Origin of the sequence: Enterobacter cloacae complex sp. P29RS, from assembly GCF_014893445.1 — a bacterium.
Classification (GTDB): domain Bacteria; phylum Pseudomonadota; class Gammaproteobacteria; order Enterobacterales; family Enterobacteriaceae; genus Enterobacter; species Enterobacter intestinihominis.
Map to the genome: position 1 here is coordinate 1 of NZ_JADBPZ010000009.1, position 56517 is coordinate 56517.

60 protein-coding genes (1 of these 60 only partly in view) are annotated in these 56517 nt (G+C 56.2%); 19 read left to right on the forward strand and 41 right to left on the reverse strand.

The features are described from left to right. The 9 genes from IM282_RS08475 to fkpA form a co-directional block, all read right to left on the reverse strand. Positions 1 to 221 (reverse strand): GTP-binding protein (locus tag IM282_RS08475; protein WP_000031665.1); only part of this gene is annotated, 221 nt, incomplete at its 3' end. Between the two features lie 69 nt (positions 222 to 290). Further along, positions 291 to 2405 carry an elongation factor G gene (gene fusA, locus IM282_RS08480; protein WP_022649591.1) on the reverse strand — a complete coding sequence of 705 codons (2115 nt, stop codon included), beginning with the start codon at positions 2403 to 2405 and terminating at the stop codon, positions 291 to 293. Between the two features lie 96 nt (positions 2406 to 2501). Then, positions 2502 to 2972 (reverse strand): 30S ribosomal protein S7, encoded by a 471-nt coding sequence (gene rpsG / locus IM282_RS08485; protein WP_003861706.1) that lies wholly within the window; start codon positions 2970 to 2972, stop codon positions 2502 to 2504. A 96-nt stretch (positions 2973 to 3068) separates the two neighbouring features. Beyond that, complete coding sequence (gene rpsL / locus IM282_RS08490; RefSeq protein WP_000246815.1) at positions 3069 to 3443, reverse strand: 30S ribosomal protein S12; 375 nt, start codon at positions 3441 to 3443, stop codon at positions 3069 to 3071. A gap of 124 nt (positions 3444 to 3567) precedes the next feature. Next, entirely contained in the window at positions 3568 to 3855 is a 288-nt protein-coding gene (gene tusB / locus IM282_RS08495; protein ID WP_022649592.1) for a sulfurtransferase complex subunit TusB, read from the reverse strand. 7 nt (positions 3856 to 3862) lie between these two features. Beyond that, positions 3863 to 4222 (reverse strand): sulfurtransferase complex subunit TusC, encoded by a 360-nt coding sequence (gene tusC, locus IM282_RS08500; protein WP_023298759.1) that lies wholly within the window; start codon positions 4220 to 4222, stop codon positions 3863 to 3865. Then, positions 4222 to 4608: a sulfurtransferase complex subunit TusD gene (tusD, locus tag IM282_RS08505; RefSeq protein ID WP_003861699.1), complete on the reverse strand. Its 387-nt coding sequence runs from the start codon at positions 4606 to 4608 to the stop codon at positions 4222 to 4224. Before tusD ends, tusC begins: the two co-directional genes overlap by 1 nt. Beyond that, positions 4608 to 5330: a transcriptional regulator gene (locus IM282_RS08510; RefSeq protein WP_003861697.1), complete on the reverse strand. Its 723-nt coding sequence runs from the start codon at positions 5328 to 5330 to the stop codon at positions 4608 to 4610. The genes tusD and IM282_RS08510 overlap by 1 nt, the downstream gene beginning before the upstream one ends. 167 nt (positions 5331 to 5497) lie before the next feature. Next, on the reverse strand, positions 5498 to 6316 hold the full coding sequence (gene fkpA, locus IM282_RS08515) for an FKBP-type peptidyl-prolyl cis-trans isomerase (protein ID WP_003861695.1): 819 nt from the start codon (positions 6314 to 6316) through the stop codon (positions 5498 to 5500). A gap of 238 nt (positions 6317 to 6554) precedes the next feature. Between fkpA and IM282_RS08520 the strand changes: the two genes are divergently transcribed. Beyond that, positions 6555 to 6773 (forward strand): protein SlyX, encoded by a 219-nt coding sequence (locus IM282_RS08520; protein WP_023298761.1) that lies wholly within the window; start codon positions 6555 to 6557, stop codon positions 6771 to 6773. Positions 6774 to 6824: 51 nt separating this feature from the next. Here the strand turns inward: IM282_RS08520 and slyD are convergent, their stop codons facing one another. From slyD to kefG, 4 genes are all read right to left on the reverse strand, one after another. Further along, the gene (gene slyD, locus IM282_RS08525) at positions 6825 to 7415 is read right to left on the reverse strand and encodes a peptidylprolyl isomerase (RefSeq protein ID WP_003861691.1); all 591 of its coding nucleotides are present in this window, start codon (positions 7413 to 7415) and stop codon (positions 6825 to 6827) included. Between the two features lie 94 nt (positions 7416 to 7509). Next, positions 7510 to 7710 carry a YheV family putative zinc ribbon protein gene (locus IM282_RS08530; RefSeq protein ID WP_022649597.1) on the reverse strand — a complete coding sequence of 67 codons (201 nt, stop codon included), beginning with the start codon at positions 7708 to 7710 and terminating at the stop codon, positions 7510 to 7512. Between the two features lie 13 nt (positions 7711 to 7723). After that, entirely contained in the window at positions 7724 to 9529 is a 1806-nt protein-coding gene (gene kefB / locus IM282_RS08535; RefSeq protein WP_003861688.1) for a glutathione-regulated potassium-efflux system protein KefB, read from the reverse strand. Continuing rightward, positions 9529 to 10080, reverse strand: coding sequence for a glutathione-regulated potassium-efflux system ancillary protein KefG (gene kefG, locus IM282_RS08540; protein WP_003861686.1), 552 nt, complete (start codon positions 10078 to 10080; stop codon positions 9529 to 9531). The genes kefB and kefG overlap by 1 nt, the downstream gene beginning before the upstream one ends. 132 nt (positions 10081 to 10212) lie before the next feature. On the opposite strand from kefG, the gene IM282_RS08545 reads away from it, so the two are divergent. Both IM282_RS08545 and IM282_RS08550 read left to right on the forward strand, forming a co-directional pair. Continuing rightward, complete coding sequence (locus tag IM282_RS08545) at positions 10213 to 12117, forward strand: ABC transporter ATP-binding protein (protein WP_023298762.1); 1905 nt, start codon at positions 10213 to 10215, stop codon at positions 12115 to 12117. Positions 12118 to 12132: 15 nt separating this feature from the next. Further along, a complete protein-coding gene (locus tag IM282_RS08550; RefSeq protein ID WP_022649599.1) occupies positions 12133 to 13065 on the forward strand; it encodes a LysR substrate-binding domain-containing protein in 933 nt (310 codons plus the stop codon). A gap of 102 nt (positions 13066 to 13167) precedes the next feature. Here IM282_RS08550 and mdcH read toward each other — a convergent pair whose 3' ends face one another. The 8 genes from mdcH to mdcA form a co-directional block, all read right to left on the reverse strand. Further along, complete coding sequence (mdcH, locus tag IM282_RS08555; RefSeq protein ID WP_032626771.1) at positions 13168 to 14064, reverse strand: malonate decarboxylase subunit epsilon; 897 nt, start codon at positions 14062 to 14064, stop codon at positions 13168 to 13170. After that, positions 14064 to 14681: a malonate decarboxylase holo-ACP synthase gene (locus IM282_RS08560; RefSeq protein WP_038416830.1), complete on the reverse strand. Its 618-nt coding sequence runs from the start codon at positions 14679 to 14681 to the stop codon at positions 14064 to 14066. Before IM282_RS08560 ends, mdcH begins: the two co-directional genes overlap by 1 nt. 2 nt (positions 14682 to 14683) lie before the next feature. After that, on the reverse strand, positions 14684 to 15643 hold the full coding sequence (locus tag IM282_RS08565; protein ID WP_192970319.1) for an AEC family transporter: 960 nt from the start codon (positions 15641 to 15643) through the stop codon (positions 14684 to 14686). 123 nt (positions 15644 to 15766) lie between these two features. Further along, a complete protein-coding gene (gene mdcE, locus IM282_RS08570; protein WP_003861675.1) occupies positions 15767 to 16567 on the reverse strand; it encodes a biotin-independent malonate decarboxylase subunit gamma in 801 nt (266 codons plus the stop codon). Then, entirely contained in the window at positions 16567 to 17400 is an 834-nt protein-coding gene (locus IM282_RS08575; RefSeq protein ID WP_003861672.1) for a biotin-independent malonate decarboxylase subunit beta, read from the reverse strand. The genes mdcE and IM282_RS08575 overlap by 1 nt, the downstream gene beginning before the upstream one ends. Continuing rightward, the gene (mdcC, locus tag IM282_RS08580) at positions 17393 to 17692 is read right to left on the reverse strand and encodes a malonate decarboxylase acyl carrier protein (protein WP_022649604.1); all 300 of its coding nucleotides are present in this window, start codon (positions 17690 to 17692) and stop codon (positions 17393 to 17395) included. Before mdcC ends, IM282_RS08575 begins: the two co-directional genes overlap by 8 nt. A 9-nt stretch (positions 17693 to 17701) precedes the next feature. After that, the gene (locus tag IM282_RS08585) at positions 17702 to 18559 is read right to left on the reverse strand and encodes a triphosphoribosyl-dephospho-CoA synthase (RefSeq protein WP_022649605.1); all 858 of its coding nucleotides are present in this window, start codon (positions 18557 to 18559) and stop codon (positions 17702 to 17704) included. Continuing rightward, complete coding sequence (gene mdcA, locus IM282_RS08590; protein ID WP_023298766.1) at positions 18559 to 20214, reverse strand: malonate decarboxylase subunit alpha; 1656 nt, start codon at positions 20212 to 20214, stop codon at positions 18559 to 18561. The genes IM282_RS08585 and mdcA overlap by 1 nt, the downstream gene beginning before the upstream one ends. A 228-nt stretch (positions 20215 to 20442) precedes the next feature. Here mdcA and IM282_RS08595 point away from each other — a divergent pair, with 228 nt between their 5' ends. From IM282_RS08595 to IM282_RS08605, 3 genes are read left to right on the forward strand one after another with little or no spacing between them, the layout of a single operon-like run. After that, the gene (locus IM282_RS08595; protein WP_048966613.1) at positions 20443 to 21465 is read left to right on the forward strand and encodes a hydrolase; all 1023 of its coding nucleotides are present in this window, start codon (positions 20443 to 20445) and stop codon (positions 21463 to 21465) included. Further along, positions 21462 to 21680 carry a YheU family protein gene (locus tag IM282_RS08600; RefSeq protein WP_003861664.1) on the forward strand — a complete coding sequence of 73 codons (219 nt, stop codon included), beginning with the start codon at positions 21462 to 21464 and terminating at the stop codon, positions 21678 to 21680. Before IM282_RS08595 ends, IM282_RS08600 begins: the two co-directional genes overlap by 4 nt. A 29-nt stretch (positions 21681 to 21709) precedes the next feature. After that, on the forward strand, positions 21710 to 22579 hold the full coding sequence (locus IM282_RS08605) for a phosphoribulokinase (RefSeq protein ID WP_171936761.1): 870 nt from the start codon (positions 21710 to 21712) through the stop codon (positions 22577 to 22579). Between the two features lie 85 nt (positions 22580 to 22664). Here the strand turns inward: IM282_RS08605 and IM282_RS08610 are convergent, their stop codons facing one another. Next, positions 22665 to 23069: an OsmC family protein gene (locus IM282_RS08610; RefSeq protein WP_022649609.1), complete on the reverse strand. Its 405-nt coding sequence runs from the start codon at positions 23067 to 23069 to the stop codon at positions 22665 to 22667. Between the two features lie 310 nt (positions 23070 to 23379). Here IM282_RS08610 and crp point away from each other — a divergent pair, with 310 nt between their 5' ends. Together crp and IM282_RS08620 are read left to right on the forward strand one after the other, a co-directional pair. After that, the gene (gene crp / locus IM282_RS08615; protein ID WP_000242758.1) at positions 23380 to 24012 is read left to right on the forward strand and encodes a cAMP-activated global transcriptional regulator CRP; all 633 of its coding nucleotides are present in this window, start codon (positions 23380 to 23382) and stop codon (positions 24010 to 24012) included. Between the two features lie 57 nt (positions 24013 to 24069). After that, a complete protein-coding gene (locus IM282_RS08620) occupies positions 24070 to 26157 on the forward strand; it encodes a YccS/YhfK family putative transporter (protein ID WP_192970345.1) in 2088 nt (695 codons plus the stop codon). Here the strand turns inward: IM282_RS08620 and IM282_RS08625 are convergent. From IM282_RS08625 to ppiA, 4 genes are all read right to left on the reverse strand, one after another. Beyond that, on the reverse strand, positions 26154 to 27374 hold the full coding sequence (locus IM282_RS08625) for an aspartate aminotransferase family protein (protein WP_176486846.1): 1221 nt from the start codon (positions 27372 to 27374) through the stop codon (positions 26154 to 26156). The two genes, IM282_RS08620 and IM282_RS08625, sit on opposite strands and share 4 nt — an antisense overlap. A gap of 87 nt (positions 27375 to 27461) precedes the next feature. Continuing rightward, the gene (pabA, locus tag IM282_RS08630) at positions 27462 to 28025 is read right to left on the reverse strand and encodes an aminodeoxychorismate synthase component 2 (protein WP_022649612.1); all 564 of its coding nucleotides are present in this window, start codon (positions 28023 to 28025) and stop codon (positions 27462 to 27464) included. A gap of 30 nt (positions 28026 to 28055) precedes the next feature. Next, positions 28056 to 28640, reverse strand: coding sequence for a putative adenosine monophosphate-protein transferase Fic (locus tag IM282_RS08635; protein ID WP_023298771.1), 585 nt, complete (start codon positions 28638 to 28640; stop codon positions 28056 to 28058). 105 nt (positions 28641 to 28745) lie between these two features. Then, positions 28746 to 29318 carry a peptidylprolyl isomerase A gene (gene ppiA / locus IM282_RS08640; protein ID WP_022649614.1) on the reverse strand — a complete coding sequence of 191 codons (573 nt, stop codon included), beginning with the start codon at positions 29316 to 29318 and terminating at the stop codon, positions 28746 to 28748. 278 nt (positions 29319 to 29596) lie between these two features. On the opposite strand from ppiA, the gene tsgA reads away from it, so the two are divergent. From tsgA to IM282_RS08665, 5 genes are all read left to right on the forward strand, one after another. Next, positions 29597 to 30781, forward strand: coding sequence for an MFS transporter TsgA (tsgA, locus tag IM282_RS08645; RefSeq protein ID WP_022649615.1), 1185 nt, complete (start codon positions 29597 to 29599; stop codon positions 30779 to 30781). Between the two features lie 260 nt (positions 30782 to 31041). Continuing rightward, entirely contained in the window at positions 31042 to 33585 is a 2544-nt protein-coding gene (gene nirB / locus IM282_RS08650; protein WP_022649616.1) for a nitrite reductase large subunit NirB, read from the forward strand. Beyond that, complete coding sequence (nirD, locus tag IM282_RS08655; RefSeq protein ID WP_022649617.1) at positions 33582 to 33908, forward strand: nitrite reductase small subunit NirD; 327 nt, start codon at positions 33582 to 33584, stop codon at positions 33906 to 33908. Before nirB ends, nirD begins: the two co-directional genes overlap by 4 nt. A 134-nt stretch (positions 33909 to 34042) precedes the next feature. After that, on the forward strand, positions 34043 to 35416 hold the full coding sequence (gene cysG / locus IM282_RS08660; RefSeq protein WP_192970320.1) for a siroheme synthase CysG: 1374 nt from the start codon (positions 34043 to 34045) through the stop codon (positions 35414 to 35416). 146 nt (positions 35417 to 35562) lie between these two features. Next, a complete protein-coding gene (locus IM282_RS08665; protein ID WP_003861638.1) occupies positions 35563 to 35733 on the forward strand; it encodes a YhfL family protein in 171 nt (56 codons plus the stop codon). A gap of 134 nt (positions 35734 to 35867) precedes the next feature. On the opposite strand, the gene trpS is transcribed toward IM282_RS08665, so the two are convergent. The 12 genes from trpS to IM282_RS08725 form a co-directional block, all read right to left on the reverse strand. Continuing rightward, the gene (gene trpS, locus IM282_RS08670) at positions 35868 to 36872 is read right to left on the reverse strand and encodes a tryptophan--tRNA ligase (protein WP_192970321.1); all 1005 of its coding nucleotides are present in this window, start codon (positions 36870 to 36872) and stop codon (positions 35868 to 35870) included. Then, positions 36865 to 37626: a phosphoglycolate phosphatase gene (gph, locus tag IM282_RS08675; protein ID WP_192970322.1), complete on the reverse strand. Its 762-nt coding sequence runs from the start codon at positions 37624 to 37626 to the stop codon at positions 36865 to 36867. The genes trpS and gph overlap by 8 nt, the downstream gene beginning before the upstream one ends. Beyond that, a complete protein-coding gene (gene rpe / locus IM282_RS08680) occupies positions 37619 to 38296 on the reverse strand; it encodes a ribulose-phosphate 3-epimerase (protein WP_003861634.1) in 678 nt (225 codons plus the stop codon). The genes gph and rpe overlap by 8 nt, the downstream gene beginning before the upstream one ends. Positions 38297 to 38335: 39 nt before the next feature. Then, a complete protein-coding gene (gene dam, locus IM282_RS08685; RefSeq protein WP_003861633.1) occupies positions 38336 to 39148 on the reverse strand; it encodes an adenine-specific DNA-methyltransferase in 813 nt (270 codons plus the stop codon). A gap of 67 nt (positions 39149 to 39215) precedes the next feature. Next, entirely contained in the window at positions 39216 to 40514 is a 1299-nt protein-coding gene (gene damX / locus IM282_RS08690) for a cell division protein DamX (protein WP_022649621.1), read from the reverse strand. Positions 40515 to 40606: 92 nt separating this feature from the next. Next, complete coding sequence (gene aroB / locus IM282_RS08695) at positions 40607 to 41695, reverse strand: 3-dehydroquinate synthase (RefSeq protein WP_022649622.1); 1089 nt, start codon at positions 41693 to 41695, stop codon at positions 40607 to 40609. A gap of 57 nt (positions 41696 to 41752) precedes the next feature. After that, the gene (aroK, locus tag IM282_RS08700; RefSeq protein WP_003861630.1) at positions 41753 to 42274 is read right to left on the reverse strand and encodes a shikimate kinase AroK; all 522 of its coding nucleotides are present in this window, start codon (positions 42272 to 42274) and stop codon (positions 41753 to 41755) included. Between the two features lie 286 nt (positions 42275 to 42560). Next, entirely contained in the window at positions 42561 to 43799 is a 1239-nt protein-coding gene (gene hofQ, locus IM282_RS08705) for a DNA uptake porin HofQ (RefSeq protein ID WP_045308978.1), read from the reverse strand. Next, positions 43711 to 44115: a HofP DNA utilization family protein gene (locus IM282_RS08710; RefSeq protein WP_032621951.1), complete on the reverse strand. Its 405-nt coding sequence runs from the start codon at positions 44113 to 44115 to the stop codon at positions 43711 to 43713. Before IM282_RS08710 ends, hofQ begins: the two co-directional genes overlap by 89 nt. After that, on the reverse strand, positions 44105 to 44557 hold the full coding sequence (locus tag IM282_RS08715) for a hypothetical protein (protein ID WP_022649624.1): 453 nt from the start codon (positions 44555 to 44557) through the stop codon (positions 44105 to 44107). The genes IM282_RS08710 and IM282_RS08715 overlap by 11 nt, the downstream gene beginning before the upstream one ends. Before the next feature lie 3 nt (positions 44558 to 44560). Continuing rightward, entirely contained in the window at positions 44561 to 45055 is a 495-nt protein-coding gene (locus tag IM282_RS08720; RefSeq protein WP_023307110.1) for a PilN domain-containing protein, read from the reverse strand. Continuing rightward, positions 45055 to 45828 (reverse strand): DNA utilization protein HofM, encoded by a 774-nt coding sequence (locus IM282_RS08725; RefSeq protein WP_192970323.1) that lies wholly within the window; start codon positions 45826 to 45828, stop codon positions 45055 to 45057. The genes IM282_RS08720 and IM282_RS08725 overlap by 1 nt, the downstream gene beginning before the upstream one ends. 120 nt (positions 45829 to 45948) lie before the next feature. Here IM282_RS08725 and mrcA point away from each other — a divergent pair, with 120 nt between their 5' ends. Then, on the forward strand, positions 45949 to 48501 hold the full coding sequence (mrcA, locus tag IM282_RS08730; protein ID WP_045308980.1) for a peptidoglycan glycosyltransferase/peptidoglycan DD-transpeptidase MrcA: 2553 nt from the start codon (positions 45949 to 45951) through the stop codon (positions 48499 to 48501). 93 nt (positions 48502 to 48594) lie between these two features. On the opposite strand, the gene nudE is transcribed toward mrcA, so the two are convergent. Further along, entirely contained in the window at positions 48595 to 49155 is a 561-nt protein-coding gene (gene nudE / locus IM282_RS08735; RefSeq protein ID WP_003861622.1) for an ADP compounds hydrolase NudE, read from the reverse strand. A 327-nt stretch (positions 49156 to 49482) separates the two neighbouring features. Here nudE and IM282_RS08740 point away from each other — a divergent pair, with 327 nt between their 5' ends. The 4 genes from IM282_RS08740 (at position 49483) to hslO (ending at position 53670) form a co-directional block, all read left to right on the forward strand. After that, complete coding sequence (locus IM282_RS08740; protein ID WP_023298780.1) at positions 49483 to 51621, forward strand: intracellular growth attenuator family protein; 2139 nt, start codon at positions 49483 to 49485, stop codon at positions 51619 to 51621. 64 nt (positions 51622 to 51685) lie between these two features. Then, positions 51686 to 52369: a GMP/IMP nucleotidase gene (gene yrfG / locus IM282_RS08745; RefSeq protein WP_192970324.1), complete on the forward strand. Its 684-nt coding sequence runs from the start codon at positions 51686 to 51688 to the stop codon at positions 52367 to 52369. After that, a complete protein-coding gene (gene hslR, locus IM282_RS08750) occupies positions 52366 to 52767 on the forward strand; it encodes a ribosome-associated heat shock protein Hsp15 (protein ID WP_003861618.1) in 402 nt (133 codons plus the stop codon). The genes yrfG and hslR overlap by 4 nt, the downstream gene beginning before the upstream one ends. Before the next feature lie 18 nt (positions 52768 to 52785). Further along, a complete protein-coding gene (gene hslO, locus IM282_RS08755; protein WP_006812239.1) occupies positions 52786 to 53670 on the forward strand; it encodes an Hsp33 family molecular chaperone HslO in 885 nt (294 codons plus the stop codon). A gap of 122 nt (positions 53671 to 53792) precedes the next feature. On the opposite strand, the gene IM282_RS21865 is transcribed toward hslO, so the two are convergent. Beyond that, positions 53793 to 54203: a hypothetical protein gene (locus tag IM282_RS21865; RefSeq protein WP_226839845.1), complete on the reverse strand. Its 411-nt coding sequence runs from the start codon at positions 54201 to 54203 to the stop codon at positions 53793 to 53795. A gap of 38 nt (positions 54204 to 54241) precedes the next feature. Beyond that, positions 54242 to 55276: a DUF4153 domain-containing protein gene (locus IM282_RS08760; protein ID WP_226839846.1), complete on the reverse strand. Its 1035-nt coding sequence runs from the start codon at positions 55274 to 55276 to the stop codon at positions 54242 to 54244. 376 nt (positions 55277 to 55652) lie between these two features. On the opposite strand from IM282_RS08760, the gene pckA reads away from it, so the two are divergent. Continuing rightward, on the forward strand, positions 55653 to 56517 hold the 5' portion of the coding sequence (gene pckA, locus IM282_RS08765) for a phosphoenolpyruvate carboxykinase (ATP) (RefSeq protein ID WP_046620356.1). It continues 752 nt past the right edge of the window; the window shows 865 of its 1617 coding nt (coding positions 1-865); the start codon lies at positions 55653 to 55655; its stop codon lies off the right edge, out of view.

A 56517-nucleotide genomic window follows, 5' to 3' on the forward strand; every position in this document is an offset into this window, starting at 1 on the left:
GTCGGGGTGTCATACTCAACGTGAGAGGTGTTGATGGTGATACCACGAGCTTTTTCTTCTGGTGCGTTATCGATCTGGTCGAAAGCACGAGCAGCACCGCCGTAGGTTTTAGCCAGTACGGTAGTGATTGCAGCAGTCAGGGTAGTTTTACCATGGTCAACGTGGCCGATAGTACCAACGTTGACGTGCGGTTTTGTACGTTCAAATTTTTCTTTAGACACGGCTATATTCCTTACTATAGTGCTCTCCCCTTCGGAGAGAGCACGGGACTTAGGTTTTAATCCTGTGGATTACTTACCACGGGCTTCGATAACGGCCTGAGCAACGTTGTTCGGCGCATCATCATACTTCAGGAATTCCATAGTGTATGATGCACGACCTTTGGTCAGAGAACGCAGCTGAGTTGCATATCCGAACATTTCAGACAGCGGAACTTCAGCGTGGATCTTAACGCCAGTTACTTCGGATTCCTGACCACGCAGCATACCGCGACGACGGCTCAAGTCACCGATAACGTCACCGGTGTTCTCTTCCGGAGTTTCTACTTCAACCTTCATGATTGGCTCAAGCAGAACTGGTTTTGCTTTCTTAAAGCCTTCTTTAAAGGCAATAGACGCAGCCAGTTTAAACGCCAGTTCAGAGGAGTCAACGTCGTGGTAAGAACCGAAGTGCAGACGAACACCCATGTCTACAACCGGGTAACCAGCCAGAGGACCAGCTTTCAGCTGCTCCTGGATACCTTTATCAACGGCAGGGATGTATTCGCCAGGAATTACACCACCTTTGATGTCGTTGATGAACTCGTAACCTTTAGGGTTAGAGCCCGGCTCCAGTGGGTACATGTCGATCACAACGTGACCGTACTGACCGCGACCACCAGACTGCTTAGCGTGTTTACCTTCAACATCGGTAACTTTCGCGCGAATCGCTTCGCGGTAAGCAACCTGAGGTTTACCCACGTTCGCTTCAACGTTGAATTCACGCTTCATACGGTCAACGATGATGTCCAGGTGCAGTTCACCCATACCAGCGATGATGGTCTGGTTAGATTCTTCATCAGTCCATACGCGGAATGATGGGTCTTCTTTCGCCAGACGGCCCAGAGCCAGACCCATTTTTTCCTGGTCAGCTTTGGTTTTTGGTTCAACCGCGATGGAGATTACCGGCTCAGGGAATTCCATACGCTCCAGAATGATCGGGTGATCCGGGTCACACAGGGTGTCACCAGTAGTCACGTCTTTCAGACCGATAGCAGCAGCGATGTCGCCCGCACGAACTTCTTTGATCTCTTCACGTTTGTTAGCGTGCATCTGTACGATACGGCCAAAACGTTCACGCGCCGATTTCACGGAGTTCAGGATGGTGTCACCGGAGTTAACCACACCAGAGTAAACGCGGAAGAAGGTCAGGTTACCCACGAATGGGTCGGTAGCAATTTTGAACGCCAGCGCAGAGAACGGCTCGTCATCACTTGCGTGACGCTCAGCCGGAGTATCTTTACCGTCGTCCAGGATGCCGTTGATCGCAGGAACGTCAACCGGGGATGGCAGGTAGTCAACTACCGCATCCAGCATTGCCTGAACACCTTTGTTCTTGAACGCAGAACCACAGGTTACCAGGATGATTTCGTTGTTCAGAACACGCTGACGCAGAGCAGATTTGATCTCTTGCTCAGTCAGTTCTTCACCACCCAGGTATTTCTCCATCAGCTCTTCAGAAGCTTCTGCTGCGGATTCGATCAGGTTCTGGTGCCATTCGTCAGCCAGGTCCTGCATCTCTGCCGGGATATCTTCGTATTCGAAGGTAACGCCCGCATCTGCTTCGTTCCAGTTGATGGCTTTCATTTTCACCAGGTCGATAACACCGGTGAAGCCTTCTTCAGCACCAATTGCCAGCTGAAGCGGAACAGGGTTCGCGCCCAGACGGGTTTTGATCTGGCCAACAACTTTCAGGAAGTTAGCACCCATACGGTCCATTTTGTTAACGAACGCGATGCGTGGAACTTTATATTTGTTAGCCTGACGCCATACGGTTTCAGACTGTGGCTGAACACCACCAACTGCGCAATAAACCATTACCGCGCCGTCAAGAACACGCATGGAACGTTCTACTTCGATGGTGAAGTCAACGTGCCCTGGGGTGTCGATGATGTTTACGCGATGCGGTTCGTACTGCTTAGCCATACCTGACCAGAAAGCAGTAGTCGCTGCGGAGGTGATAGTAATACCACGCTCCTGCTCCTGTTCCATCCAGTCCATGGTGGCTGCGCCGTCATGAACTTCACCGATTTTATGGTTTACACCGGTGTAGAACAGAATACGTTCGGTAGTAGTGGTTTTACCGGCGTCGATGTGCGCACTGATACCGATGTTACGGTAGCGTGCGATGGGTGTTGTACGAGCCATTTGATTCCTCGTTTATATCTTTAGGCGTTCAGTTAAGTTACCCAGAGCGGGCGGCTTCTCTGAAGCGCCCGCCTGGTGACTACGACTCCGAAGGGATTACCAACGGTAGTGTGCGAACGCCTTGTTGGCTTCTGCCATACGGTGAACGTCTTCACGTTTCTTAACTGCAGTACCTTTGTTTTCTGCAGCATCAGAAAGTTCGTTCGCCAGACGCAGAGCCATGGATTTATCACCGCGTTTACGAGCAGCTTCAACGATCCAACGCATTGCCAGAGCATTACGACGAACCGGACGAACTTCAACTGGAACCTGATAAGTAGAACCACCAACGCGGCGAGACTTAACTTCTACAGTCGGGCGCACGTTGTCGAGAGCGACTTCGAAAGCTTCCAGTTCATTTTTACCAGAACGCTGAGCCAGGGTCTCCAGCGCGCTGTATACGATTGCTTCTGCAGTAGATTTTTTACCATCTACCATCAGGATATTTACAAATTTTGCCAGCAGTTCTGATCCGAATTTCGGATCTGGAAGAATTTTACGCTGACCAATGACGCGACGACGTGGCATGGGATTACTCCGTTGTTAATTCAGGATTGTCCAAAACTCTACGAGTTTAGTTTGACATTAAGATAAATCAGTTTGGCCTTACTTAACGGAGAACCATTAAGCCTTAGGACGCTTCACGCCGTACTTGGAGCGAGCCTGCTTACGGTCTTTAACACCTGAGCAGTCCAGCGCACCACGAACGGTGTGGTAACGAACACCCGGAAGGTCTTTAACACGACCGCCACGGATCAGGATCACGGAGTGCTCCTGAAGGTTGTGACCTTCACCACCGATGTAGGAAGTCACTTCGAAACCGTTAGTCAAACGCACACGGCATACTTTACGCAGTGCGGAGTTTGGTTTTTTAGGAGTGGTGGTATATACACGAGTACATACGCCACGTTTCTGCGGGCAGGCTTCCAGCGCAGGCACGTTGCTTTTTGCAACTTTGCGTGCACGTGGTTTGCGTACCAGCTGGTTAACTGTTGCCATTAAATAGCTCCTGGTTTTAGCTTTTGCTTCGTAAACACGTAATAAAACGACCTCATACAATATGAGGACGCGAAATTTTAGGGCTACGTCGAAAAGGTGTCAAGAAATATACAACGATCTCAAATCACCAGTTCATTTGACTGGCGTGCGTCACAGTAAGATTGACGAAATCAGTATAGCCAACCACGTCAATTTTGGCTGAAATTTGACCAGAAAGACCCCGCGCATCCAGATCCTCTTTAAGCGCAGAGACTGTTATGGGGGCATTAGCGAGGATTTCAACAAAACGGCTGCCATCAAGCGCCGCGAGCACGCCATCCTGAATCAGCAGCAGATCATCGCCTTCGCGCAGCATGCTCAGTAACGTGTCGATATCGCATTGCCACGGTGAACGGCTCAGGGTATGGAGCATGACAGCCTCAGAAAGTCAGAACGGTATCGTAGTGAGAAAGTTGTTCGCGCAGCGCAGAAGATGTCAGGATCGTCACGTCCAGCACGAACGGTATTTTCTCATTTAACCCACGAGCGGCCAGCGAGTCGGCGCACACATAGAAGGTTTCAATGTCATAGAGCGGCAGAACTTTAAAGGTCGCAATGTAGTCGCGCGCAAGAATAGCCTGCGGTTGTTGGCCTGCCAGAAGCTGGAATACGCCATCGCCTAAAAAGAAGACGCCAATATCTTCGGTTAAAGCCGAGGTCGCGAGCAATGCATCCAGCCCTTCCCGGCCTGAAGCGCTGCCATGGGGGGCAGAAGTAAAAACAAACGCTACGCGCTTCATCAAAATTGCACCACTCTGTCGCAGGTCAACGCCGCCTGTGCTAATGCGCCTAATCCGCTGAGCGAAAAGCCCGGTTGCAGGTTAGCCCCTGCCAGACCAAGGCGTTCGGCTTCAGTCGCATCCGTCACGCCGCGACGCAGTGCCGCCGCGACGCAGATATGCAGGTCGACGCCCTGCGTTTCGTTTAATTTTTGCCAGGCGCGCACAAGGTCAAACTCATCGCTCGCCGGGGACGTAAACTGGTTCGCGTTATAGACCCCTTCACGATAGAAGAAGACGCTTGCCAGTTCATGACCGGCATCAAGCAGCGCATGGGCAAACTGTAGCGCGCTGCTGGCCTGCTGGGTACCGTACGCCGGGCCCGTCACCATTAACGCAAAACGCATTACTTGTCTTGCCCCAGGAAGTCGCCGCTTTTGAACTGGCGAATATAGAGGTAAACCGTGTGTTTGGAGATATTCAGGCGATCGGCCACCTGGTTGATGGCATCTTTGATATCAAAAATCCCTTTCTCATAGAGGTTCAGGACGATCTGACGATTCTTGGCGTTGTTGGATACGTTGCGATCGGCATTCACCTCTTCAATGGTGAACTCCAGCGTCTGTGTCACGAGATCCTCAACAGAAGAGGCAAAGTTCACCGATGAGCCCACGTCCGGCGTTTCTGGCGGAATGAAAGTGCTCATGATTTGCGAGAATGGCACATCAAGGTTCATGTTGATGCACAGCAGACCGATCACCCGGTGTTCGCGGTTTCGAATCGCGATAGTTTCTGATTTCATCAGCACGCCGCTTTTGGCGCGGGTGAAATAGCATTTTGAGACGCTGCTGTCCGCGCCGGTCATGTCATGCAACATACGCAATGCAAGGTCGGTGATTGGCGAACCAATTTTACGGCCAGTGTGCTCACCATTCGCAATGCGGATAGCGGAACACTTAAGATCTTGCAGGGAATGCAATACGATTTCGCAGTGGGAACCAATGAGCATCGCTAACCCGTCCACTACCGCTTCGTAGGATTTCAGAATATCGAAGTCGGTCTGGTCAAATGGACGTTGATCCAGCAAATCAAGTTCACTGGTTTCGTTGGTTAAAAGCGACCTGGACATGAAAAAAACACTCCTTTTCAGGAGCCTGTCGTTAGGTTTTCAGGGCAGGCTCATTATCTACACGGACAACTAAATTAATACAGCGTGTATAACGCTTTCCAGTGTTAATTATATCTGCCCCACAATAAAAAAACCGCCGCCTGTAAAGGCGGCGGTTTTTTTCAGCATTACTTCTTAGCTGCTGCGGCTTTGTCGTCAGCCGGTGCGTCTGTTTTCGCATCCGCTTTCGGCGCCGGTTTGATGTCCAGCAGTTCTACATCAAATACCAGCGTAGAGTTAGCCGGGATACCCGGAACGCCGGTTTTGCCGTAAGCCAGATCCGGTGGGATGACCAGCTTGATTTTACCGCCTTTCTTGATGTTCTTCAGGCCTTCGGTCCAGCCCGGGATCACACCGTCCAGACGGAAGGAGAGAGGCTCACCGCGAGTATAAGAATTATCGAATTCTTTACCGTCGATCAGCGTACCTTTGTAGTTAACTACAACGGTGTCGCTGTCTTTAGGCGCGTCGCCGGTACCTTCTTTCTCAACTTTATAGATCAGGCCAGTAGAAGACGTTTTAACGCCTTTCTCTTTAGCGAACTTATCGCGGTAGGCTTTGCCTTTCGCTTCGTTATCTTTAGCGTCTGCTTCCATCTTGGTCTGAGCGGCGCCTTTCACGCGCGCTTCAAACGCTTGCAGAGTCTGCTCGATTTCCTGGTCAGACAGTTTGCTCTTGTCTGCGAACGCATCCTGAACCCCTGCGATCAGCTGGTTTTTGTCCAGTTTGATGCCCAGTTTCTCTTGTTCTTTCAGAGAGTTTTCCATGTAACGGCCCAGAGACGCGCCAAGTGCGTAGGCGGATTTCTGGTCGTCATTCTTGAATGCCGCTTTGCTGTCTGTAGTCGCAGCAGGCTTCGCAGCAGTATCAGCAGCGAAAGACAGCGGCGCATTGAGCGCTACAGCCATAGTGGTCGCCAGCAGCGTAACTTTAAACAGTGATTTCATCCATATCTCCAGGACCTGAGGTCTCTCACCCCAGTGTTAAACGTAAATGAGTGACGTACTATAAAACGTTGTGGAAGAAATCTACAGACAGACTCCCCCGAATGTCGCTTCTTTTCAGACTATTTTTGTTTAAATAAGTTTCTTGTCAGGGAGATGGATACTGTACTTAAGGAAAAAGTCAGATAAACTTCGCCGCCGCTGGTCCATTATGGCGCATGAGAGATAAACGAGGTGAATGATGAAGGATACAACGATCGAAGCGAGACTGGCTGAGCTGGAAAGCCGCCTGGCTTTTCAGGACATCACCATCGAAGAACTGAACCAGACCGTGACGGCTCATGAGCTTGAAATGGCAAAAATGCGCGATTTGATGCGACTTCTCACTGAAAAAGTGAAGGCAACGCAGTCGTCGCACATCGCCTCTCAGGCTGAAGAGACGCCACCACCTCATTATTGAGGCGTAAAAAAAGCGGGATTATCCCGCTTTTTTATTTTCCGCAGTACGGAATCAGTGGCAGCCGCAGCCGCCGTTACCGCAACCACCTTTACCGTGGCCGTGGTCATGACCATGATCGTGGCCGTGACCACCGCAGCAGCCGTCGTGGCCGTGATCGTGGTCATGGTCGTGACCGTGCGCACCATGAACGTGGCCATGAGCCAGCTCTTCTTCGGTCGCTTCACGGATAGCAACAACTTCTACGTTGAACTTCAGGTTCTGACCAGCCAGCATGTGGTTGCCGTCAACCACAACGTGGTCGTCTTCAACTTCTGTGATTTCAACCGGAACCGGACCCTGGTCAGTTTCAGCCAGGAAGCGCATGCCAACCTGCAACTCGTCAACGCCCATGAACACGTCTTTAGGAACGCGCTGAACCAGGTTGTCATCATACTGACCGTAAGCGTCGTTCGCGCCGACAGCAACGTCGAATTTGTCGCCAACTTCATGACCTTCCAGCGCCGTTTCCAGGCCGGAAATCAGGGAACCGTGACCATGCAGGTAGTCCAGCGGCGCACTCACCGGAGACTCATCAACCAACACACCGTCTTCTGTACGTACCTGATAGGCCAGGCTGACCACCAGGTCTTTTGCTACTTTCATGATATCTCCTGAGCGTGGGAAAATTGCTGGCGCAGATTGTAGCGGAATTCTGCACCCGTGTACCCTTAAGCTTAAAAAAACTCAGAGCATATCGCTAGTCTGGATGAAAAATGCCGATCACTTGCTCTTCTTTGCGAACGTGATCGCGGGCTTCTTTGTCGGCCTCACGCATCTGGTGACCGCACTTAACACATTCAACAATATCGATATTATTCTCCCGCCACATGGCCAGCGTATCTTGCGCCTGGCAAGACGGGCATTTTGCGCCCGCGATAAAGCGTTTACGTAAAGCCATCTTTCGTTACCCTTTATTCAAATTCATCCCAGCCGTCGAGCTGGCGTCGTTCCTGTTGCATCTCACGCTGGAAGATCTCCTCCAGTTCGCGACGCGCTTCCCGCACGCGGGAGATCTGCGCCGTGTCGCTGTGCACGGGCATCAGTTCACGCAGCATTCGCATATCCAGCCGGCGGAAATGCATCTGGGCGCGTTGCGCCTGGTGAGGATGCATACCCAGCGAAACCAGCGCCTTGCGCCCCAGCTCCAGCGCGCTGGAGAAGGTTTCGCGGGAGAAGTGTTTCACACCCGCCTGCAAAAGTTCGTGAGCCTCAACACGTCCGCGCGCACGCGCCAGAATATGCAGATGCGGGAAATGCTGCTGGCACAGCTCCACCAGCTTCATTGTGTCTTCCGGATCGTTACAGGTGATGACGATGGACTCCGCAGCCTCTGCGCCCGCCGAGCGCAACAGCTCAAGCTGCGTCGCATCCCCGTAGTACACCTTATAACCATATTTGCGCATCAGGTTGACGGCGCTGATATCGCGCTCCAGCACCGTAATGCGCATTTTATTTGCCATCAACAGGCGACCAATCACCTGTCCGAAACGGCCAAAGCCCACGACGATCACCTGCGGTTTATCATCTTCCACCCACGGCGCTTCGTCTTCATCGTCTGCGGGATTCAGGCGGCGCGACAGCAGTTTGTCCACCAGCTTCATCAGCAGCGGCGTGGTCATCATCGACAGCGTGACCGTCACCAGTAGCAGCGCCATCTGGTCATCTTTGAACAGTTTCTGAGACGACGCAGTGGAAAACAGCACAAACGCAAACTCTCCGCCCTGACTTAACACGCTGGAAAACTGCATCCTTTCCGAGCTGCGCAGCCCGTAAATCCGCGCGAGGAGATACAGCACCAGCGTTTTGACCGCCACCAGCACGGCGACACTCGCAATAACCCACAGCAGATGGGTATAGAGCACGCCAAGATTAAGCGCCATACCCACCGAGATAAAGAACAGCCCTAACAGCAGCCCCTTAAACGGATCGATGGCGGTCTCCAGCTCGTGGCGGTACTCGCTTTCCGCAAGCAGCACCCCGGCGATAAACGTCCCGAGCGCCATCGACAACCCCAGCGCATCCATAAACAGCGCTGAACCAAGCACCAGCAGCAGCGTTGCGGCGGTGAAGACCTCGCGTACGCCGGATGCCGCAATAAACCGGAACACTGGACGCAGTAAAAACCGTCCGCCGATCAGCATCCCCGCGAAGGCCAGCACCTTCATGGAGATCTTCATCCAGTCGAAATGATCGTCTCCGGAGCCTGCCAGCAGCGGCACCAGCGCCAGCGCCGGGATCACCGCTAAATCCTGGAACAGCAGCACCGAAAAGCCCAGTTGCCCCGCCTCGTTGCGGTTCATCCCTTTGTCGCGCATCAGCTGAAGCGCCATCGCCGTCGACGACATTGCAAGACCGATCCCGCCAATCACCGCGGCCTGCCAGGAAAACTGCGTCAGCATCAGCAGGCCCGCCAGAATGGCGGCGCTGAGCAACACCTGCGCCGCCCCGACGCCAAAAATAGATTGCCGCAGTTGCCACAGCTTGGACGGATTAAGCTCAAGCCCGATGATAAACATCAGGAACACCACGCCCAGTTCAGAGAAGTGGAGAATTTCATCCACATCGCTGATAAACCCAAGCCCCCAGGGACCAATGGCTATCCCCGCCAGCAAATAGCCCAGCACCGCGCCAATGCCGAGACGCGCGGCAAGGGGGACCGCGACGACGGCGGCAAACAAAAACAGCACCCCGGCGAGGAGTAAATTCGAACCGTCCATTAGCGTCCTCCCGCCGGAATCGGTGACGCCAGCCATTCGCCATAGGCCCTGGCATGGCTCGCCAGCGCTTTCGGATCCTGCCGCCGTGCCCAGTAGATAATAATCGGGCTCATCCAGTGCATACGGCACATCGCCGCCGTCAGCTCAAACGGCCGCAGAATGTCGCTCATGGGGTAACGGTTCAGCCCGTCGTGACGGTAAGCGCTTTCCGGCTCACCGGTGGTGATGACACTCCGCCAGTACTTTCCCGCCAGCTGGTTGCCCCCCACCCCGCTGGAAAAGCCCCGGCTCAGCACGCGGTCCAGCCACTCTTTCAGCAGCGCCGGACAGCTATAGGTATAAAGCGGATGCTGGAACACAATCACGTCGTGCTGACGCAGCAGTTCCTGCTCGTAAGGAATATCAATAAAGAAATCGGGATAGTGCGCGTAGAGATCGTGCACCGTTACGTTACTGAGCTGTGTGGCCGGCTTAAGCAGCACCCGGTTTGCCACCGAGTCCTGTGATTCCGGATGGGCATACAGCAGCAGCACTTTCGCTGTCTGAGACATCACTCCCCTCCCGGTTCTGTTTTTGTGTATTGTTGTCGTTTTGGGCTACCATGGCGGCCCGGTGGGGAAATTGGCCCACACCTTACATTATCATAATGACAAATTAACATAGTCGGAACATACGGCGCTTCTATGATTGTTTTCTCCTCGTTACAAATTCGTCGCGGCGTGCGCGTCCTGCTGGATAACGCGACTGCTACCATCAACCCGGGCCAGAAAGTGGGGCTGGTCGGCAAAAACGGCTGCGGTAAATCCACCCTGCTGGCACTGCTGAAAAACGAGATAAGCGCGGATGGCGGGAACTTTACCTTCCCGGGCAACTGGCAGCTCGCCTGGGTAAACCAGGAGACCCCCGCGCTGAGCGAACCGGCGCTCGACTATGTTATCGACGGCGACCGTGAATACCGCAAGCTCGAAGCGGAGCTCAACGCCGCCAACGAGCGCAACGACGGCCACGCCATCGCCACCGTCCACGGCAAGCTGGACGCCATCGACGCCTGGACCATTCGCTCCCGCGCCTCCAGCCTGCTGCACGGCCTGGGCTTCAGCAACGAACAGCTTGAACGCCCGGTGAGCGATTTCTCGGGTGGCTGGCGTATGCGCCTTAACCTGGCGCAGGCGCTGATCTGCCGCTCTGACCTCCTGCTGCTCGATGAACCGACCAACCACCTCGATCTCGATGCGGTTATTTGGCTGGAGAAGTGGCTCAAGAGCTATCAGGGCACTCTGATTCTGATCTCCCACGACCGCGACTTCCTCGACCCGGTGGTGGATAAAATCATTCATATCGAACAGCAAAGCCTGTTCGAGTACACCGGCAACTACAGCTCTTTCGAGCGCCAGCGCGCGACGCGCCTCGCCCAGCAGCAGGCGATGTATGAAAGCCAGCAGCAGCGCGTGGCGCACTTGCAAAGCTTTGTGGATCGCTTCAAGGCCAAGGCGTCAAAAGCCAAGCAGGCGCAGAGCCGCGTCAAAATGCTGGAACGCATGGAGATGATCGCCCCCGCGCACGTGGATAACCCGTTCCACTTCAGCTTCCGCGAGCCGGAGAGCCTGCCGAACCCGCTGCTGAAGATGGAAAAAGTGAGCGCGGGCTATGGCGATCGCATTATTCTCGACTCTATCAAGCTCAACCTGGTGCCGGGTTCACGCATCGGTCTGCTGGGGCGTAACGGCGCCGGTAAATCGACGCTGATCAAGCTGCTGGCGGGCGAGCTTAACCCGGTCAGCGGCGAAATCGGGCTGGCGAAGGGCATCAAGCTTGGCTACTTCGCCCAGCATCAGCTGGAATTTTTACGCGCCGATGAATCGCCGATCCAGCACCTGGCGCGCCTGGCGCCGCAGGAGATGGAGCAGAAGCTGCGCGACTACCTCGGCGGCTTTGGCTTCCAGGGCGATAAGGTGACTGAAAATACAGCGCGTTTCTCCGGCGGCGAAAAAGCGCGTCTGGTGCTGGCGCTGATCGTCTGGCAGCGTCCAAACCTGCTGCTGCTCGATGAACCGACCAACCACCTCGATCTCGACATGCGTCAGGCGCTGACCGAAGCGCTGATCGAGTTCGAAGGGGCGCTGGTTGTCGTTTCGCACGATCGCCACCTGATCCGCTCCACCACCGACGATCTCTATCTGGTTCACGGCGGCAAAGTGGAACCGTTCGACGGCGACCTGGAAGATTACCAGCAGTGGCTGACGGACGTGCAGAAGCAGGAAAACCAGCCGGAAGAGTCAGCGAAAGACAACGCCAACAGCGCCCAGGCGCGTAAAGACCAGAAGCGCCGTGAAGCGGAACTGCGCACCCAGACTCAGCCGCTGCGTAAAGAGATTACCCGTCTCGAAAAAGAGATGGAAAAGCTTAACGCCACGCTTGCCGCCGTCGAAGAGAAGCTGGGCGACAGCGAACTGTACGATCAGAGCCGCAAAGCGGAGCTGACGGACTGTCTGCAAACGCAGGCGAAAACCAAATCCAGTCTCGAAGAGTGCGAAATGGCATGGCTGGACGCGCAGGAACAGCTGGAAGCGATGCTGCAAGCCGACTAACACGCCGGGAGGGTTATGGGCTTCGATACCACGAGCGAGATTACATTCCGTAAGCTCAGCATCTTCATGACGTTCATGGACAAGGGCAATATCGCACGTACCGCCGAAACGCTCGGCCTGAGCGGTGTCAGCGTGCACCGCGCGCTGCATACCCTCGAAGAGAACGTCCGCTGCCCGCTCTTTGCTCACAAAGGGCGTAACCTGATTGCCCTCCCCTCCGCGTGGACGCTGCTGGAGTATTGTCAGGAGGTGATGCAGGTGATGGAGCGCGGACTGGAAGAGTCGCGCAAGATTGCCGGTATCGGCCAGGGACGGTTGCGCGTCGGTACGCTTTACTCGCTGACGCTGGAAACCGTGCCGCGCCTGATAATGGGCATGAAGCTGCGCCGTCCGGATCTGGAGATGGATCTGACGATGGGCTCGAACGAAACCCTGCTCCATATGCTGGATGAGGGGTCGCTGGATGCGATTTTAATCTCTATCTCCGAGAGCGATATCGACCGTAACAGCCTCGAAGTGCTGCCCCTGTTCCATGACGATATTTTCCTTGCCGCACCGGCCTCTGCCACGCTGAATACCAGCGGTCCCGCCGATCTGCGTGACTATAAAGATCAGAAGTTTGTCGCCCTCGCGGAAGGGTTCGCCACTTACGCCGGGTTTCAGGAAGCGTTTCATATTGCCGGTTTCGAGCCGGAGATTGTGACGCGGGTAAACGATATTTTCTCGATGCTGAGCCTGGTGCAGGCGGGGGTCGGGTTTACGCTGATGCCGGGCAGGATGAAGAAAGTGTACGAAAATTCGGTGCAGCTACTGAAGCTGGCACAGCCGTACCAGATGCAGCAGCTGATTGCGATCGTCTTTGCCCGCAACCGCGAGCAGGATCCGAGCCTGCGAGCATTGGCCGCGGAAGGGCGGATGTACGCCAGAAGTTTGCAGGACGGAGCCTGAGGCCTTGCCGGGTGGCGACGCGTTGCGTCTTACCCGGCCTACAAAATAATACAACCGAACCCGTAGGCCCGGTAAGGCGCAGCCGCCACCGGGCAAAAAAACTCACGCACGAAGCCGCCCCGCCAGATGCACCGCCACGTCCACCCCGCTGCGCTCCAGCGAAATGGATTCGCCTTCCCACGCCGCCTGCCGCGTCAGGCAGGTTAATATGCCTCCCGGCGGCATCTCAATCGCCAGCCGCGCTTCACGCTCGTTAGCGGAAATCACCGCCTCCTGCCAGCGCACGGTTCGCGCCATGTTCATTGCCAGATCGTCGGCAATTTTCTCCGGCTGCCAGAGCACGCGTCCGGTACTGCCGCTCAGGTACGCGCAGCGGGGACGGGAAAGCGTGACCGATTCAAACGCCGCTGCCAGCTTCTTCGCCGGTTCCGCCAGCAGCGCGCAGTGCGATGGCACGCTCACCGCCAGCCGTTTGGCCTTGCTTGCACCCTTCGCCAGCGCGCACTCCGCCACCTGCGCCATACCGTCATCGGTTCCGGCAATCACGATCTGCGTTTCGGCGTTCAGGTTAGCGATATAGGTTCCAGTCCCCTGAATCAGGTTTTCCACCTGCGGCAGGGTCAACCCCATAATCGCCGTCAGGCCGTAGCCGTGCGGATACGCCTGCTCCATCAAATCACCGCGCAGCGCCACCAGCTTCAGCGCATCCGTAAAGTCCAGCGAGCCTGCGATAACCGCCGCAGGATAAGCGCCAATGGACAGACCGCTGACAATATCCGGCGACACGCCGCGACGTTCCAGCTCGCGCGCCCAGGCCACGCCGGCAATCAGCAGTGAAAGCTGAACCGCACGGGTGTGGGTTAACGAGGATGCGCTGTCCAGGGTATCGACTTCCGCCCCCAGCACAGCACGGGCCTGCTCCAGCTCCGTTCCCGGCAGGTTTTGCAGCATACCTTCGTGCTGTGTGCCCTGCCCCGGAAAGGTAAACAGTATTTTCATTACTCCTCCCTGTGCCATGGATCCGCTACCAGGCGCGGTCCACATTGCGTTTTTAGCAGCGTTTTGCCGTCGCGTAACCATTCTGCCAGCGCGAATCCGCCCTCGGGCGTGTCCACCTGCGTATCCGCCCGGCACAACGCACGGCTGAGCTGAGCCTGCCAGTCAGTAAACGCCTCAGGGGAAACGGTACGCGGGGCGCGGATCAGCAGATCGAGATCGCTATCGGCGTGGATCACCGGAATGCCGGTCGCCAGCGCGTAACCCGTACTGCCGGTTATCCCCCACGTCCACGGCCACGACTGCTGCGCAAGCTGAAGCGCCACCTGAACCGGCGGCTGAGTGACAAACGGCGAACGCAGCAGGTCGGCGGCAACGCTCAACTCTTCGGGCGACACCACGCGCAACACGTTCTCAGGCTTCACCCATCCGGCCGCTCGCTGGTCGCGGCGCAATCCGCGCACGCCAACGGGAATACGGCCTTCATTATCAACATCACGCCGCACCACTACCGGCAGCCCGGTATGCCAGGCCGCGTCTGCCCAGGATTCGGTAATCCCTTCCAGGGCGTCGCGCGCGGTAAGCCAGATGAGGTCGTGTGGGCGTAATGTTGTGGTCATAATTACATTCCTGAAGTCAGCGAGATAAACAGCGGCAGCGACAGGATACACAGTATGGAGCTCAACAGCAGCACGGCTTCAGCATCCGGCGACTGCACGCCAAAGCGGTTACCGAACACCACGCCAAAGAAGCCCGCAGACAGCGCAATCATCAGGATGGCGGTGATCGCCACGGAGCCGTGCAGACCGAAGATTAAAACGATACCCCAGGCAATTGCTGGCTGGATCAGCAGCTTGGCGATAGTGGAAGTGATCACCATGGTGTTGATCTGAAGCTTACGCGCGGAGAGGATCACCCCGGTCAGGAACAGCGCCGCAGCGGTCGCGGACAATCCCAGAGGTTTAATCGCCGCCAGTACCAGCTCTGGCATTTTGATGCCGATAGCGGACAGGATCACACCCAGCAGCGGGCCCATCACGATCGGTTTTTTAATGGAGCGCCACATCAGCACCGGCAGCATGGAAAGCGTTGAACCGGAGTTATTGCCTTCGGCGCGGGCTTTCTCACGCTCCAGAATAAGCAGGCAGAACGGGGTCATCAGCACCGAACCACAGGCGATGGAGACCGCCACGGAGAGTGAAGTAGAAGAACTTTCACCCAGCACGCTGCCCAGAATCGGCAGGCCGAGCGCCGCATAGTTTGGCAGAGCGACGGTCAGCGTCATTACGGCCGCATCCTGCGGAGATTTTTTAAAGACTTTGGTGGCGAGGAAGTAGATGGCCGCATAGGTGATCCACATCGCCAGGGTGAGAACCAGGATCAGCGGCGACTGCGCCACAATGCCGGTCCACGGGGTTTGCACGGTGGCGCTGAACAGCGCGGCAGGGAGTGCAAAATCCATAACGAAGATATTCAGCAGGGAAACATTTTTGTTATCGACCATCTTTGCTTTACCGGCCCAGAATCCCAGCAGCATGATGACGAAAATCGGTGCAAGAGCATGAACAATTACGTAAGTCATAAATCACCTGTAGTAAAAAAGTTTAAGCACTGGCGCGATGTTTATTATTTTCAGGATGCAGGTACCCGCGTGGACGCAACGGGCGCGCCCACGGGGTAATGCATCTGGCAGGTCTCTTTTTACTTACCAGCTGGCTCGCATACGTTCACGTACGAGCGCCGAGCTGCGGCGGTTGTCAGCACCCAGACGGTTTTTCAACGTGGTGTCCTGACGAGCGTCGCTGATGGCCTGTTGCAGGGTAGTTTTCACCCGCGTCAGATCGCTTTCGGAAGGGGCATCCGGGTTGCTGATATCCAGCAGGTCGGAGAGCAGCCCCAGCGTGGCGTAGTTGCTGATGTCGTACGCCATTGGCGGAATGGTTGCCGCCAGTTTTTCCAGCGCCTCCACGGTACGCAGCGTAATGCGCGCCGCAGACTCTTTGCCCATGGCATGGATCAGCACACCTTTATCGTTGAAGGCAATCAGGCGGTTGGCCTGGTAGCCGTGCGCCAGAAACGCGCCGGACATGGCCTTACCGACGATAAGACCAATCACCGGATGCCCCGCCAGCCGCGCATTGGCATAGGCGGCAGCGGCGCCGGCCAGCGCCTGGTGGATACCAAACGCCTCTTCGCGACGGCCATAGGCCTGGCTTGGGACATCGATCACCGCCACAATCGGGCGCTTCACGGCTTTATCTGCGTCAGCGGCGACGGTTTCGCTGACCACTTTTGCCAGCGTCCAGCCCTCCAGCAGCCCCACTTCCCCTTGCGCCGCGCGCGGGAAGTGGTTGTTGGCGTCCGGCACCACGGCGACAAAGCGCACCGTTTCACCGTTCAGCTCGCCGTCTGCCGCCTGCACGGACGGGCATAACCCCTCCAGACGTTTTGCGTTCGGGGCCAGAGTTTCCAGCCAGAGTTCGCCACGGCTAATTGAGTTAGTCATCATTTCACCTCCCGGGCAAAAAGCGCTTTAATCTGTTCGGCATCGGCCTGTTTGCGGGTGTCGAAATTCGTCAGACGGTTCAGGTAATCGTCGTAGTTATCGGTGCGATGTTTCGCCGGTACGCCTTTGGCGATAGCCTCGTTCATCGCGGCTTTCACCGCGTTCACGCCGTCGCCCACCAGCGCGTCCACCAGCCCACTTTCATAGCGCACTTCGCCGCCGGTCATGCTCCAGATAAACGGACGGTCGCGGGAGTCATATTCTTCAATGCCCGCTTCCTGCTCAATAACCTGCGGGCCGTTGAGGCCAAGACGCGCTTCGCGGGTCACAATCAGGTAGCTGCACAGCGCCGCGGCGATAGACATCCCGCCGAAGCAGCCCACGGTCCCAGCGACAATCCCGACAACCGGGGTATAGCGACGCAGGTCAACGATCGCGGCGTGGATATCGGCAATCGCCGCCAGGCCAAGGTTGGCTTCCTGCAAACGTACGCCGCCGGTTTCGAGGCACAGTACCGCCTGAGTCGGAATGCCGTTGCGGTTATCTTCCGCAGCCAGCTCCAGCGCCGCCGCCATTTTGGCACCGGACACTTCGCCCATGCTGCCGCCCTGGAAGGTGCCTTCAATCGCCACCACCACTGCAGGCTGGCCGTTGATAGTCCCTTTCGCGACTACCATGCCGTCATCGGCCTGAGGAACAATCCCCTGTGGCCCAAGCCACGGAGAGATAATGCCTTCAAACGGATCCAGTAGTTCGCGGTAGCTGCCGTCGTCGAGCAGCGCCTGCGCACGCTGGCGCGCTTTTAATTCGATAAAGCTGCTGTCATCACGCATGGTTCACCCCTTCAAAAACCTGTTCGATACGAATGCGTGCCACGCCCGGCGTCGCGCCGAAGTCGTGGATGGTCAGCTTACCTGCGGGCAGGCTGCTGACGGTTTGCAGGCGATTGAACAACGCCTCCCAGCGCCCACGGCTGTTGTCGACGGAGGTGGTGATATCAATGATTAAGGTCTGGCCCGGTTCGGCGGTGAAAAGCACCTCCATATCCCCGGAACCGACTACCCCTGCCAGCGCCCTGCCGCTTACTTCGCGGCTGGCGGGCACGGTCAATGTGATTTTTTCCATAACATCCTCTTAATGCTTTGAATAGGGCGTTTCGACGCGGTCAAGAAACAGCGTGGCGGCAAGCAGGTCTGCGGCTCCGCCCGGCGAGGCGTTAAGCGTCAGCATCTGACGGTCTAACCGCGCCAGCGCCTGCTGCCCCGCAAGTGTTGCGCATCCTCCCGCGTTCAGCACCGCACGGGCGCCGTTCTGCATGGCATCCAGCCCCTCCATGCCGGCGCGCGACAGCACGCAGGTGTCGGTGAGCGAGGTCATGATCGCCATCAGCGCGTCGAGTCTGGCCTGCGTTTCGCTGCTGCCGTTGAGGCGGCTGAGGTGAAGCTGCGGCAGCGCGCGCTGCATGATGTGCGGAAACGCCTGCTGAGCCTCTTCACGCGCGCCCGGTACACGGTAGCGGTGCGTGACGCGTAACCCCTTGCTGAATACTTTCGGCGCCGCGTCATCCGGCAGTTTCGCCAGCTGAGCGGCGGTGTTCGCGACGGTTTGCGCCCGGGCATCGCCGCCCAGCATCGCCACCGCGCTCACCAGCAATCCCAGCGCCCAGATCGCGCCACGGTGTGTGTTCACGCCGTCGGTAGCGGCCATCATCTGCCGTTCGCCTTCACGACCCAGGCGGCCAACGGTTTGCCTGAGGGCAATATCCGCCGGACGCTGCCAGCTCTGTTGCGCCAGCGCCTGAAACGTGGGGGTCAGGCTGTGAGCGGAGCGCTCCATCAGCGCAAGCGATAAATCGTGATGCGCGCCGTTCCCCCGGCTGTCCACCAGACCGGGCTTCGGGCTTAAACGTGCTTCGTCAATCAGACACTGCGTGGCGGTTCGCGCCAGCCATTCGGCACCGCCTTCAACCTGGATCTGGGGCAGAAGTTTCATTACCAGCTCCGGAATTTCGCAGGTGGGTTATACAGGCCGCCGGACCACTCAACGAGGTCAGCCACGCTGCCCGCAGCCAGCAGAGAGCGGGTGGCATCGGTACGACGAATGCCCATATCTTCCGGATACACAACCTTGCCGCTCTGGCGCAGTTCCGCCACGCGTTTGGCATCAACGCCCAGACCGATATCGGTGATACCCGCCACGGCGGCGACCATGGCGCGACGCTCTTCCAGATCTTTCGCCCGGTAGAGGTAAGCAATCCCCTCTTCCGTCAGCACGTGGGTGACGTCATCGCCGTAAATCATAACCGGCGCCAGTGGCATGCCGGAGGCTTTCGCCACGTCTACGGCGTCGAGTTTCTCCACGAAGGTTGGCTTCACGCCCGCCTGGAAGGTTTCCACCATCTGCACAACCAGCTTTTTACCGCGCTGCATCGGGTCAGGCTCGGTGATCATGTTCAGCCAGGCCGGAGTGGCGTGGCGACGACCGTGCGGATCGTGGCCCATGTTTGGTGCGCCGCCGAAGCCGGAGAGACGGCCGCGGGTCACGGTTGAGGAGTTAGCGTAACCATCAACCTGTAGCGTGGAACCGATAAACATGTCGACCGCGTACTGACCAGCCAGCTGACAGAAGGCGCGGTTAGAGCGCATGGAGCCGTCAGCACCGGTAAAGAACACGTCCGGACGGGCGCGGATGTACTCTTCCATCCCCAGCTCGCCGCCGAAGCAGTGGACGCTCTCCACCCAGCCGCTTTCGATGGCCGGGATCAGCGTTGGATGCGGGTTCAAAGTCCAGTGTTTACAGATTTTGCCTTTGAGTCCGAGCTGTTCGCCGTAGGTTGGCAGCAGCAGTTCGATCGCTGCGGTATTAAAGCCAATCCCGTGGTTCAGGGACTGCACCTGGTGTTCAGCGTAGATGCCTTTAATCGCCATCATCGCCATCAGGATGTGTTCCTGTTTAATCAGGCGCGGGTCGCGGGTGAAGAGCGGCTCAATAAAGAACGGCTTGTCCGCCACCACCACGTAATCGATCCACGAGCCCGGAATATCGACGCGCGGCAGGTCGCACTCGTCGTCCACCAGCTCGTTCACCTGTGCGATGACGATGCCGTCGTGGAACGCGGCGGCTTCCACCAGCGCCGGGGTATCTTCGGTACTCGCCCCGGTGTAGAGGTTACCTTTACGGTCCGCTTTAAAACCGGCAATCAGCGCCACGTTTGGCGAAAGGTCGACGTATAAACGTGAGTAGAGTTCGATGTAGGTGTGAATCGCCCCGATTTCGAGCTGACCATCCTCCAGCAGCTGCGAAATGCGCAGGCTTTGCGTACCGGAGAAGGAGAAGTCGAGCTTGCGGGCGATGCCTTTCTCAAAGATGTCCAAATGTTCGCTGCGGCCCACGCTCGGCATGATCATATGCAGATCGTGCACGATTTGCGGGTTCACTTCGGCCAGTGAACGGGAAAGGAAATCCGCCTGCTTCTGGTTGTTGCCTTCCAGAACGACTTTGTCGCCTGGTGCGATCAGTTTTTCCAGCATGGCGACAAGATCGCCGGTTGGCAGTACCTTGCCCTGCACCGGTACGGACGCCAGACGACGCGCTTTCTCGCTGCGTCGGGTGTTCCATTGCCGGGTGGGTGTTTGCCCAGATAACATTATTAACCTCCTGATTCAGCACATCATTCTGATTTGCTTAACGTTGAGTAAAGTGTGCGCTCTGGTGAGAAAGGCATCAATTAAGCGTAGGACGTAATCATTAGCCTGAGAGTAATAATCAAGGTAAAGAAATGTGATCGGGATCAGTTCATGTTTCGGAAAAACGGGCTAAACGGGGTACAATTCGGAAGGTATAGTTAATTTCTGACAAGAATCAGCATCGCCCTTATGACCCAAATCATTCCCTCAGACTTCGACATTGCAGCCGAAGAGAGCGCAGAGTTCGTGCCCATGCGCGGTGTGGCTAACCCTCACCTGCAAACCATGCTGCCGCGCCTGATCCGCCGCAAGGTGCAGTTCAACCCCCACTGGCAGCGCATTGACCTGCCGGACGGTGACTTTTTGGATCTCGCCTGGAGCGAAGATCCGGATCGGGCCAGACATAAACCCCGTCTGGTGGTGTTTCACGGCCTGGAAGGCAGCCTGCACAGCCCTTACGCACACGGTCTCATTGAGGCGGCGAAAGCCCGCGGCTGGCTTGGGGTGGTGATGCATTTTCGCGGATGCAGCGGCGAGCCTAACCGTCAGAAACGCATTTATCACTCGGGTGAAACCGAGGACGGCTCCTGGTTCCTGCGCTGGCTAAGAGACAATTTCGGCGAGGCACCAACGGCAGCGGTGGGGTATTCGCTGGGCGGGAATATGCTGGCCTGCCTGCTGGCGAAGGAGAGCGACGCGGTGCCGCTGGATGCGGCGGTGATTGTCTCTGCGCCCTTTATGCTGGAGCAGTGCAGTTATCATATGGAAAAAGGGTTTTCGCGGGTCTATCAGCGCTACCTGCTCAACCTGCTGAAAGCCAACGCCGCACGTAAACTTAAGGCCTATCCGGATACGCTGCCTGTGACGCTGCAACAGCTCAAACGCGTGAAGCGCCTGCGCGAGTTTGATGATTTGATCACCTCGAAAATTCACGGCTTTGCCGATGCGATTGACTATTACCGTCAGTGCAGCGCCATGCCTTTACTGAATCAAATCACGAAACCCACGCTGATTATCCACGCCAAAGACGATCCGTTTATGGATCATCACTCGATCCCCGCCCCTGACTATCTGCCGGATAACGTGGAGTATCAGCTCACCGAGTTCGGCGGGCACGTGGGCTTTGTTGGCGGCACGCTGCGTCGGCCAAAAATGTGGCTTGAGACGCGTATACCCGACTGGTTAACGGCCTATCTGGACGGTAAAAAATGATTATTCCCTGGCAGGATCTCTCTCCCGAAACGCTCGATAATCTGATTGAAAGCTTTGTCTTGCGCGAAGGCACCGATTATGGTGAACATGAACGTTCGCTTGAACAAAAGGTCAACGATGTGAAGCGCCAGCTTAAAAGCGGCGACGTGGTGTTGGTATGGTCCGAACTGCATGAGACGGTGAATATCATGCCCCGCAACGCGTTTCATGGCTGATCTTACACTTTTCCAGTCAGGGAGTTGCTATGTCTGCCAGACATCCGGTTATTGCCGTTACGGGTTCGAGTGGGGCGGGAACCACTACCACCAGCCTCGCCTTCCGCAAGATTTTCGCCCAGCTTAACTTACGGGCGGCAGAGGTAGAGGGCGACAGCTTTCACCGCTACACGCGCCCGGAGATGGATATGGCCATCCGCAAGGCGCGCGATCTGGGTAAACACATCAGCTATTTTGGCCCGGAGGCCAATGACTTCGGCCTGCTGGAGCAAACCTTCCGTGAATACGGGCAGAGCGGCACCGGGCAGTCCCGCAAGTATCTCCATACCTACGATGAAGCCGTGCCCTGGAACCAGGTCCCCGGCACGTTCACGCCCTGGCAGCCGCTGCCGGAACCGACTGACGTGCTGTTTTACGAAGGATTGCACGGCGGCGTGGTGACGCCTCAGCACGACGTGGCGCGCCATGTGGATTTGCTGGTGGGGGTGGTGCCGATTGTTAACCTTGAGTGGATCCAGAAGCTGACGCGTGACATGAGCGAGCGCGGCCATTCGCGAGAGGCGGTAATGGATTCGGTGGTGCGCTCCATGGAAGATTACATCAACTTCCTGACGCCGCAGTTCTCCCGAACCCACATTAACTTCCAGCGCGTCCCCACCGTGGACACCTCCAACCCGTTCGCCGCAAAAAGCATCCCTTCCCTGGACGAGAGCTTTGTGGTGATCCACTTCCGCAACCTGGAAGGCATTGATTACCCCTGGCTGCTGGCGATGCTACAAGGTTCGTTTATTTCGCACATGAATACGTTAGTGGTACCGGGCGGAAAAATGGGGCTGGCGATGGAGCTGATCATGACGCCGCTGGTCAAGCGGCTGATGGAAGGAAAGCAAATCGCGTGAGTTGTTTTGCCCGGTGGCGCTGCGCTTACCGGGCCTACGGGCGTGCTTTTGTAGGGCGGGTAAGCGAAGCGCCACCCGCCAAAAATTAAGCCTCAATCACTTCATACGAATGGGTGATGTTTACCGCTTTCTCCAGCATTAGCGCCACAGAGCAGTATTTCTCCGCAGACAGGTCAACCGCACGCGAGACCGCCGCATCCTTCAGTTCTTTGCCGGTGACGATAAAGTGCAGATTAATATGCGTGAACAGACGTGGCGCCTCTTCGCGACGTTCTGACGTCAGCTTCACTTCACAATCGGTCACGTCATGACGGCCTTTTTGCAGGATCGACACCACGTCGATCGCACTGCATCCACCTGCCGCCATCAGCACCATTTCCATCGGGCTTGGGGCTTTATCGCCGGAGTTGCCATCCATCAAAACCTGGTGCCCGGAAGCAGACTCGCCCAGGAACGTTAACCCTTCAACCCATTTCACACGCGCTTGCATATTCACTCACTCCAACGTTGCATTTTTTATGACAGATTACGTGTACGTTACATTTCTCGCAACGGAAGGCGACCTGCGTCATGCTGAAGCGAGACACCAGGAGACACGCGGCGAAAGCTATGCTAAAACACTCTGGATGCTACAGTAATACATTGACGTTACACATGTATGCAGAGGACATCAAACTTTACTGGCTGCGAAACGTTACGACAGCCGACTTCCCAGGTATGGGTAAGAATTCGATTGCAACCCCAGAGTCCGGATGCATCTTATGACTCTGGTGACAGCTTATAACAGAGGATAACAGCGCATGGTGCTTGGCAAACCGCAAACAGACCCGACTCTCGAATGGTTCTTGTCTCATTGCCACATTCATAAGTACCCATCAAAGAGCACGCTGATTCACCAGGGTGAAAAAGCGGAAACGTTGTATTACATCGTTAAAGGCTCGGTGGCCGTGCTGATCAAAGATGAAGAAGGGAAAGAGATGATCCTTTCTTATCTGAACCAGGGCGATTTTATCGGTGAACTGGGCCTGTTTGAAGAAGGCCAGGAACGTAGCGCCTGGGTTCGTGCAAAAACAGCATGTGAAGTGGCTGAAATTTCTTACAAGAAATTCCGTCAGCTGATTCAGGTCAACCCTGACATCCTGATGCGTCTTTCTTCCCAGATGGCACGCCGTCTGCAAGTGACCTCTGAGAAGGTGGGTAACCTCGCCTTCCTGGACGTGACCGGTCGTATCGCGCAGACGCTGTTGAACCTGGCGAAACAGCCAGACGCCATGACCCACCCTGACGGTATGCAAATTAAAATTACCCGCCAGGAAATCGGTCAGATCGTCGGCTGCTCCCGTGAAACAGTGGGCCGTATCCTGAAGATGCTGGAAGATCAAAACCTGATCTCCGCCCACGGTAAAACCATCGTGGTTTACGGGACCCGTTAATTCCGGTCAGACGGCGTGCCGCCGCAGGGTGGCACGCCGTTTTTGTCTCTACTCCTTATGTGGCGCAGGCTGATCTATCACCCGGAAGTTAACTACGCACTGCGACAAACGCTGGTGTTGTGTCTTCCCGTGGCCGTGGGCCTGATCCTCGGACATCTTCAGCAAGGCCTGCTGTTTTCCCTCGTGCCCGCCTGCTGCAACATTGCCGGTCTGGACACCCCGCATAAACGCTTTTTCAAACGCCTGATTATTGGCGGCTGCCTGTTTGCCGGCTGTAGCCTTGCCGTGCAACTCTTACTGGCCCGCGACATTCCTCTGCCGCTGATCCTGACCGTGCTGGCGATGACGCTTGGCGTAACCGCTGAAATCAGCTCGCTGCACGCCCGCCTGCTTCCCGCGTCGCTGATTGCCGCCATCTTCACCTTAAGCCTTGCGGGCAATATGCCGGTGTGGGAGCCATTGCTGATCTACGCCCTCGGCACGCTGTGGTACGGGCTGTTTAACTGGTTCTGGTTCTGGTTGTGGCGGGAACAGCCGCTTCGCGAATCCCTGAGCCTGCTCTACGTGCAGCTTGCTGAATACTGCGAAGCAAAATACACCCTGCTCACGCAACATACCGACCCGGAAAAATCCCTGCCGCCGCTGCTGGCACGCCAGCAAAAAGTGGTGGATCTGATCAGCCAGTGCTATCAGCAGTTGCACATGCTTGCCGCCAACAAAAATCATGAATATAAGCGGCTGCTGCGTACCTTCCAGGTCGGGCTGGATTTGCAGGAGCATATTTCCGTCAGCCTTCATAATCCGGAAGAGGTGCAAAAGCTGGTGGAGCGCAGCCATGCGGAAGCGGTGATCCGCTGGAACGCGCAGACCGTCGCGGCGCGCCTGCGGGTGCTGGCTGAGGATATCCTCTATCACCGCTATCCGACGCGCTTTAACATGGACAAACAGCTCGGCGCGCTGGAAAAGATTGCGCGTCAGCACGCGGATAACCCGGTCGGGCAGTTTGCCGCCTGGCATTTCAGCCGCATCGCCCGGGTGTTGCGCACCCAGCGCCCGCTTTATGCCCGGGACCTGATGGCCGATAAGCAAAAACGACTGCCGTTGCTGCCTGCGCTCAAAAGCTACCTGTCGCTGAGGTCTTCCGCCCTGCGCAACGCCGCAAGAATTAGCGTCATGCTCAGCATCGCCAGCCTGATGGGAATGGCCCTGCACCTGCCGAAACCCTACTGGATCTTAATGACCGTGCTGTTTGTCACCCAGAACGGCTATGGTGCCACGCGGGTGCGCATTCTGCATCGGGCGGGCGGCACGATGGCGGGGCTGATTATCGCGGGCGTAACGTTGCACTTCCACGTGCCGGAAGGGTATACGCTGGTCGGCATGCTGGCGATTACGATGGTGAGTTATCTGATCATCCGTAAAAACTACGGCTGGGCGACGGTGGGCTTTACGGTAACGGCGGTGTACACCCTGCAGTTGCTTACGCTCAACGCCGATCAGTTAATTATTGCCCGCCTGGTCGATACCCTGATTGGCTGCCTGATCGCCTTTGGCGGCATGGTCTGGCTGTGGCCGCAGTGGCAAAGTGGATTACTGAGGCAAAACGCCCACGACGCGCTGGAGGCGGATCAGCAGGCCATTCGCCTGATCCTGAGCGACGACCCGCAGCCGTCTCCGCTGGCCTACGAGCGCATGAAGGTCAACCAGGCGCATAATGCCCTGTTCAACTCCCTTAACCAGGCCATGCAGGAGCCGGGCTTCAACTCGCACTATCTGGCAGACATGAAGCTGTGGGTCACGCACAGCCAGTTTATCGTCGAACACATCAATGCCATGACCACGCTGGCGCGCGAGCACACCATGCTGACGCCGGATCTGGCGCAGCGCTATTTGCAGTCGTGTGAAATTGCCCTCCAGCGCTGTCAGCAGCGTCTGGAGTACGACGCGCCGGGCGAGTCAGGGGATTCGAACATTCTGGAAGCGCCGGAGACGCTGACCCACGGGCCGATGAGCACCCTTGAGCAGCATTTACAGCGCGTTCTCGGGCATCTCAACACCATGCACACCATTTCGTCGGTGGCATGGCGTCAGCGTCCGCATCACGGGATTTGGTTAACGCGCCGGTTAAAACGAACCGCGTATTAGCCTCTGACGATCTTCGCCACCGCCGCGGAAAAACGGGTTAACCCGTCTTCGATGTCTTTGTCTTCCACCACCAGCGACGGCGCGAAGCGCATCACGTCCGGCCCGGCGTTGAGCACCATGACGCCTTCGTGCGCGGCGGCGTGCAGGAAATCGCGCGCGCGGCCTTTGTACTGAGGCTTCAGCTCGGCACCGATCAGCAGCCCCATTCCGCGGATTTCACTGAAGACATCAAACTGTTCGTCAATCTGCTGAAGATGTTTCACAAAAAGGGCGCGTTTCGCATTCACGCCATTCAGGACGTCCGGCGTATTAATGATGTCGAACGCCGCTCCCGCCACGGCGCACGCCAGCGGATTACCGCCGTAAGTGGAGCCGTGTGAGCCCACATGAAATGCGGAAGCGATATCCTGGGTGGTGAGCACCGCGCTGACCGGGAAACCGCCGCCGAGCGCTTTCGCGCTGGTCAGAATATCCGGCGTTACGCCGTAGTGCATATAAGCGAACAGGTCTCCGGTACGCCCCATCCCACACTGCACTTCATCAAACACCAGCAGCGCCTGGTGCTCGTCGCACAGTTCGCGCAGCCCTTGCAGAAATTCCGGGGTGGCCGCCGTGACGCCGCCTTCCCCCTGAATGGGTTCGACCACCACGGCACAGGTGTGATCGTCTATCACCGCTTTAACGGCGTGCAGATCGTTAAACGGCACGTGGATGATATCCGCAGGTTTCGGACCAAAGCCGTCGGAATACTTCGGCTGGCCGCCAACGGAAACGGTAAAGAACGAGCGACCGTGGAAGGCGTTATGGAAGGCGATGATTTTGGTTTTGTACGGACTATGACGCGTGGTTGCGTAGTAGCGCGCAAGCTTAAAGGCGGTTTCGTTGGCTTCGGTGCCGGAGTTCATAAACAGCACGCGTTCGGCGAAGGTGGCATCGATGATCTTACGCCCCAGACGCAGCGCCGGTTCGTTAGTGAACACGTTGCTGGTGTGCCACAGCGTTTCGCCCTGCGTTTTCAGCGCGTCCACCAGCGCAGGATGGCAATGGCCCAGCGCCGTCACCGCAATACCGCCTGCGAAATCAACATACTCGTTGCCCTGCTGATCCCAGACGCGGCTGCCTCTCCCTTTCACCGGGATAAACTCAGCCGGTGCATAAATCGGCAGAATCACTTCATCGAATGTCGCGCGGGTAATTGCTGGTTGTTCAGTTGCCATGTCATGACCATCCATTTTTATGTCACAGTGATTGTGAAAATATAATCACAAAATATGCATAAAAAATCACAACAAGGCAACAGATATTCAGCGATTAAGGAAATTGGCCAGCAGTGCGTGCCCCTGTTCGCTGAGAATGCTTTCCGGGTGGAACTGCACCCCTTCCAGATCGTACTCGCGGTGGCGAATGCCCATGATTTCCCGGGTCTCACTCCAGGCTGTCACTTCAAAGTCTGCGGGCAGGGTCGGCGGATCAATCACCAGAGAATGGTAGCGCGTCACGGTTAACGGATTGTTTAGCCCCAGGAATACGCCGGTACCGGTGTGCGTGATCGGTGAGGTTTTGCCGTGCATGACTTTCGCGGCACGGACAATGCTGGCGCCAAAGACCTGCGCAATGGCCTGGTGACCCAGGCAGACGCCCAGAATCGGCAGCTTGCCCGCATAGTGGCGGATTACCTCCAGCGAGATACCGGACTCCGACGGCGTACACGGCCCGGGCGAAATCACGATTTTCTGGGGCGCCAGCGCGTCAATGTCAGCCAGCGCGATCTCATCGTTACGGCGGACAACCACCTCTGCCCCCAGCTCACAAAAATACTGGTAAAGGTTCCAGGTAAAGGAATCGTAGTTATCAATCAGCAGAATCATGGCGGCTCCTGAAAAAATGGCCGCCCTATTTTACTCAGATCCCCGCGCTTCGCTCACAACTTTGGCAAAGATAGCATTCAGGGCGGTCAGATCACCCATCGCCCCGCTCTGGTTGGCAGATGCCCAGTCGTCCGGGTCGATCCCCTGCCAGTTCAGCACGTAGCCCGCATGGATCGCCAGCTGTTCAAAGAAGATCCGCTGAGCCACGCCATTACCGCTCATAAACGGATGTAGCATGTTGATTTCACAGTAGTAATGACTAATTCTGTCTGTAAACTCTTCTTTCTGAAGGCCCACCAGATATTTATCGCTTTCCAGCGAAGCCATCAGCTCATTACCCACCTTCTCGATGTACTCGAAATGGCAAAATGGAATGTCGCCCTTGGAAATATCGGCGGTGCGCAGCTCGCCAGCGCCTTTCATTTCGTTGCGGAATAAATGGCGGTGAATAAGGCACAGATGGGGTAAACCCGGTGCAGAAGGCCCCAGTGCCAGCGTCTCGATATCGGGTTCAGCGGGACCCTTGCCTTTTTCAAGGAGGCAACTGGCCTGAAGATTGACGCTACGCTGTTGCTCCCAGAGTCGGGATTTTTGCTTGTCGGTGAGTTTTTTCACTACGCCTCCCTGAATAGTCCGTTTGCCACAAGTATAAGCAGCAAAACGCGCTTTCGCAGGGAGGGCGGAAAGACACGGGCAGGATGTGCCCGTGTGAGGGAACGATTACGGCAGCACTTTCGCGGAGAGAATCACCACTGGCTTAGACGGCACATTCTGGTATGGACCGACATCGTGAGTCTGAACCTGAGAGATCTTGTCCGCCACGTCCATGCCTTTCACCACTTTACCGAACACCGCGTAGCCAAAGTCGCGCTGGCCGTGGTCCAGGAAGGCGTTATCCGCCACATTGAGGAAGAACTGGCTGGTGGCGCTGTCTTTATCCGCCGTACGCGCCATGGAAATGGTGCCGCGCTTGTTCAGCAGGCCGTTATCCGCTTCATTTTTGATTGGCGGGTTAGGCTTTTTCTGCTGCATCTGCTCGTTGAAACCGCCGCCCTGAATCATAAAGCCCGGGATCACGCGGTGGAACGTGGTGTTGTTATAAAAACCACTGTTCACGTAGTCGAGGAAGTTTTTCACAGAAACAGGGGCTTTCTGGCTATCCAGCTCCAGCTCAATATTCCCCGCAGAGGTAGTCAGCAGGACGTGAGGGTCTCCTTTAGCTGCCAGCGCAGCAGGGGAAACGGCAGAAAGAGCAAACACAGCTGCGACAGCCGCCAGTGTTGATTTGAGCATGAGAATTCCTTAACAAAGCGCAGTATAAAAAGCGAATGGCTTGATTCTAAAGAGCAGTATGACCCCAGACCAGTCTTTTACCTAATTTTACGAAATTGAAACAATTATTACCGCGCAAACGATTGTTCACCCCGCGATTTAATGTGATCTCCATCACGTTAAAGCCTGCAATTGTGCTCAATATTTTCTGAAAAGATTTAATTAGATCACTTTCGCGACTAAAATCTGCCCGCTCAAACGCAGTCATTGCGTTTTTCTTTACTTTTAACAGGCCAGACATGACTAACAGCAATCGCATCAAGCTCACATGGATCAGCTTCTTCTCCTACGCCCTGACCGGCGCGTTGGTGATCGTCACCGGGATGGTGATGGGAAATATCGCAGACTATTTCCAGTTGCCCGTTTCCAGCATGAGCAATACCTTCACTTTCCTGAACGCGGGGATCCTGATCTCTATTTTCCTTAATGCCTGGCTGATGGAAATCGTGCCGCTGAAAACCCAGCTGCGCTTCGGCTTCGTGCTAATGGTTGCCGCCGTGGCGGGCCTGGTGCTGAGCCACAGCATCGCCCTCTTCTCTGCCGCCATGTTCGTGCTGGGCCTGGTGAGCGGGATCACCATGTCGATTGGTACGTTCCTGATCACCCATATGTATGAAGGCCGCCAGCGCGGCGCGCGTCTGCTGTTCACCGACTCCTTCTTCAGCATGGCCGGGATGATTTTCCCGATGGTCGCCGCGTATCTTCTGGCGCGCAGTATTGAGTGGTACTGGGTGTACGCCTGCATTGGTCTGGTCTATGTCGCGATCTTTATTCTCACCTTCGGCTGCGAGTTCCCGGTGCTGGGCAAAAAAGCGCAGACCACGTCTGAGCCAGTTGCGAAAGAAAAATGGGGTATCGGCGTGCTGTTCCTTTCCATCGCCGCGCTGTGTTACATCCTCGGCCAGCTGGGCTTTATCTCCTGGGTTCCTGAATACGCGAAAGGTCTGGGCATGAGTCTGAACGACGCGGGTAAACTGGTGAGCGATTTCTGGATGTCTTACATGTTCGGCATGTGGGCGTTTAGCTTTATCCTGCGCTTCTTCGACCTGCAACGGATCCTGACCGTTCTGGCGGGTCTGGCAACCGTGCTGATGTATCTGTTCATCAACGGTTCCCCGGAGCATATGCCGTGGTTCATCCTGACCCTGGGCTTCTTCTCCAGCGCGATTTATACCTCGATCATCACCCTTGGCTCTCTTCAGACCAAAGTGGCCTCGCCAAAGCTGGTGAATTTCGTGCTGACCTGCGGCACCATCGGCACCATGCTGACCTTCGTGGTCACGGGCCCAATTGTGGCGCACAGCGGCCCGCTGGCGGCGCTGCATACCGCTAACGGTCTGTACGCCGTGGTGTTCATCATGTGCTTCGTGCTGGGCTTTGTGACCCGTCACCGTCAACACAACCCGGCAACAGCTACCCACTAATCGCCGTAACCCCTTTGCGTACTGCAAAGGGGTTTTCCCCTGCTCACCCGCCCTGCCCGCCGATGGGTAAAAAACCCCACCAAAATTGTGCGAAAAACAAGCAAGCACAAAAATCAAACAATATCCGTAACTTATAAAAATCCTGACAAATCATAGATATACCCCCTAAGGGGTAGGTGAAGGCGTATTTGATTTGCATCAATAAGTGCCCCTGCTGAATCGTTAAGGTAGGCAGTAATAGAAAAGAAATCGAGGCAAAAATGAGCAAAGTCAGACTCGCTATCATCGGTAACGGCATGGTCGGCCACCGCTTTATTGAGGATCTTCTCGATAAAGCCGATGCTAACCAGTTCGATATTACCGTGTTCTGTGAAGAACCCCGCAAGGCGTACGACCGTGTGCACTTGTCCTCCTACTTCTCTCACCATACCGCCGAAGAACTCTCTCTGGTGCGTGAAGGTTTCTACGAGAAGCATGGCGTAAAAGTGCTGGTGGGCGAACGCGCTATCACCATCAACCGTCAGGAGAAAGTGATCCACTCCAGCGCCGGACGCACGGTTTTTTACGATAAGCTGATCATGGCGACAGGCTCGTATCCGTGGATCCCGCCGATTAAAGGTTCGGAAACCCAGGATTGCTTCGTTTACCGTACCATTGAAGACCTCAACGCCATTGAATCCTGCGCACGTCGAAGCAAACGCGGCGCGGTTGTCGGTGGTGGTCTGCTGGGTCTGGAAGCGGCAGGCGCACTGAAAAACCTCGGCGTTGAAACCCACGTCATCGAATTTGCCCCGATGCTGATGGCGGAACAGCTGGACCATATGGGTGGCGACCAGTTACGCCGTAAAATCGAAAGCATGGGCGTGAAGGTTCACACCAGCAAGAACACCAAAGAGATCGTGCAGGAAGGCACTGAAGCGCGTAAAACCATGCGCTTTGCCGACGGCAGCGAGCTGGAAGTGGATTTCATCGTCTTCTCCACCGGCATTCGCCCGCGCGACAAGCTGGCTACTCAGTGCGGTCTGGCCGTTGCGCAGCGCGGCGGGATCATGATCAACGACACCTGCCAGACCTCCGATCCGGACATCTACGCCATCGGCGAATGCGCCAGCTGGAATAACCGCGTATACGGTCTGGTTGCACCTGGGTACAAAATGGCGCAGGTCGCCGTTGACCATATCCTCGGCAGCGAAAACGCCTTCACCGGCGCAGACATGAGCGCGAAGCTGAAGCTGCTGGGCGTGGACGTGGGCGGTATTGGCGATGCGCATGGTCGCACCCCGAACTCCCGCAGCTATGTTTATCTGGACGAAAGCAAAGAAGTCTACAAACGTCTTATCGTCAGCCAGGACAACAAAACCCTGCTCGGGGCGGTGCTGGTGGGCGACACCAGCGACTTCGGCAACCTGCTCCAGCTGGTGCTGAACGCCATTGAGCTGCCGGAAAACCCGGATGCGCTGATCCTCCCGGCGCACGCCTCCAGCGGTAAGCCGTCCATTGGCGTGGATAAACTGCCGGACAGCGCGCAAATCTGCTCCTGCTTCGACGTCACCAAAGGCATGCTGATCTCCGCCATTAACAAAGGCTGCCACACCGTTGCGGCGCTGAAGGCGGAAACCAAAGCCGGGACCGGCTGCGGCGGCTGTATCCCGCTGGTCACCCAGGTGCTGAACGCCGAGCTGGCAAAACAGGGCATTGAAGTGAACAACAACCTGTGCGAGCACTTCGCTTACTCTCGCCAGGAGCTGTACCACCTGATCCGCGTGGAAGGCATTAAGTCCTTCGACGAACTGCTGGAGAAACACGGCCAGGGCTATGGCTGTGAAGTATGTAAGCCTACCGTCGGTTCCCTGCTTGCGTCCTGCTGGAACGAATATGTGCTCAAACCAGAACACACTCCGCTTCAGGACACCAACGATAACTTCCTGGCCAATATTCAGAAAGACGGGACTTACTCGGTGATCCCGCGTTCTGCCGGGGGAGAAATTACCCCTGAAGGGCTGGTCGCCGTGGGCCGTATCGCCCGTGAGTTTAATCTGTACACCAAAATCACCGGTTCCCAGCGTATCGGCCTGTTTGGTGCGCAGAAAGATGATCTGCCGGAAATCTGGCGTCAGCTGATTGAGGCGGGCTTCGAAACCGGTCACGCGTACGCCAAGGCGCTGCGCATGGCGAAAACCTGCGTGGGCAGCACCTGGTGCCGCTACGGCGTGGGCGACAGCGTGGGCTTCGGCGTCGAGCTGGAAAACCGCTACAAAGGTATCCGTACGCCGCACAAAATGAAGTTCGGCGTCTCAGGGTGTACCCGTGAATGTGCGGAAGCACAGGGTAAAGACGTGGGTATTATCGCCACCGAGAAAGGCTGGAACCTGTACGTGTGCGGTAACGGCGGGATGAAACCTCGCCACGCCGATCTGCTGGCTGCCGATCTCGATCGCGATACGCTGATCAAATACCTCGACCGCTTCATGATGTTCTACATTCGTACCGCCGATAAGCTGACCCGTACCGCGTCCTGGCTGGATAATCTCGAAGGCGGCATCGACTATCTGAAGTCAGTCATTATCGACGACAAGCTGGGCCTGAATGAACAGCTGGAATCCGAGATGACTCGCCTGCGCGAGGCGGTTATCTGCGAGTGGACCGAAACCGTGAACACGCCAGCGGCGCAGACGCGCTTCAAACACTTTATCAACAGCACCCAGCGCGACCCGAACGTGCAGGTGGTGCCGGAGCGCGAACAGCATCGTCCAGCGACCCCGTATGAACGTATTCCGGTGATGCTGGTGGAGGAAAACGCATGAGCCAGTGGGTAAACATCTGCAACATTAACGACATTCTGCCAGCAACCGGCGTCTGTGCCCTGCTGGGCAACGAGCAGGTGGCGATTTTCCGCCCTCGCCACGATGAACAGGTTTTTGCCATCAGCAATATCGACCCGTTCTTCGAGGCCAGCGTGCTCTCCCGCGGTCTGATTGCGGAGCACCAGGGCGAACTGTGGGTTGCCAGCCCGCTGAAAAAGCAGCGCTTCCGCTTAACCGACGGGCGCTGCATGGAAGATGAAAGCTTCTCGGTCAAACACTACGACGTCCGCGTGAAGGACGGCGAGGTGCAGCTGAAAGCGTAACCCCTCGCCTTTTCAATAGGAAAGGCTTATGACCCCTTATGGGTAACGGCAGGAAAAACCGTATGTTCTGTACGATTCCTGCTGTTATCCTGACGTCAATTCTTCCCCCGCCATGAATGCTGTGAGGTAACGTCGTGGATCACCTGCCGATTTTTTGTCAATTACGCAACCGCGACTGCCTGCTCGTGGGCGGCGGCGATGTGGCTGAACGCAAGGCGCGCCTGCTGTTAGAGGCGGGCGCCCGACTGACCGTTAACGCCCTCACCTTCACCCCACAGTTTGACGTCTGGGCGCAGGAAGGGATGCTCACGCAGGTGCAGGGCGAATTTGATGAATCCCTGCTGGATACTTGCTGGCTGACCATCGCCGCAACGGATAACGATGACGTTAACCAGCGCGTCAGCGACGCCTGCGAAGCGCGCCGCATCTTCTGTAACGTGGTGGATGCGCCGAAAGAGGCGAGCTTTATCATGCCATCCATTATCGACCGCTCGCCGCTGATGATTGCGGTGTCGTCCGGTGGCCGCTCGCCCGTTCTTGCCCGTCTGCTGCGGGAAAAACTGGAAGCCGTGCTGCCTCAACACCTTGGTCAGATTGCCCATTATGCCGGGCAGCTGCGTTCCCGCGTGAAGCAAACCTTCGCAACCGTGGGCGAACGCCGTCGCTTCTGGGAGAAGTTCTTTGTCAACGACAGGCTGGCGCAGTCGCTGGCCAATCAGGACGCCAAAGCGGTTGATGAGACGACCGAGCAACTCCTCTCTGAACCGCTGGATCATCGCGGTGAAGTGGTACTGGTGGGCGCAGGTCCCGGCGATGCGGGCTTGCTGACGCTGAAGGGTCTCCAGCAGATCCAGCAGGCGGACATCGTGGTGTATGACCGTCTGGTCTCTGATGACATCATGAATCTGGTGCGCCGCGATGCTGACCGCGTGTTCGTCGGCAAACGGGCAGGTTATCACTGCGTACCGCAGGAGGAGATCAACCAGATCCTGCTGCGGGAAGCGCAAAAAGGTAAGCGCGTGGTGCGTCTGAAAGGGGGCGATCCGTTTATCTTTGGTCGCGGCGGCGAGGAGCTGGAAACTCTCTGCAACGCGGGCATTCCGTTCTCCGTGGTGCCGGGCATTACGGCGGCATCCGGCTGTTCTGCCTATTCCGGCATTCCGTTAACCCATCGCGACTATGCCCAGAGCGTGCGCCTGGTGACGGGCCACCTGAAAACCGGCAGCGAACTGGACTGGCATAATCTGGCCGCTGAAAAGCAGACTCTGGTCTTCTACATGGGGCTAAATCAGGCAGCCACGATTCAGGCGAAACTGCTGGAGCACGGCATGGAAGCAGATATGCCGGTCGCGCTGGTAGAAAACGGTACCGCCATTACGCAGCGCGTGGTCGATGGCGTACTGACGCAGCTGGGCGAGCTGGCGCAGCAGGTTGAAAGCCCGGCGCTGATCGTGGTGGGCCGCGTGGTAGCACTGCGTGAAAAACTGAACTGGTTCTCCAGCCACTAACGCACAATCTCTCTCCCGGGAGTAGTCTTGAAGCGGACTACTCCCTTCTTACCTCAGTCGATAACATACCGCCCGCGTAATGGAACTTTTCCATTTATTCCCTCGTGTTACATCCAATTTTTTGATTTTATTGACAAGGAATGCGTATGTTCAAACTGGCAAAAGCTGCCGTACTGGTCGGCCTGTTAACAACTCTGACGGCCTGCACCGGTCACGTTCAAAATACTAAAAATAATTGCAGCTACGATTACCTGCTGCATCCGGCAATCTCCATTTCGAAGATCATCGGCGGTTGCGGCCCGGCGGCACAGCAGTAAGCGTTTTTCAGGCGTAAAAAAACCGGGGATTTCCCGGTTTTTTTTCGTCAGTTTTGTCGGGTGGCGGCTCCGCCTTACCCGACCTACACGGTCCCGTAGGCCGGGTAAGCGTAAGCGCCACCCGGCAAAGCGGCTTAAGGTTTCGCCACAAACCCAATCGCCTCGTACACCGCTTTCAGGGTTTCGGAGGCGCGCGCGCTGGCTTTTTCCGCGCCCTCTTTCATCACTTTTTGCAGGAAAACTTCGTCGTTACGGTAACGGTGATAGCGCTCCTGCAACTCGGTCAGCATGCCGGAAACGGCGTCTGCCACTTCACCTTTCAGGTGGCCGTACATCTTGCCTTCAAAGTGTTTTTCCAGCTCAGGGATGCTCTGTCCGGTCACACCGGAGAGAATGTCCAGCAGGTTGGATACGCCCGCTTTGTTCTGCACGTCGTAGCGCACCACTGGCGGCTCGTCGGAGTCGGTCACCGCACGCTTGAGCTTTTTCACCACCGATTTCGGATCTTCCAGCAGGCCGATAACGTTGTTGCGGTTATCGTCAGACTTGGACATCTTTTTGGTCGGCTCCAGCAGCGACATCACGCGCGCGCCGGATTTCGGAATAAACGGCTCAGGCACTTTGAACACGTCGCCGTAAAGCGCATTGAAGCGCTGGGCGATATCGCGGCTCAGCTCCAGGTGCTGCTTCTGATCTTCGCCCACTGGTACCTGGTTGGTCTGGTACAGCAGAATATCTGCCGCCATCAGCACCGGATAATCAAACAGACCGGCGTTGATGTTTTCAGAGTAGCGCGCAGATTTATCCTTGAACTGGGTCATGCGGCTCAGCTCGCCGAAATAGGTGTAGCAGTTCAGCGCCCAGCCCAGCTGCGCGTGCTCTGGCACGTGAGACTGAACAAAAATGGTGCTCTTCTCGGGATCGATACCGCACGCCAGGTACAGCGACAGCGTATCGAGCGTCGCCTTGCGCAGCTTCTCGGGATCCTGACGCGCGGTGATAGCATGCAAATCCACGATGCAGTAAATGCAGTGGTAGTCATCCTGCATGCTCACCCACTGACGTAACGCACCCATGTAGTTACCAATGGTCAGTTCACCTGAAGGCTGTGCGCCACTAAAAACGATGGGCTTAGTCATTATTCAATTCCTGATGTTCACTGTGCGAGAGCCCGAGTGCGGGCAACAAATCATTGAAGTGGTCGAACACAACGTCCGGCTCACTCAGCGTAATGGCTTCACCGTAGTTGTAGCCGTAGGTCAACCCAACAGACGGGCAACCTGCCGCTCTGGCGGCCAGAATATCATTGCGGGAATCCCCGACAAAGAGCAGCTCCGCAGGCGCTAAGGATAATTTTCCTGCCACCAGCAATAGCGGTTCCGGATGCGGCTTTTTATTCTGCACGTCATCGCCGCCCACAATTACGGAGAAGTATTTCGCGATATCCAGCGCTTCCAGCAGAGGCGCAACGAACGGTGTTGGCTTGTTGGTCACCAGCCCCAGCGGGATGCCTTTCGCATGTAGCGCGCTCAGCGTTTCAGCGACATCCGGGAACAGGAAGCTGCCCTCTTCGACGGTCTCTTCGTAGAAACGGTCGAACAGTTTGCGCAGAATACGCTGCTGCTCATCCTGGGGAATATCCGCGTGGTCAACACTCGGTTTCCCTTGCGCGGAACGCTGAGAGGCACGTTCCTGACGAGCCCAGGTCAGCGCGCGCTCCATCAGCACGTCTGCACCGTTACCAATCCACCTCACGACGCGCTCTTCGCCCGCAACGGGGAGTTCAAGGGCATACAGCGCCTGATCGACGGCGCGGGTTAATCCTGGCGCGCTGTCGACCAGCGTGCCGTCGAGGTCAAATGCTACACCCCGAATAGCCTGCAATTTATCCATGACTTACCTTCGCCAGTTCACGGCGCATTTCATCAATGACTTTTTTGTAATCCGGTTGATCGAAGATGGCGGAGCCTGCGACGAACATATCCGCCCCTGCCGCCGCAATCTCACCGATGTTATTGACCTTCACGCCGCCGTCCACTTCCAGACGAATATCATAGCCAGACTCATCAATGCGGCGGCGCACTTCACGCAGCTTGTCGAGCGTCTGAGGAATAAACGACTGGCCGCCAAAGCCCGGGTTGACGGACATCAGCAGAATTACGTCCAGCTTGTCCATCACGTAGTCGAGATAGCTCAGCGGGGTCGCCGGGTTAAAGACCAGCCCCGCCTTACAGCCGTTCTCTTTGATCAGCTGTAGCGTGCGGTCAACGTGTTCGGAGGCTTCCGGGTGGAAAGTGATGATGCTGGCACCCGCCGCGGCGAAATCAGGCACGATGCGGTCAACCGGTTTCACCATCAGATGCACGTCAATGGGCGCGGTGATCCCGTAGTTACGCAGCGCTTTAAGCACCATAGGACCGATGGTCAGGTTGGGAACGTAGTGGTTATCCATAACGTCGAAATGGACGACATCCGCGCCAGCCGCGAGAGCTTTGGCAGTGTCTTCACCCAGGCGGGCAAAATCGGCCGACAGAATTGAGGGGGCAATCAAAAACTGTTTCATCCGCATCTCCTTGAAATGTGTTTACCGGCGGGCAAAGGCTCAGGGTCGATAAAGCGCCAGAAGTTCGTCCACCTTTTTACGTGTGCCGCCATTGCTACTAATGCTCCGCCGCACTTTTACCTGAAAATGCTTCGCGGCTTTGTACCATTCGCGCGTATCAGGCGTGTCGTGATTCGAAATTAACACCGGAATTCTTTTGCTGACCAGCTTTTCCGCCATCTCAGCCAGACGCGCCTGCTCGGCCGGGCTGAAGCTGTTGGTGTGGTAGGCGGTGAAATTTGCCGTGGCAGACAGCGGCGCGTAAGGCGGGTCGCAGTAGACCACCGAGTTTACGCCCGCCAGCTCCATGCACTCTTCATAGGAGAGACAGTAGAACTCGGCATTCTGCGCTTTTTCAGCAAAGTGATACAGCTCGTCCTGTGGGAAGTAGGGACGCTTATAGCGGCCAAACGGCACGTTAAACTCGCCACGCAGATTATACCGGCACAGACCGTTGTAACCATGGCGGTTGAGATAAAGAAACAACAGCGCGCGACGGAACGGATCCTGGCTTTGATTAAACTCAGCGCGGAACTGATAGTAGACGTCCGGGTTGTTGTTCTCTGGCGTAAACAGCTTCCGCGCCTCTTCCACATACTCATCGGTACGCAGTTTGACGATGTTATAGAGGCTGATAAGGTCGCTGTTGATATCCGCCAGGATATAACGAGAAAAATCGGTATTCAGGAACACCGATCCAGCACCCACGAAGGGCTCGATAAGACACTCGCCTTTCGGCAGGTGCTTTTTAATATCGTCGAGCAGGGGGTATTTCCCCCCTGCCCATTTAAGAAAAGCGCGATTTTTTTTCATGCTGACTAACTGATTACACCTTCTCCGGCTGTGGAGAAAGCTCCGACAGCATCCTGCGCTTTAAACATTACTTCAGATCGGCCTGCACCTGATGAATTGGCTTCGCCCACGGGTTTTTCGCCTGCACATCGGCAGGCAGCGTGGAGACGGCTCGTTTTGCTTCATCTTTTGAGGCATAAACTCCGCTTACCAGAACGTACCAAGGCTGTCCGTTACGGGTCGTCTGATAAACCACATAGTTTTTCAGATTCGATTTCTTCGCCCAGGCGTTGAGGTTGTCGTAGTTAGACGAACTGCTCAGCTGCAACGTGTAGTTGCTGGATGATGCGGATTTCAGAGAACCCACGTTACCCGTCGTTTTACCTGCCGCGGTGCTGGATGCGCTAGCGGTTGGCGTAGCAGCCGGTGCCGCAGTTGCAGCAGGCGCGGTTGTGGTCGCCGTTGCTTTAGGTGCAGCGGTTGCCGCAGGCGTTGGCGCTTTAACCGGTTGGCTCACCGCAGGTTTTGTCTGCGCTGGCGCTTTCGTTTCTGGCGCTTTTGCCACGGTCTGCGGTTTCGTCTCACGCTTCGGCTCAATCACAGCCTGCTTACGCTCCTGACGCGGCGCAGTCTGGGTATGGCGCGGTTTGGTTTCCGTTGCCGCCGTTTGCTGCTGGGCATTGCTGCCATGAACTGGCGCAACGGTGGCAGGTTCAGTAGGCAGCGTGGAGTTCACCACGGCAGCGTTAACCTGCTCCTGATTCTGCGGCTGCGTCAGCGCGTTATTCAGATCGCCCTGAACTTCAACACGCTGCTGGCCCTCCGGCGTAACAGGCGCCTGGCCCTGAGTTGGGGTCGCAGAGACGGGCGGCAGAGAGATATCCTGACCGGCGCTGGTGTTACCTGCGGTCTGCTCTGCGGAAGTGGTGCCCGGCGCTGGCTGAGCGCCATTCGCCTGGTTGCTCGCATCGTTACCAGACAGGTCGATGCTCTTCTCGGCAGACGCTGTCTGCTCGGTAGAATGGGTAGAAGGTGCTTTTAGCGCGGAACCAATGCCGACAATCAGCAATACCAGAACCAGAACGCCAAGGCCCATCATGATGTACTGACGGGAGGCCGGTTTTGCCGCTACCGCTTTTTTACGTTTGCGCGGACGACGTTCAACAGGCTGTTCATCCATTAACTCTTCTTCGGATTCATACTCCTCGTCTTCACGCTCATTTCGCGCGTTACGGCTACGCGAAGGGCGACGATCGTCTGCATCCAGATCGACATCGTCAAAGTTGATCTGCGGCTCGTTATCACGTTCTGAAGATTGACGAGAACGACCAGTACGACGATCGCTGGGATCGGGTTTCAGCTCGTCTTCTGGTTTGAATTCATCCATTTAACACCCCACTCAAAGGCTTCTGCCAACGACTCTGCATTTACCTGAAGCTAAAACGACCACCTGTTACAGCAGCCTGACCTTTCTAGTTGTTACGCCTGCTGACAATCAGCAATAGCGCCAAGTACGACTTCGTGCGGCACTCCGCCGCGCACTTCACTTTTCCCTATTGCAAGCGGGAGTACCAGACGCATCTCACCTGCCAATACTTTTTTATCGCGCATCATGTGGGGAAGGTACGCTTGCGCAGACATTTCCTGCGGACCACTCACCGGCAAGCCAGCACGTTTAAGCAACGTGATGATACGTGCTGTCTCTTCCGGCCTGAACTGCCCCAGACGTTCAGAGGCACGGGCCGCCATGACCATTCCGGCAGCGACAGCTTCACCGTGAAGCCAGTTACCGTAGCCCATTTCGGCTTCGATCGCATGACCAAACGTATGCCCCAGATTCAGTAAAGCACGTAAGCCGGTTTCACGCTCATCTGCGGCAACGACTTCTGCTTTCAGCTCACAGCACCGGCGAATACAGTAGGCCATTGCCTGCCCATCGAGGCGCAGCAGCGCATCCATATTCTCTTCCAGCCAGGTGAAGAACTCACCGTCAAGAATAATGCCGTATTTGATCACTTCTGCAAGGCCGGACGCCAGTTCGCGCGCTGGCAAGGTTTGCAGACAGTCGAGATCCACCACCACCGATGCAGGCTGGTAGAACGCGCCAATCATGTTTTTGCCGAGCGGATGGTTAACCGCCGTTTTACCGCCCACAGAAGAATCGACCTGTGAGAGCAACGTGGTTGGAATTTGAATAAAGCGCACACCGCGCTGGTAGCTGGCGGCTGCAAAACCGGTCAGATCGCCCACAACGCCGCCGCCCAGGGCAAGCAGTGTTGTATCACGACCGTGCGGTTTTTGCAGAAGTGCGGTAAAGACGGTATCCAGTACCGTCAGGCTTTTGTACTGCTCGCCATCGGGCAGAATCACACTGTCGACCTTCACGCCCGCCTGCTCAAGCAGGTGGCGTACACGGTCGAGATAAAGCGGAGCCAGCGTCTCGTTGGTGACCAGCATCGCCTGATCACCCGCTTTCAGTGGTAAGAAGGAAGCTGGATCGTTAAACAAACCAGCCGCGATGGTGATAGGGTAACTACGTTCCCCGAGAGTAACTGTAATCCTCTCCATGACGCGACATCCACCTTAAATGCTTTTACCCGCAGGCGAGTGTATATAAAGCCAGAATCAGTTGCTTTCCAGCATATGAATAATCTGGTTTGCAACCACTTTAGCGCTTTGATCGTCAGTACGAATGGTCACATCAGCAATCTCTTCGTACAGAGGATTGCGTTCATCGGCCAAAGCTTCCAGAACTTCACGTGGCGGTGTTTCAACCTGCAACAACGGGCGCTTTTTATCACGCTGCGTGCGTGCCAGCTGTTTTTCGATGGTCGTCTCAAGATAGACCACTACGCCACGGGCGGAGAGACGGTTGCGGGTTTCGCGAGATTTTACAGAGCCGCCGCCTGTTGCCAGCACAATGCCCTGTTTTTCCGTGAGTTCGTTGATCACTTTTTCTTCTCGGTCACGGAAACCTTCTTCGCCTTCTACGTCGAAGACCCAGCCCACATCCGCTCCGGTTCGTTTCTCAATCTCTTGATCAGAATCGTAAAATTCCATATTGAGTTGTTGAGCTAACTGACGCCCAATAGTGCTTTTGCCGGCACCCATAGGCCCAACCAGAAAGATATTGCGTTTCTCTGCCATTTTTTCGGTACTACTAAGACTATTCGTTAATGGTAATCCCCGCTGCGCAGACACCCGGCGTAGCAGGACATGAACTGAAACCTCATTTGCAATAGAGCGAGAGTCAGACGAAAAATTATCTCAATACTCCGGCTTGTTTGGCAACTGATTAAATCACCGTTCCCGGCGCATAAGGAAATAAGACGTAAGTCCAACTCAAATCGGTACTCCTTGTATGCTAATTCATGCCCCACGTCAAACATCTGCAACAAACTGAATGCAAAATCATTGCGGGGATCGTTACCCATTAATGAATACTGACCAGACGTGGCGTGATAAACACCACTAACTCGCGCCGTTCGTTATCTTTTCCGTCATGGCGGAACAACTGACCCAGCCACGGAATGTTGCCCAGCACGGGCACGCTGTCGCGTCCGGTTTTATTCTTTTGCGAAAAGATCCCGCCCAGCGCGAGCGTTTCCCCACTTTTTACCTCTACCTGCGTTTCGATCTCCTGCTTATCAATCGCCAGCGTTTCGCCGTCCGCCTGTTGCAGCACCTGGCCAGGCATATTTTCACTGATATGCAGCTTCAGACGAACGCGGCCGCCCGGGAGCACCACCGGCGTGACCTCCATGCCTAATACCGCCTCTTTAAACTCAACGGAGGTCGCCCCGCTTTCGCCGCTGGAAACCTGATACGGGATTTCGCTGCCCTGCTTGATGCTGGCCGGCTGCATGTGCGACGCCAGTAGCCGCGGGCTGGCGATGATATCCACCTGCTGCTTTTGCTCAAGCGCCGACAACTCAAGATCCAGCATCCTGCCGTTGATGCGCCCGATATTAAACCCAACGTGTGTGGTTGCACTGGCCACCGACAGGTCAGCGCCCAACGTCGTGACCTGACCCACCTTACCGGCCTCCGTTGCGTCAGCGAGGTTCCATTTCACCCCCAGTTCACGCAGGCTTTTTTCACTAATGGTCACAATCTGCGCCGCCAGTTCTACCTGCTCGACGGGCAGATCCATCTGCGCTGCCCAGCGCTGGAGCATATCCACCACCGACTTGTTATCCCTGACCAGGAGACGGTTGGTGCGCTTGTCGACGGAGAGACTGCCTTTCGGGCTTAAGAGCTTTTCCGCCGCTTTTTGCAATTCGGCCGCATCCGCATAAGCAAACGGAATGCTGTGAGAGAGCAGCGGAGCGTCGAGCAGACGCTGGGCCCGCTCCTGCTCTTTACGCGTCTGTTGCTCCCGCTGCCAGGCCGCCGTATGCACATAAAAAATGCCGCCCTCTTCCCGCAATACCAGCCCGGCACTGTTCACTACCGTCTGAAGCGCCTGCCTCCAGGGCACCCGCGTTAGATTCAGCGAAAGCGAACCGCTGACATCCGGCGACACCACCAGATTGCGATCCTCCTGCGCTACCATCGCCTGTAATACCTGCACCACCGGGACATCATCCACCAGCAGGGTGACCGGTTTTGGCGTCGCGGCCCACAGGGGCTGGCTGAGTGCCGCCAGTAACAGCCCTATCCATATCTTCACTTTTTTTCGTTCCTTCTCGCTGCCATGTCCATCGTTTCGGCTCGCACATCTCGCCGACATCAACGGTCAGTTGTTGTGTATCTATCGCACTCACCCGCCAGCCTGGCGGTAACCGCATCTGCGTTTTTACCCGGTGCCAGCGGTTCTGCCCGTCCTGCATAAGGCCGATATCCCTGCTGCCGCTGACTACTCCCTGATACCGCCACTGGCTGAGTTGCCCTGCTGCGCAACGCTCTTCCGGCACGGAGAAGGGATCCCGCATCCCGGTCAGGAAAAGCGGAGAAAGCAGGATCAGCAAACGGGTTTTACTGCGCATGACCGATCTCCAGTTGCAGGCTAAGGCGTAGCTGTTTTCCCTGTGGGGTGATGGAAAACGCGCTCACCCGCACGTTCTCAAGCGCCAGCCGGGAAAAGAGCGCCGGAACTGCGCCCCACAAAGCATCCAGCGCCAGCTCTCCCCCACTCTGCTGCGGTTTCCAGTACACCAGCCTTGCGTCCTCACGCTGAAATGCCAGCGGAGAAAAGGGCTGCACCGGCTTCACTTGCGTAACCACAGGTCGCCGCCCGGCCTTCGGCCACAGCGAGGCGTTGATTCGCTTCGCACTGCTGGCCTGCACCTGAATATCGGCGTAGCACAGAGCAGCGGGTCTGAGCAGCGCTCCCCAAATCGCAAACGCAACGATCCCCGACGCGATCAACCAGCAAAGGACGCGCCGGGAAGGACGTGCATCTGTCCAGCGTTGATACCAGATGCCCACTGGCTACCTCCGGCTATGCAGTTGAAAAGAGAACATCCATCGCCCCTGGCTATCCTGTTGCAATTCGCCTGCCGGTCCGGGGTTAAACCCCGTCACCCTTTTCAGCGCATCGGTCATGGCGGAGAGCGTCGGGAGTGAGGTGGTATAGCCCGTCAGGATCAGCGAGGGTGGCTGATAACGCAGCGCCGTCAGCCACGCCTGCCGGGGCATTGCACTGGCAAGGGATTCAAGCGCGGGTTGCCATGCCACCGTCTCAGGCGGCTGCGAAAGGGGTTCCAGCCCCGCAGACTGCGGCTGACGGGCTTTCAATACCTTCTGCACCGCACGCGTTCCCGCCAGATCGCTCTGCAACGCCTGTGACGCGAGAGTCTGCGTCGCCCGAAGGCTGACGCCTCCCGCCAGCATCACCAACAATGAGGCGGTAAACAGCAGCCCCCAAAAACGCAGGCGCTGATTACGTTGCTGCCGACGCCAGGGTAAAAGATTGGGCATGCTCATTACGGCGCCTCGCTCATGGCCAGCGCCAGGGCGACGGTGTAATCAGCACCACATTCTGGCAACGGCGGCTGACACAGCGTCACCGCTTCCCACGGATCGCGGGCAGCATCAAACACGGCGATATCAGAAGGAGAAAGTGCAAGCAGCGCCGCCAGCTCATTCACCGTCGCCGCTTCTGTGGTGTAGCGCCGCCCCCACTGGTGACGCATCGCCCACAGCCACTGGTGTTTATCCCTCCAGGCTACGCACCGGACGGGGGCAACAGCAGAGAGAAGATTAGCCAGTGCGCCGGCATCCGGGACGATTGCGGCCAGGCGCAAACGCAGCGCTTTCGCCAGCGACAACAGGGTATCGACCTCTCTGTTTTGCGCGGCGGTAACCTGAAAAGTGTTGCTGAACGTATCCTGCGCGTAGTCAAAGCAGAGCGTATCGGGAGGCATCTCCAGCTCACGCGCTAATGCGGCGCCTACCCAGGTGAGCTGTTCGCTGTCACGCAAGGTAACGGATGGACGGGGCAACGCGCGTTGCAGAACGCGCGTTGCCGGAAATGAGAGAAATACCCGATGCGAGTGCGGCAATGTTTTCCGCCAGCCACGTAATGCGTTAACCAGTTGTTCTGGCTTAAGTATTTTGCCTTCACCCATAACCCCGTCCGACAGCGGCACCGCCCACCAGCGCCGTAAACGCCAGCCGGCCCGCTCTCTGGTCAGCGCCACGGCAATCACCTTATCCTGTTGAATATGAACGCCTGTTTGCCACGTTTTAAAAGCCATACTTCACGATCTCCTTATCGCCCGTCGGAGTGACGGCTATATCAATGAATCAGGCTTGCCTTTATACTACCGCGCGATTGTTTAGAAACTGCCCAGGCTAAACCAAATGGGAAATCTCCGGTGAAGTTCGTAAAGTATTTATTGATCCTTGCAGTCTGTTGCATTCTGCTGGGAGCAGGCTCGATTATTGGTTTGTACAAATATGTCGAGCCGCAACTCCCTGATGTCGCCACACTTCGTGATGTGCGGCTTCAGATCCCTATGCAGGTCTATAGCGCCGATGGTGAACTGATGGCGCAATACGGCGAGAAACGTCGTATCCCACTGACCTTAAATCAAATTCCACCCGTGATGGTGAAGGCTTTTATCGCCACCGAGGACAGCCGTTTTTACGAGCACCACGGTGTCGATCCGGTCGGTATTTTCCGTGCGGCAAGCGTGGCGCTGTTCTCCGGTCATGCCTCTCAGGGGGCAAGTACCATTACCCAGCAGCTGGCGCGTAACTTCTTCCTCAGCCCGGAAAAGACGCTGATACGTAAGATCAAAGAAGTATTCCTCGCGATCCGCATTGAGCAACTGCTGAGCAAAGACGAGATCCTTGAGCTTTACCTCAACAAGATCTATCTGGGCTACCGCGCCTATGGCGTAGGGGCTGCGGCTCAGGTCTATTTCGGTAAGTCGATCGATCAGCTCACGCTGAGCGAAATGGCGACCATTGCCGGCCTGCCAAAAGCGCCATCAACGTTTAACCCGCTCTACTCGCTGGACCGCGCCACCGCGCGCCGTAACGTTGTGCTATCGCGTATGTTGAGCGAAGGCTACATCAGCCAGGATGAGTACGATCGGGCACGCAGCGATGTGATTGATGCCAATTACCATGCACCGGAAATTGCTTTCTCATCGCCGTATCTGACGGAAATGGTTCGCCAGGAGATGGTACGCCGCTACGGCGACAAAGCATATGAAGACGGCTATCGCGTTTACACCACCGTGACCCGCAAGGTGCAGCAGGCTGCCCAGCAGGCGGTGCGTAATAACGTGATGGATTACGATATGCGTCACGGCTATCGCGGCCCGTCCAACGTGCTGTGGAGAGTGGGCGAAGGCGCATGGGACAGCAAAAAAATTACTGATTCCCTGAAAGCGCTGCCGACCTATGGCCCGCTGCGTCCGGCGGTGGTCACCCAGGCCGATCCGCAGGAAGCGGTGGCGATGATGGCCGATGGTACATCCGTTTCGCTGCGTATGGAGGGTATCCGCTGGGCGCGTCCGTACCGTTCTGACACCCTTCAGGGGCCTACTCCACGTAAAGTGACGGATGTGGTACAAACCGGACAACAAATCTGGGTGCGTCAGGTAGGCGATGCCTGGTGGCTGGCACAGGTGCCGGACGTCAACTCTGCCCTGGTCTCCATCAATCCGCAGAACGGTGCCGTGATGGCGCTGGTTGGCGGGTTCGATTTCAACCAGAGCAAATTTAACCGCGCAACCCAGGCGCTGCGTCAGGTCGGTTCGAACATCAAACCGTTCCTGTATACCGCGGCGATGGACAAGGGGCTAACGCTCGCCAGCATTCTCAACGACGTGCCAATTTCCCGATGGGATGCCGGTGCGGGCTCTGACTGGCAGCCGAAGAACTCTCCGGCGCAATACGCTGGCCCTATCCGTCTGCGTCAGGGCCTTGGCCAGTCGAAGAACGTGGTCATGGTTCGCGCGATGCGTGCGATGGGCGTTGATTATGCGGCAGAGTATCTGCAACGCTTCGGCTTCCCGGCGCAAAACATCGTTCATACCGAATCTTTGGCGCTCGGCTCCGCGTCCTTCACGCCGCTCCAGGTCGCACGTGGCTACTCGGTAATGGCAAACGGCGGCTTCCTGGTCGATCCGTATTTCATCAGCAAAATCGAGAACGATCAGGGCGGCGTACTGTTTGAAGCGAAGCCGAAAATTGCCTGCCCTGAATGCGATATTCCGGTGATTTACGGCGACACGCCAAAATCCAATGTCCTTGAAAACAAGGATATGGAAGATGTTGCCATCTCTCAGGAACGTCAGAATCTGGCGGTGCCGCAGCCTCAGCTGGAACAGGCCAATCAGGCGCTGGTCGCCCAGAGTGGCGCGCAGGAGTATGCTCCACACGTGATCAGCACGCCGCTGTCGTTCCTGATTAAGAGCGCGCTGAACACCAACATCTTTGGCGAACCGGGCTGGCAAGGCACCGGCTGGCGAGCGGGCCGCGATTTGCAGCGCCGCGACATCGGCGGCAAAACAGGCACAACCAACAGCTCAAAAGATGCCTGGTTCTCAGGTTATGGCCCGGGCGTTGTCACCTCGGTCTGGATTGGTTTTGACGATCACCGCCGCACTCTGGGGCGCACAACCGCTTCTGGCGCAATTAAAGATCAGATTTCCGGTTACGAGGGTGGGGCTAAGAGTGCGCAACCGGCCTGGGATGCTTACATGAAGGCCGCTCTCGAGGGCGTGCCGGAGCAGCCGCTAACGCCTCCGCCGGGCATTGTCACGATCAATATTGACCGCAGCACCGGACAGCTCGCGAATGGCGGCAACAGCCGTGCCGAGTATTTCATCGAGGGTACGCAGCCAACCACGCAGGCGGTGCATGAGGTGGGTACCGAAATCATTGATAACGGCGAAACGCACGAACTGTTCTGACGCCAACAAAAAAGCCGGGCGGTGGCGACGCCTGTCCCGGCCTACAGCGTAATGCAAAACGGCAACCATCGGTTGCCGTTTTTACGGGTGGCGCTACAAACGCCCCTGCCCCTTCAGCCACTCCCGCACCAGGAAAAGTGCGCTCACGTTGCGTGCCTCGTTAAAGTCAGGATCTTCCAGCAAATCCATCAGGTGGGCCAGCGGCCAGCGAACCTGCGGCAGCGGTTCCGGCTCGTCTCCTTCCAGCGATTCAGGATAGAGATCTTCCGCGACAACAATGTTCATTTTGCTGGAGAAATAGGACGGCGCCATGCTCAGCTTTTTCAGGAACGTCAGCTCTTTCGCGCCAAAGCCGACCTCTTCTTTCAGCTCCCGGTTTGCCGCTTCAAACACCGTTTCGCCCGGATCGATCAGTCCTTTGGAGAAGCCCAGCTCGTAGGATTCTGTGCCCACGGCGTATTCACGAATGAGGATCAGGTGCTCGTCGACGATAGGCACTATCATCACCGCTTCACGCGAGGAGGGGCGCATACGCTCATAAACACGACGCACACCGTTGCTGAACTCCAGATCCACGCTTTCAACATTAAACAGACGCGATTTTGCGACGGTTTCAACATTCAGAATGGTGGGCTTTTGTAAGGGTTTGGTCATCTTGACGGGTCTTTGCTGGGTGAACTGGCTTTATTGTGCGATACGCCGCACGGTTTCGGCAATGTCAATTGCTCTTTATTTACATTTATGCAACGTAACTGTAGGCAATTCTCATTTCAAAACAAATGTCAAGAGGTTGAAAAGTTTCCAGGAATTTGCTGATATCGCGCCGGAACAGGCTTTGTTATCATTACCGGTCACTGGGATGCGCGTCAACATGCTCAAGTTAGACTCCATACTTGCCGATAGCCGACCACAGAATCTCATTCATTGTACAAAAGGTGCGACTGACAACACCTGTAAGAAGATAAGTAAGATGGGGAAAGCATGAGCACCATTTTGATTTTTCTCGCTGCTGTGCTGGCCTGCGCGTCGATTGCGGTGTGGGTATTCAGGCGCCGCGTACATCGCCGTTATCGGCTGCCCTTTTTGAACGCGTTTGCCGGGGCAAACACGCGCAAGCTTTCGCCAGAGGAACGCAGCACCGTTGAGCAGTATCTCGACACGCTGAACCGATCCCGGCTTTCGCCTGGCCCTACCGGCGCCAGCGCCGCCCCCGTATCGCTCAACCTTAACGCACAAAGCGACACCGTTTTGTGCGTAACGCGCTCTATTACCCGCTACGGCATCACAACCGACGATCCCAACAAATGGCGTTACTATCTCGACTCTGTTGAAGTGCACCTGCCTCCCTTCTGGGAGCAGTATATCAACGACGAAAACAGCGTCGAGCTCATCCATACCGATACGCTGCCGCTGGTTATCTCCCTTAATGGTCATACTCTGAGCGAATATGTTCAGGAAGCGCCACGTTTTGCGCTGGAACGCGCGAGCGGAACGCAGGCCTCTATTCGTGGTGAAGAGACAGAGCAGATTGAACTGCTCAACATCCGCCAGGAAACGCATGAAGAGTACGTCCTGAGCCGCCCGGATGGTATTCGCGAAGCGGTGCTGATTGTCGTCTCGTTCCTGCTCTTTTTCATCTGCCTGCTGACGCCGGACGTGTTTGTTCCGTGGCTCGCGGGCGGCGCAGTACTGCTTCTGGCCGCCGGGCTGTGGGGCATATTTGCCCCGCCGGCAAAAACGTCATTACGCGAAATTCACTGCCTGCGCGGAACCCCAAAACGCTGGGGACTGTTCGGCGAAAACGATCAGGAACATATCAACAATATCTCGCTCGGGATCATCGATCTCATCTATCCGCGCCACTGGCAGCCGTGGATTGCGCAGGACCTGGGCCACAAAACGGATATTGATATCTATCTCGACCGCCACGTTGTACGCCAGGGACGTTACTTATCCCTGCACGACGAAGTAAAAAACTTCCCGCTTCAGCACTGGCTTCGCAGCGCGGTGATTGCCGGTGGCGCCGCGTTAATCTTCCTCATGCTGCTGCTTTTCGTGCCGCTGGATATGCCGATTAAATTTACCCTGTCATGGATCAAAGGGGCGCAAACCGTGGAAGCCACCAGCGTACAGCAGCTCGAAGAAGCGGGTGTACGCGTGGGGGATACGTTGCGGCTGAAAGGCACCGGGATGTGTAATATCCACTCACCGGGCGCCTGGAACACGCGCCAGAACTCGCCGTTCGCGCCGTTCGACTGCTCTCAGATCATCTGGAATGACGCCTCTCCGCTGCCGCTTCCGGAATCGGATGTGGTCAATAAGGCCACCGCGCTCACCCAGACGATTAATCGCCAGCTCCATCCAAAACCGGATGATGATTCTCGCGTCAGCCCTGCCCTGCGTTCGGCCATTCAGAAGTCCGGCATGGTGCTGCTGGATGACTTTGGCGAAATCGTCCTGAAAACAGAAGATCTCTGCTCAGCTCAGGATGACTGTATCCGGCTGAAGAACGCGCTGGTCAACCTCGGCAACAGCAAAGACTGGGACGCGCTGGTGAAACGCGCCGAAGCGGGACGCCTCGATGGTGTGAATGTGCTTTTGCGTCCGGTCAGCGCCGAGTCGCTGGATAACCTGGTGGCGACCTCTACCGCCCCCTTCGTGATGCGTGAAACCACCCGTGCCGCCCAGGCGCTTAACAGCCCGGCGCCTGGCGGTTTTGTGATTGCCAGCGATGAAGGCAGCGACCTGGTGGATCAACCCTATCCGCAGGTTTCGCTGTATGACTATCCAGCCCAGGAGCAGTGGAGCGAATTCCAGCGTCTGGCGCAGATGCTGATGCAGACGCCATTCAGCGCGGAAGGGATCGTCACTACCCTCTTTACCGATGCCAACGGCACGCGTCATATTGGCCTGCACCGTATGCCTGATAGCGCTGGCCTGTGGCGCTATGTAGGGACATCCCTGCTGCTGATTGCGATGCTGGCGTGTATTATCTGGAACGGTTATCAGGCCGTACGCCGCTATCAGCGCTCCCGCACGCGACTGGCAGAAATCCAGGCCTACTACGAAAATTGCCTAAACCCGAAACTGATCTCCTCTTCTGAGAGCCTGATCGGATAACGTCCCTGCGCGACAAGTTGTGCTACCCTGTCGCGCACGTTTCTTCTGGCTGGAGTTCCCCCTTATGCATCTTAATATCGACTGGCAGGCGGTCGATACCGTCCTGCTTGATATGGACGGCACGCTGCTTGATCTCGCCTTTGATAACTATTTCTGGCAAAAGCTGGTTCCGGAAACGTACGGTGAACAGCAGGGGATCTCCCCGGCGGAAGCGCAGGAATTCATTCGTTCGCAATATAGCGCGGTGCAGCATACGCTAAACTGGTACTGTCTTGACTACTGGAGCGAGCGACTCGGTCTGGATATTTGTGCCATGACCACCGCCCAGGGCGCACGCGCCGTTCTGCGCGAAGATACTGTCCCGTTCCTGGACGCGCTGAAAGCCTGCGGTAAGCGCCGTATTTTGCTGACAAATGCGCATCCCCATAACCTGGCCGTGAAGCTGGAACATACCGGTCTTGCTTCGCACCTTGATTTATTGCTTTCCACCCACACATTTGGTTATCCGAAAGAGGATCAGCGGTTGTGGCATGCCGTGGTGGAAGAGACCGGTTTACAGCCGGAACGCACGCTGTTCATTGACGACAGCGAGCCGATTCTGGATTCTGCGGCCGCTTTTGGCATTCGCTATTGTCTGGGCGTGACCAATCCTGATTCCGGCCTGGCTGAAAAAAGCTATCTGCGACATCCGGAGCTGAACGACTATCGCCGGATGATCCCCTCACTCACCGTGAAGGAGACGCCATGAAAGAAAAACCCTCTGATGGGGTAAGACTGGATAAATGGCTGTGGGCCGCCCGTTTTTACAAAACGCGCGCCCTTGCCCGTGAAATGGTTGACGGCGGAAAGGTGCATTACAACGGTCAGCGCAGCAAACCGAGCAAGCTGGTTGAACTGAATGCCACGTTAACGCTTCGCCAGGGCAACGATGAGAAAACGGTGGTGGTGAAAGCCATTACCGAACAGCGGCGGCCCGCAACCGAAGCCGTTTTGCTGTATGAAGAGACGGCCGAAAGCATAGAGAAGCGCGAGAAAACCGCGCTGGCGCGCAAAATGAACGCGCTGACGATGCCTCACCCGGACCGGCGACCGGATAAAAAAGAGCGCCGCGATCTGATGAAATTTAAACACGGTGAGAGCGAGTAACCCTCACCTGCATGAGAGATGAAAATGGCCCAACACGACCAATTACACCGCTATCTGTTTGAACAATTCGCCGTGCGCGGCGAGCTGGTCACCGTATCCGAAACCTGGAAACAGATTCTGGAAAACCACAACTACCCGCTGCCGGTAAAAACCCTGTTGGGCGAACTGCTGGTTGCCACCAGCCTGCTGACCGCCACGCTGAAGTTTGCTGGCGATATTACCGTCCAGTTGCAGGGCGATGGCCCAATGTCGCTGGCGGTGATCAACGGCAATAACCAGCAGCAGATGCGCGGCGTGGCGCGCGTTCAGGGCGATATCCCTGAAAATGCGGATCTGAAAACGCTGGTCGGTAACGGCTACCTGGTCATCACGATTTCGCCTGAAGAGGGGGAACGCTATCAGGGCGTTGTCGGTCTGGAAGGCGATACGCTTGCCGCCTGCCTGGAAGATTACTTCATGCGTTCCGAACAGCTGCCAACCCGTCTGTTCATCCGCACCGGTGAAGTGGATGGACAGCCTGCTGCCGGCGGTATGCTGCTTCAGGTTCTGCCTGCGCAGGATGCGCAGACCAATGATTTCGAACATCTGGCAACGCTGACGGAAACCATCAAAGCGGAAGAGCTGTTCACCCTGTCGGCGACCGACGTGCTGTGGCGTCTCTACCACGAAGAAGAAGTGACGGTTTACGATCCGCAGGCGGTGGAATTTAAGTGCACCTGCTCCCGCGAGCGTTGTGCTGGCGCCCTGAAAACGCTGCCGGATGAAGAGATCGACAGCATCATGGCGGAAGACGGTGAAATCGATATGCACTGTGACTACTGCGGTACGCACTACGTGTTCAATTCGATGGATATCGCGGAGATCCGCAATAACGCCTCTCCGGCGGATCCGCAGGTTCACTAAGCTCTGAGCCTGTTGCCCGGCGGCGCTACGCTTGCACGGGCCTACAATGAATTGTGCAATTTTTTGATATGATTGCTAATTGTAGGCCGGGTAAGCGTAGCGCCACCCGGCAAGAAAGAGCACTAACGCCGCTGCGCATTATTGTAACTGTCGTAGCTCATATCGACACGCTCCCCAAAAATCTCAATATCCGCCCAGGGCTTCACGACAGATTTCACTTTCCTCTGCCTTAATGCGCGGTCAAGTTCTTCTCTGGTCAATGCCTCCGGCATTTTCCACGCGTCCCCGGCGATCCTCCAGCCCGTGTTGGTTTGTGTGTAAGCCACGATCGTGCGATCGGTAAATTGAAATAGCACGGCTTCAGGCTTGCCGTCGTCGTTAAGATCCAGCGGCATGAGTAAACAGTTACTCTGGGCGCTATCGCAGCTCTCAAAGCGATACTGATTGCTGAGCATGGCTTGCCACAATGCCTTATCAGGACGAGCCATTCCCGGTGCGAGCTGGACCTGTTTTTCCAGCATCGCGGCGGTCATCTTACCTGCTCCGCCAGCGTTCCTGGAGAGAAGACCATTTATTTCACGCTGGCGCAAAAACCGACCGCCCAGACCAGCGCCACGATGGTTATCAATACCCCGTACAGACGCTCGGGTGACCAGCCGTATTGCGAAATGCGTAGCCACAGCGCCCACCCCGCCAGAACCGGGTACGCGGGTACGATAGCCACAGCAAGGCGAATCATCCCTCGCAGCGGGGCATAGTAAGGCAGCGTTTGACGCTGTGGATGCCACACTATCGTCACCAGGAATAACAGCAGCAGCGCTAAGGTGGTCAGCAAGCCCGCGGCGGATATTCTGGCTGAAATGGATTCAAAGCCGACAAAAGGCAACGCGCCAATAAAGAGCAGCGCCAGCGCCGCCATCAGGGGAAGCAGACCGGTGGCGATGAGGGTCAGCAGATTTTGCAGGGCAAGGATTAACCTTACCTGCATACGCGTGAGCACGGCCGCACTGGCTGAAACCACGCCAATCGCCACTGAAATAAATCCGTCAGAATGAAAGAAAAGCCGATCAAAAAAGCCGATGCCGATAAGTTCGAAAAGCTCGGCCCAGAGGAAAAGCACCAGCCAGAAGAGACCATTCGAAACAAAAATAATGAGCAGCGTCAGCGCGTTATGCCAGTTTCGTTGATAAAAGTCGCTGTAGAACGAGGTAGTCGGGACGGGATCCAGACGCCGCTGAAGCCATGGCAACACGAACAGCGTCATCAGCAGCAGATGAAAGCCGAAAACGAGCATCTCATCTCTGAGATTCCAGCTTTCGAGTCCTGCAACGCTCCACTTAAGCCAGCCGCCCATACCCGCGACTGCCGCGCCGATCATCCCGAGTGACAGCCACAAAAATGGCTTTCTGAATGACGTCATGGCAAGAGACAACGTGGTTGTCATTACCACGGTGGCAGGTACTACACACATCAGCCACAGCGTATCCGATGGCAATTTTGCGTACTCGATATACCACGTAATTACATAGCAAATTACGCCCTGTAGAGCCCCCGCCAGCACGACGGCTACGCGCGTTGAAGGAGATAACGTCTCACGGTTTTCCATTTCTCATCCCTTGTTCATGAAAAAACTATTGTCTCATCAAGGCAAAACTCTGGCCCCCACCTCAAACTCTGAAAATAGCTGACCCAAGAGACCTGAATCGTTTTCCCAATGTAACTCTTACGTAATTTTCTTTCATGTATGCGATTACATTCACATTCTTCTGGATAAATTCACCAGAGATTAACCTTTTAAGAACATTTTCCCCAACCAAAAAGCGATTCCTGCGATAATCTGCCCGCCCTGTGACTGGAGTCGCAGCGTTTTCCGTTAGTAAGGGTTTTGACCAGATACGTAAATCTATGAGCCCCGTCGCGGTTAACATCCCCAGAAAAACCCTACAATTTCAGGCAGTACATATTGGCTAAGGAGCAGTGATATGCGTGTTAATGGTTTAACCCCGCAAGATCTCAAGGCTTATGGTATTCACGACGTCCAGGAAGTGGTCTACAACCCCGATTACGATACGCTGTATCAGGAAGAGCTCAATCCGGCACTGGAAGGGTACGAGCGAGGTGTGTTGACGAATCTTGGTGCTATCGCCGTCGATACCGGTATTTTTACCGGCCGTTCGCCGAAAGATAAATACATCGTCCGAGATGATACCACCCGCGATACGCTGTGGTGGGCCGATAAAGGCAAAGGGAAGAACGATAACAAACCGCTCTCTCCTGAAACCTGGCAGCATCTGAAAGGGCTCGTCACCCATCAGCTTTCCGGCAAGCGTCTGTTCATCGTCGATGCTTTCTGCGGCGCTAACGCCGACACCCGTCTCTCCGTTCGGTTTATCACTGAAGTGGCCTGGCAGGCGCATTTCGTGAAGAACATGTTCATTCGTCCGACCGATGAAGAACTGCAAAACTTCACCCCTGACTTTATCGTGATGAACGGCGCGAAATGCACCAACCCGCAGTGGAAAGAGCAGGGTCTGAACTCCGAAAACTTCATCGCCTTCAACCTGACCGAGCGTATCCAGCTGATCGGCGGTACCTGGTACGGCGGCGAAATGAAGAAAGGGATGTTCTCGGTCATGAACTACCTGCTCCCGCTGCGCGGTATCGCCTCCATGCACTGCTCGGCGAACGTCGGTGAAAAAGGTGACGTGGCGGTGTTCTTCGGCCTTTCCGGCACCGGTAAAACGACGCTGTCCACCGATCCAAAACGTCGTCTGATTGGCGACGACGAGCACGGCTGGGACGACGACGGTGTGTTTAACTTTGAAGGCGGCTGCTACGCGAAAACCA

Coding starts and splice junctions, on each gene's coding strand:
- mdcC (WP_022649604.1), bottom strand. CDS start 17,692: ATGGAAAAAATCACATTGACCGTGCCCGCCAGCCGCGAAGTAAGCGGC.
- fusA (WP_022649591.1), bottom strand. CDS start 2,405: ATGGCTCGTACAACACCCATCGCACGCTACCGTAACATCGGTATCAGT.
- pabA (WP_022649612.1), bottom strand. CDS start 28,025: ATGATTCTGCTGATTGATAACTACGATTCCTTTACCTGGAACCTTTAC.
- dam (WP_003861633.1), bottom strand. CDS start 39,148: ATGAAAAAAAATCGCGCTTTTCTTAAATGGGCAGGGGGGAAATACCCC.
- yrfG (WP_192970324.1), top strand. CDS start 51,686: ATGCATCTTAATATCGACTGGCAGGCGGTCGATACCGTCCTGCTTGAT.
- IM282_RS08725 (WP_192970323.1), bottom strand. CDS start 45,828: ATGGCTTTTAAAACGTGGCAAACAGGCGTTCATATTCAACAGGATAAG.
- trpS (WP_192970321.1), bottom strand. CDS start 36,872: ATGACTAAGCCCATCGTTTTTAGTGGCGCACAGCCTTCAGGTGAACTG.
- IM282_RS08530 (WP_022649597.1), bottom strand. CDS start 7,710: ATGGCTTTACGTAAACGCTTTATCGCGGGCGCAAAATGCCCGTCTTGC.
- aroB (WP_022649622.1), bottom strand. CDS start 41,695: ATGGAGAGGATTACAGTTACTCTCGGGGAACGTAGTTACCCTATCACC.
- IM282_RS08610 (WP_022649609.1), bottom strand. CDS start 23,069: ATGCAAGCGCGTGTGAAATGGGTTGAAGGGTTAACGTTCCTGGGCGAG.
- tusB (WP_022649592.1), bottom strand. CDS start 3,855: ATGCTCCATACCCTGAGCCGTTCACCGTGGCAATGCGATATCGACACG.
- tusC (WP_023298759.1), bottom strand. CDS start 4,222: ATGAAGCGCGTAGCGTTTGTTTTTACTTCTGCCCCCCATGGCAGCGCT.
- IM282_RS08550 (WP_022649599.1), top strand. CDS start 12,133: ATGGGCTTCGATACCACGAGCGAGATTACATTCCGTAAGCTCAGCATC.
- IM282_RS08575 (WP_003861672.1), bottom strand. CDS start 17,400: ATGCGTGATGACAGCAGCTTTATCGAATTAAAAGCGCGCCAGCGTGCG.
- IM282_RS08510 (WP_003861697.1), bottom strand. CDS start 5,330: ATGTCCAGGTCGCTTTTAACCAACGAAACCAGTGAACTTGATTTGCTG.
- nirB (WP_022649616.1), top strand. CDS start 31,042: ATGAGCAAAGTCAGACTCGCTATCATCGGTAACGGCATGGTCGGCCAC.
- IM282_RS08740 (WP_023298780.1), top strand. CDS start 49,483: ATGAGCACCATTTTGATTTTTCTCGCTGCTGTGCTGGCCTGCGCGTCG.
- IM282_RS08585 (WP_022649605.1), bottom strand. CDS start 18,559: ATGAAACTTCTGCCCCAGATCCAGGTTGAAGGCGGTGCCGAATGGCTG.
- IM282_RS08625 (WP_176486846.1), bottom strand. CDS start 27,374: ATGGCAACTGAACAACCAGCAATTACCCGCGCGACATTCGATGAAGTG.
- ppiA (WP_022649614.1), bottom strand. CDS start 29,318: ATGCTCAAATCAACACTGGCGGCTGTCGCAGCTGTGTTTGCTCTTTCT.
- crp (WP_000242758.1), top strand. CDS start 23,380: ATGGTGCTTGGCAAACCGCAAACAGACCCGACTCTCGAATGGTTCTTG.
- IM282_RS08545 (WP_023298762.1), top strand. CDS start 10,213: ATGATTGTTTTCTCCTCGTTACAAATTCGTCGCGGCGTGCGCGTCCTG.
- hslR (WP_003861618.1), top strand. CDS start 52,366: ATGAAAGAAAAACCCTCTGATGGGGTAAGACTGGATAAATGGCTGTGG.
- IM282_RS21865 (WP_226839845.1), bottom strand. CDS start 54,203: ATGACCGCCGCGATGCTGGAAAAACAGGTCCAGCTCGCACCGGGAATG.
- IM282_RS08710 (WP_032621951.1), bottom strand. CDS start 44,115: ATGCGCAGTAAAACCCGTTTGCTGATCCTGCTTTCTCCGCTTTTCCTG.
- aroK (WP_003861630.1), bottom strand. CDS start 42,274: ATGGCAGAGAAACGCAATATCTTTCTGGTTGGGCCTATGGGTGCCGGC.
- IM282_RS08520 (WP_023298761.1), top strand. CDS start 6,555: ATGAAGGATACAACGATCGAAGCGAGACTGGCTGAGCTGGAAAGCCGC.
- slyD (WP_003861691.1), bottom strand. CDS start 7,415: ATGAAAGTAGCAAAAGACCTGGTGGTCAGCCTGGCCTATCAGGTACGT.
- IM282_RS08760 (WP_226839846.1), bottom strand. CDS start 55,276: ATGGAAAACCGTGAGACGTTATCTCCTTCAACGCGCGTAGCCGTCGTG.
- tusD (WP_003861699.1), bottom strand. CDS start 4,608: ATGCGTTTTGCGTTAATGGTGACGGGCCCGGCGTACGGTACCCAGCAG.
- IM282_RS08605 (WP_171936761.1), top strand. CDS start 21,710: ATGTCTGCCAGACATCCGGTTATTGCCGTTACGGGTTCGAGTGGGGCG.
- kefG (WP_003861686.1), bottom strand. CDS start 10,080: ATGTCTCAGACAGCGAAAGTGCTGCTGCTGTATGCCCATCCGGAATCA.
- IM282_RS08565 (WP_192970319.1), bottom strand. CDS start 15,643: ATGACTTACGTAATTGTTCATGCTCTTGCACCGATTTTCGTCATCATG.
- tsgA (WP_022649615.1), top strand. CDS start 29,597: ATGACTAACAGCAATCGCATCAAGCTCACATGGATCAGCTTCTTCTCC.
- IM282_RS08595 (WP_048966613.1), top strand. CDS start 20,443: ATGACCCAAATCATTCCCTCAGACTTCGACATTGCAGCCGAAGAGAGC.
- fkpA (WP_003861695.1), bottom strand. CDS start 6,316: ATGAAATCACTGTTTAAAGTTACGCTGCTGGCGACCACTATGGCTGTA.
- rpsL (WP_000246815.1), bottom strand. CDS start 3,443: ATGGCAACAGTTAACCAGCTGGTACGCAAACCACGTGCACGCAAAGTT.
- IM282_RS08665 (WP_003861638.1), top strand. CDS start 35,563: ATGTTCAAACTGGCAAAAGCTGCCGTACTGGTCGGCCTGTTAACAACT.
- rpsG (WP_003861706.1), bottom strand. CDS start 2,972: ATGCCACGTCGTCGCGTCATTGGTCAGCGTAAAATTCTTCCAGATCCG.
- rpe (WP_003861634.1), bottom strand. CDS start 38,296: ATGAAACAGTTTTTGATTGCCCCCTCAATTCTGTCGGCCGATTTTGCC.
- mdcE (WP_003861675.1), bottom strand. CDS start 16,567: ATGACTAACTCAATTAGCCGTGGCGAACTCTGGCTGGAAACTCTGGCC.
- gph (WP_192970322.1), bottom strand. CDS start 37,626: ATGGATAAATTGCAGGCTATTCGGGGTGTAGCATTTGACCTCGACGGC.
- IM282_RS08600 (WP_003861664.1), top strand. CDS start 21,462: ATGATTATTCCCTGGCAGGATCTCTCTCCCGAAACGCTCGATAATCTG.
- mdcA (WP_023298766.1), bottom strand. CDS start 20,214: ATGTTATCTGGGCAAACACCCACCCGGCAATGGAACACCCGACGCAGC.
- hslO (WP_006812239.1), top strand. CDS start 52,786: ATGAAAATGGCCCAACACGACCAATTACACCGCTATCTGTTTGAACAA.
- nirD (WP_022649617.1), top strand. CDS start 33,582: ATGAGCCAGTGGGTAAACATCTGCAACATTAACGACATTCTGCCAGCA.
- IM282_RS08720 (WP_023307110.1), bottom strand. CDS start 45,055: ATGAGCATGCCCAATCTTTTACCCTGGCGTCGGCAGCAACGTAATCAG.
- nudE (WP_003861622.1), bottom strand. CDS start 49,155: ATGACCAAACCCTTACAAAAGCCCACCATTCTGAATGTTGAAACCGTC.
- IM282_RS08560 (WP_038416830.1), bottom strand. CDS start 14,681: ATGACCACAACATTACGCCCACACGACCTCATCTGGCTTACCGCGCGC.
- damX (WP_022649621.1), bottom strand. CDS start 40,514: ATGGATGAATTCAAACCAGAAGACGAGCTGAAACCCGATCCCAGCGAT.
- mdcH (WP_032626771.1), bottom strand. CDS start 14,064: ATGAAAATACTGTTTACCTTTCCGGGGCAGGGCACACAGCACGAAGGT.
- IM282_RS08620 (WP_192970345.1), top strand. CDS start 24,070: ATGTGGCGCAGGCTGATCTATCACCCGGAAGTTAACTACGCACTGCGA.
- kefB (WP_003861688.1), bottom strand. CDS start 9,529: ATGGACGGTTCGAATTTACTCCTCGCCGGGGTGCTGTTTTTGTTTGCC.